Origin of the sequence: Priestia sp. YIM B13551 (genome assembly GCF_042787905.1) — a bacterium.
Lineage (GTDB): Bacteria > Bacillota > Bacilli > Bacillales > Bacillaceae_H > Priestia.
In genome coordinates this window covers 1-57671 of sequence record NZ_JBHZOX010000013.1, presented here as the reverse complement: position 1 = coordinate 57671, position 57671 = coordinate 1, and the positions used below count along the sequence as shown (strand labels likewise).

The 57671-nt window shown below is 32.9% G+C and carries 60 protein-coding genes and 1 pseudogene (1 of these 61 running past the window's edge); 35 read left to right on the top strand and 26 right to left on the bottom strand.

What is annotated here, in order from left to right; genetic code table 11:
• Positions 1–1076, bottom strand: the 5' portion of a protein-coding gene (locus tag ACFX4N_RS28410) for an MFS transporter (protein ID WP_192101346.1). It extends 127 nt beyond the left edge of the window; only the first 1076 of its 1203 coding nucleotides appear in the window; the start codon lies at positions 1074–1076; its stop codon lies beyond the left edge, outside the window.
• Between the two features lie 98 nt (positions 1077–1174).
• Positions 1175–1621: a MarR family transcriptional regulator gene (locus ACFX4N_RS28405; protein ID WP_098239578.1), complete on the bottom strand. Its 447-nt coding sequence runs from the start codon at positions 1619–1621 to the stop codon at positions 1175–1177.
• Between the two features lie 266 nt (positions 1622–1887).
• Here ACFX4N_RS28405 and ACFX4N_RS28400 point away from each other — a divergent pair, with 266 nt between their 5' ends.
• From ACFX4N_RS28400 to ACFX4N_RS28380, 5 genes are all read left to right on the top strand, one after another.
• Entirely contained in the window at positions 1888–2784 is an 897-nt protein-coding gene (locus tag ACFX4N_RS28400) for a Vgb family protein (protein ID WP_116327379.1), read from the top strand.
• Between the two features lie 16 nt (positions 2785–2800).
• Positions 2801–3454 (top strand): Vat family streptogramin A O-acetyltransferase, encoded by a 654-nt coding sequence (locus ACFX4N_RS28395; protein WP_377263533.1) that lies wholly within the window; start codon positions 2801–2803, stop codon positions 3452–3454.
• A gap of 126 nt (positions 3455–3580) precedes the next feature.
• Positions 3581–3967, top strand: a complete 387-nt coding sequence (locus ACFX4N_RS28390) for a VOC family protein (RefSeq protein WP_098239582.1) — start codon at positions 3581–3583, stop codon at positions 3965–3967.
• A 314-nt stretch (positions 3968–4281) separates the two neighbouring features.
• Entirely contained in the window at positions 4282–5028 is a 747-nt protein-coding gene (locus tag ACFX4N_RS28385; protein WP_116327380.1) for an alpha/beta fold hydrolase, read from the top strand.
• A 715-nt stretch (positions 5029–5743) separates the two neighbouring features.
• Positions 5744–6598 carry a hypothetical protein gene (locus tag ACFX4N_RS28380; RefSeq protein ID WP_192101344.1) on the top strand — a complete coding sequence of 285 codons (855 nt, stop codon included), beginning with the start codon at positions 5744–5746 and terminating at the stop codon, positions 6596–6598.
• Between the two features lie 221 nt (positions 6599–6819).
• Here the strand turns inward: ACFX4N_RS28380 and ACFX4N_RS28375 are convergent, their stop codons facing one another.
• A complete protein-coding gene (locus ACFX4N_RS28375; protein WP_192101343.1) occupies positions 6820–7464 on the bottom strand; it encodes an ImmA/IrrE family metallo-endopeptidase in 645 nt (214 codons plus the stop codon).
• A gap of 590 nt (positions 7465–8054) precedes the next feature.
• Between ACFX4N_RS28375 and ACFX4N_RS28370 the strand changes: the two genes are divergently transcribed.
• Positions 8055–8270 carry a DUF6366 family protein gene (locus tag ACFX4N_RS28370; protein ID WP_192101342.1) on the top strand — a complete coding sequence of 72 codons (216 nt, stop codon included), beginning with the start codon at positions 8055–8057 and terminating at the stop codon, positions 8268–8270.
• 94 nt (positions 8271–8364) lie between these two features.
• Here the strand turns inward: ACFX4N_RS28370 and ACFX4N_RS28365 are convergent, their stop codons facing one another.
• On the bottom strand, positions 8365–8556 hold the full coding sequence (locus ACFX4N_RS28365; RefSeq protein WP_241097508.1) for a hypothetical protein: 192 nt from the start codon (positions 8554–8556) through the stop codon (positions 8365–8367).
• Between the two features lie 503 nt (positions 8557–9059).
• Between ACFX4N_RS28365 and ACFX4N_RS28360 the strand changes: the two genes are divergently transcribed.
• The 4 genes from ACFX4N_RS28360 (at position 9060) to ACFX4N_RS28345 (ending at position 11775) form a co-directional block, all read left to right on the top strand.
• On the top strand, positions 9060–9809 hold the full coding sequence (locus tag ACFX4N_RS28360; protein ID WP_192101340.1) for an SAM-dependent methyltransferase: 750 nt from the start codon (positions 9060–9062) through the stop codon (positions 9807–9809).
• Positions 9810–10147: 338 nt separating this feature from the next.
• Positions 10148–10654, top strand: a complete 507-nt coding sequence (locus ACFX4N_RS28355; protein WP_192101339.1) for a GNAT family N-acetyltransferase — start codon at positions 10148–10150, stop codon at positions 10652–10654.
• A 230-nt stretch (positions 10655–10884) separates the two neighbouring features.
• Positions 10885–11424 carry a GNAT family N-acetyltransferase gene (locus ACFX4N_RS28350; RefSeq protein WP_029325334.1) on the top strand — a complete coding sequence of 180 codons (540 nt, stop codon included), beginning with the start codon at positions 10885–10887 and terminating at the stop codon, positions 11422–11424.
• 189 nt (positions 11425–11613) lie between these two features.
• The gene (locus ACFX4N_RS28345) at positions 11614–11775 is read left to right on the top strand and encodes a hypothetical protein (RefSeq protein ID WP_171843214.1); all 162 of its coding nucleotides are present in this window, start codon (positions 11614–11616) and stop codon (positions 11773–11775) included.
• 70 nt (positions 11776–11845) lie between these two features.
• Here ACFX4N_RS28345 and ACFX4N_RS28340 read toward each other — a convergent pair whose 3' ends face one another.
• A complete protein-coding gene (locus ACFX4N_RS28340) occupies positions 11846–12157 on the bottom strand; it encodes a hypothetical protein (protein WP_192101337.1) in 312 nt (103 codons plus the stop codon).
• Positions 12158–12347: 190 nt separating this feature from the next.
• Here ACFX4N_RS28340 and ACFX4N_RS28335 point away from each other — a divergent pair, with 190 nt between their 5' ends.
• The gene (locus ACFX4N_RS28335; RefSeq protein WP_192100824.1) at positions 12348–12749 is read left to right on the top strand and encodes a DUF4304 domain-containing protein; all 402 of its coding nucleotides are present in this window, start codon (positions 12348–12350) and stop codon (positions 12747–12749) included.
• 186 nt (positions 12750–12935) lie between these two features.
• Here ACFX4N_RS28335 and ACFX4N_RS28330 read toward each other — a convergent pair whose 3' ends face one another.
• Positions 12936–14225, bottom strand: coding sequence for an MFS transporter (locus tag ACFX4N_RS28330; protein WP_199866527.1), 1290 nt, complete (start codon positions 14223–14225; stop codon positions 12936–12938).
• Positions 14226–14246: 21 nt separating this feature from the next.
• Positions 14247–15905, bottom strand: a complete 1659-nt coding sequence (locus ACFX4N_RS28325; protein ID WP_192100825.1) for a glycoside hydrolase family 43 protein — start codon at positions 15903–15905, stop codon at positions 14247–14249.
• Positions 15906–16255: 350 nt separating this feature from the next.
• Here ACFX4N_RS28325 and ACFX4N_RS28320 point away from each other — a divergent pair, with 350 nt between their 5' ends.
• From ACFX4N_RS28320 to ACFX4N_RS28305, 4 genes are all read left to right on the top strand, one after another.
• On the top strand, positions 16256–17161 hold the full coding sequence (locus ACFX4N_RS28320) for a helix-turn-helix domain-containing protein (RefSeq protein WP_192100826.1): 906 nt from the start codon (positions 16256–16258) through the stop codon (positions 17159–17161).
• 1184 nt (positions 17162–18345) lie between these two features.
• Complete coding sequence (locus tag ACFX4N_RS28315) at positions 18346–18537, top strand: IDEAL domain-containing protein (RefSeq protein ID WP_192100827.1); 192 nt, start codon at positions 18346–18348, stop codon at positions 18535–18537.
• Positions 18538–19181: 644 nt separating this feature from the next.
• Positions 19182–20309 carry a spore germination protein gene (locus ACFX4N_RS28310; RefSeq protein ID WP_029325295.1) on the top strand — a complete coding sequence of 376 codons (1128 nt, stop codon included), beginning with the start codon at positions 19182–19184 and terminating at the stop codon, positions 20307–20309.
• On the top strand, positions 20293–21504 hold the full coding sequence (locus ACFX4N_RS28305; protein WP_098793733.1) for a Ger(x)C family spore germination protein: 1212 nt from the start codon (positions 20293–20295) through the stop codon (positions 21502–21504). The genes ACFX4N_RS28310 and ACFX4N_RS28305 overlap by 17 nt, the downstream gene beginning before the upstream one ends.
• Positions 21505–21599: 95 nt before the next feature.
• Here ACFX4N_RS28305 and ACFX4N_RS28300 read toward each other — a convergent pair whose 3' ends face one another.
• The 4 genes from ACFX4N_RS28300 to ACFX4N_RS28285 form a co-directional block, all read right to left on the bottom strand.
• Positions 21600–21872 (bottom strand): HU family DNA-binding protein, encoded by a 273-nt coding sequence (locus tag ACFX4N_RS28300; RefSeq protein ID WP_029325297.1) that lies wholly within the window; start codon positions 21870–21872, stop codon positions 21600–21602.
• Positions 21873–22143: 271 nt separating this feature from the next.
• Positions 22144–23490 carry a branched-chain amino acid transport system II carrier protein gene (gene brnQ / locus ACFX4N_RS28295; RefSeq protein ID WP_098197768.1) on the bottom strand — a complete coding sequence of 449 codons (1347 nt, stop codon included), beginning with the start codon at positions 23488–23490 and terminating at the stop codon, positions 22144–22146.
• A 284-nt stretch (positions 23491–23774) separates the two neighbouring features.
• Positions 23775–24002, bottom strand: a complete 228-nt coding sequence (locus tag ACFX4N_RS28290; RefSeq protein WP_053488342.1) for a hypothetical protein — start codon at positions 24000–24002, stop codon at positions 23775–23777.
• A gap of 49 nt (positions 24003–24051) precedes the next feature.
• Positions 24052–25686 (bottom strand): glutamate/serine transporter AimA, encoded by a 1635-nt coding sequence (locus ACFX4N_RS28285; RefSeq protein ID WP_377263526.1) that lies wholly within the window; start codon positions 25684–25686, stop codon positions 24052–24054.
• 642 nt (positions 25687–26328) lie between these two features.
• On the opposite strand from ACFX4N_RS28285, the gene ACFX4N_RS28280 reads away from it, so the two are divergent.
• From ACFX4N_RS28280 to ACFX4N_RS28270, 3 genes are all read left to right on the top strand, one after another.
• Positions 26329–26613: an AbrB/MazE/SpoVT family DNA-binding domain-containing protein gene (locus tag ACFX4N_RS28280; RefSeq protein ID WP_035439552.1), complete on the top strand. Its 285-nt coding sequence runs from the start codon at positions 26329–26331 to the stop codon at positions 26611–26613.
• A 105-nt stretch (positions 26614–26718) separates the two neighbouring features.
• A complete protein-coding gene (locus tag ACFX4N_RS28275) occupies positions 26719–27027 on the top strand; it encodes a hypothetical protein (protein ID WP_035439553.1) in 309 nt (102 codons plus the stop codon).
• Between the two features lie 118 nt (positions 27028–27145).
• On the top strand, positions 27146–27556 hold the full coding sequence (locus ACFX4N_RS28270; RefSeq protein ID WP_146274553.1) for a PCYCGC motif-containing (lipo)protein: 411 nt from the start codon (positions 27146–27148) through the stop codon (positions 27554–27556).
• 132 nt (positions 27557–27688) lie between these two features.
• On the opposite strand, the gene ACFX4N_RS28265 is transcribed toward ACFX4N_RS28270, so the two are convergent.
• The gene (locus ACFX4N_RS28265; RefSeq protein ID WP_192100828.1) at positions 27689–28870 is read right to left on the bottom strand and encodes a YhgE/Pip family protein; all 1182 of its coding nucleotides are present in this window, start codon (positions 28868–28870) and stop codon (positions 27689–27691) included.
• Between the two features lie 189 nt (positions 28871–29059).
• On the opposite strand from ACFX4N_RS28265, the gene ACFX4N_RS28260 reads away from it, so the two are divergent.
• The 10 genes from ACFX4N_RS28260 (at position 29060) to ACFX4N_RS28215 (ending at position 37767) form a co-directional block, all read left to right on the top strand.
• Positions 29060–29668: a TetR/AcrR family transcriptional regulator gene (locus tag ACFX4N_RS28260; protein WP_053488337.1), complete on the top strand. Its 609-nt coding sequence runs from the start codon at positions 29060–29062 to the stop codon at positions 29666–29668.
• A 785-nt stretch (positions 29669–30453) separates the two neighbouring features.
• On the top strand, positions 30454–30786 hold the full coding sequence (locus ACFX4N_RS28255) for a carboxymuconolactone decarboxylase family protein (protein ID WP_043980830.1): 333 nt from the start codon (positions 30454–30456) through the stop codon (positions 30784–30786).
• Between the two features lie 48 nt (positions 30787–30834).
• Entirely contained in the window at positions 30835–32604 is a 1770-nt protein-coding gene (locus ACFX4N_RS28250; RefSeq protein WP_192100829.1) for a fatty acyl-AMP ligase, read from the top strand.
• An 81-nt stretch (positions 32605–32685) separates the two neighbouring features.
• Positions 32686–33723: a flavin-containing monooxygenase gene (locus ACFX4N_RS28245; protein WP_192100830.1), complete on the top strand. Its 1038-nt coding sequence runs from the start codon at positions 32686–32688 to the stop codon at positions 33721–33723.
• A gap of 33 nt (positions 33724–33756) precedes the next feature.
• Complete coding sequence (locus ACFX4N_RS28240; protein WP_053488334.1) at positions 33757–34023, top strand: phosphopantetheine-binding protein; 267 nt, start codon at positions 33757–33759, stop codon at positions 34021–34023.
• Entirely contained in the window at positions 34020–35189 is a 1170-nt protein-coding gene (locus ACFX4N_RS28235; protein WP_098278680.1) for a LuxE/PaaK family acyltransferase, read from the top strand. The genes ACFX4N_RS28240 and ACFX4N_RS28235 overlap by 4 nt, the downstream gene beginning before the upstream one ends.
• 1 nt (position 35190) lies before the next feature.
• A complete protein-coding gene (locus tag ACFX4N_RS28230) occupies positions 35191–35595 on the top strand; it encodes an iron-sulfur cluster assembly scaffold protein (protein ID WP_098278681.1) in 405 nt (134 codons plus the stop codon).
• A gap of 2 nt (positions 35596–35597) precedes the next feature.
• Positions 35598–36767 carry a cysteine desulfurase family protein gene (locus ACFX4N_RS28225; protein WP_192100831.1) on the top strand — a complete coding sequence of 390 codons (1170 nt, stop codon included), beginning with the start codon at positions 35598–35600 and terminating at the stop codon, positions 36765–36767.
• Positions 36768–36811: 44 nt separating this feature from the next.
• A complete protein-coding gene (locus ACFX4N_RS28220; RefSeq protein ID WP_098278683.1) occupies positions 36812–37282 on the top strand; it encodes a DinB family protein in 471 nt (156 codons plus the stop codon).
• 155 nt (positions 37283–37437) lie between these two features.
• Complete coding sequence (locus ACFX4N_RS28215) at positions 37438–37767, top strand: nucleoside triphosphate pyrophosphohydrolase (protein ID WP_029325312.1); 330 nt, start codon at positions 37438–37440, stop codon at positions 37765–37767.
• A 304-nt stretch (positions 37768–38071) separates the two neighbouring features.
• Here ACFX4N_RS28215 and ACFX4N_RS28210 read toward each other — a convergent pair whose 3' ends face one another.
• From ACFX4N_RS28210 to ACFX4N_RS28200, 3 genes are all read right to left on the bottom strand, one after another.
• Positions 38072–38539: a hypothetical protein gene (locus ACFX4N_RS28210; protein ID WP_192100832.1), complete on the bottom strand. Its 468-nt coding sequence runs from the start codon at positions 38537–38539 to the stop codon at positions 38072–38074.
• Between the two features lie 10 nt (positions 38540–38549).
• The gene (locus ACFX4N_RS28205) at positions 38550–39560 is read right to left on the bottom strand and encodes a DUF3231 family protein (protein ID WP_192100833.1); all 1011 of its coding nucleotides are present in this window, start codon (positions 39558–39560) and stop codon (positions 38550–38552) included.
• Positions 39561–39739: 179 nt separating this feature from the next.
• Positions 39740–40252, bottom strand: coding sequence for a DUF3231 family protein (locus tag ACFX4N_RS28200; protein WP_192100834.1), 513 nt, complete (start codon positions 40250–40252; stop codon positions 39740–39742).
• A 288-nt stretch (positions 40253–40540) separates the two neighbouring features.
• Between ACFX4N_RS28200 and ACFX4N_RS28195 the strand changes: the two genes are divergently transcribed.
• Positions 40541–41104: a CBO0543 family protein gene (locus ACFX4N_RS28195; RefSeq protein WP_098240094.1), complete on the top strand. Its 564-nt coding sequence runs from the start codon at positions 40541–40543 to the stop codon at positions 41102–41104.
• 148 nt (positions 41105–41252) lie between these two features.
• Here ACFX4N_RS28195 and ACFX4N_RS28190 read toward each other — a convergent pair whose 3' ends face one another.
• Positions 41253–41438: a hypothetical protein gene (locus ACFX4N_RS28190; RefSeq protein WP_098325608.1), complete on the bottom strand. Its 186-nt coding sequence runs from the start codon at positions 41436–41438 to the stop codon at positions 41253–41255.
• A 900-nt stretch (positions 41439–42338) separates the two neighbouring features.
• Positions 42339–43214, bottom strand: a complete 876-nt coding sequence (locus ACFX4N_RS28185) for a LysR family transcriptional regulator (RefSeq protein WP_192100835.1) — start codon at positions 43212–43214, stop codon at positions 42339–42341.
• A 140-nt stretch (positions 43215–43354) separates the two neighbouring features.
• Between ACFX4N_RS28185 and ACFX4N_RS28180 the strand changes: the two genes are divergently transcribed.
• From ACFX4N_RS28180 to ACFX4N_RS28165, 4 genes are all read left to right on the top strand, one after another.
• Positions 43355–43942: a non-oxidative hydroxyarylic acid decarboxylases subunit B gene (locus ACFX4N_RS28180; RefSeq protein WP_053488324.1), complete on the top strand. Its 588-nt coding sequence runs from the start codon at positions 43355–43357 to the stop codon at positions 43940–43942.
• A gap of 264 nt (positions 43943–44206) precedes the next feature.
• Positions 44207–44539, top strand: a complete 333-nt coding sequence (locus tag ACFX4N_RS28175) for a hypothetical protein (RefSeq protein WP_192100836.1) — start codon at positions 44207–44209, stop codon at positions 44537–44539.
• 299 nt (positions 44540–44838) lie between these two features.
• Positions 44839–46266 carry a non-oxidative hydroxyarylic acid decarboxylases subunit C gene (locus tag ACFX4N_RS28170; RefSeq protein WP_053488322.1) on the top strand — a complete coding sequence of 476 codons (1428 nt, stop codon included), beginning with the start codon at positions 44839–44841 and terminating at the stop codon, positions 46264–46266.
• Positions 46266–46490 (top strand): non-oxidative hydroxyarylic acid decarboxylases subunit D, encoded by a 225-nt coding sequence (locus tag ACFX4N_RS28165; RefSeq protein WP_192100837.1) that lies wholly within the window; start codon positions 46266–46268, stop codon positions 46488–46490. The genes ACFX4N_RS28170 and ACFX4N_RS28165 overlap by 1 nt, the downstream gene beginning before the upstream one ends.
• Before the next feature lie 575 nt (positions 46491–47065).
• Here ACFX4N_RS28165 and ACFX4N_RS28160 read toward each other — a convergent pair.
• The 8 genes from ACFX4N_RS28160 to ACFX4N_RS28125 form a co-directional block, all read right to left on the bottom strand.
• Positions 47066–47488: a MerR family transcriptional regulator gene (locus ACFX4N_RS28160; RefSeq protein ID WP_192100838.1), complete on the bottom strand. Its 423-nt coding sequence runs from the start codon at positions 47486–47488 to the stop codon at positions 47066–47068.
• Between the two features lie 181 nt (positions 47489–47669).
• On the bottom strand, positions 47670–48413 hold the full coding sequence (locus ACFX4N_RS28155; protein ID WP_192100839.1) for an SDR family oxidoreductase: 744 nt from the start codon (positions 48411–48413) through the stop codon (positions 47670–47672).
• 438 nt (positions 48414–48851) lie between these two features.
• A complete protein-coding gene (locus tag ACFX4N_RS28150; protein WP_192100840.1) occupies positions 48852–49694 on the bottom strand; it encodes an alpha/beta fold hydrolase in 843 nt (280 codons plus the stop codon).
• A 70-nt stretch (positions 49695–49764) separates the two neighbouring features.
• Positions 49765–50997 (bottom strand): MFS transporter, encoded by a 1233-nt coding sequence (locus ACFX4N_RS28145; RefSeq protein ID WP_053487923.1) that lies wholly within the window; start codon positions 50995–50997, stop codon positions 49765–49767.
• Positions 50987–52084: a thymidylate synthase gene (locus ACFX4N_RS28140; RefSeq protein ID WP_192100841.1), complete on the bottom strand. Its 1098-nt coding sequence runs from the start codon at positions 52082–52084 to the stop codon at positions 50987–50989. The genes ACFX4N_RS28145 and ACFX4N_RS28140 overlap by 11 nt, the downstream gene beginning before the upstream one ends.
• On the bottom strand, positions 52077–52499 hold the full coding sequence (locus tag ACFX4N_RS28135) for a nucleoside 2-deoxyribosyltransferase (protein WP_053487925.1): 423 nt from the start codon (positions 52497–52499) through the stop codon (positions 52077–52079). The genes ACFX4N_RS28140 and ACFX4N_RS28135 overlap by 8 nt, the downstream gene beginning before the upstream one ends.
• Entirely contained in the window at positions 52496–53749 is a 1254-nt protein-coding gene (locus ACFX4N_RS28130; protein WP_377263517.1) for an ATP-grasp domain-containing protein, read from the bottom strand. The genes ACFX4N_RS28135 and ACFX4N_RS28130 overlap by 4 nt, the downstream gene beginning before the upstream one ends.
• Position 53750: 1 nt before the next feature.
• A complete protein-coding gene (locus ACFX4N_RS28125; RefSeq protein ID WP_192100843.1) occupies positions 53751–54992 on the bottom strand; it encodes an ATP-grasp domain-containing protein in 1242 nt (413 codons plus the stop codon).
• Between the two features lie 238 nt (positions 54993–55230).
• Between ACFX4N_RS28125 and ACFX4N_RS28120 the strand changes: the two genes are divergently transcribed.
• On the top strand, positions 55231–56085 hold the full coding sequence (locus ACFX4N_RS28120) for a helix-turn-helix domain-containing protein (protein WP_192100844.1): 855 nt from the start codon (positions 55231–55233) through the stop codon (positions 56083–56085).
• A 215-nt stretch (positions 56086–56300) separates the two neighbouring features.
• Positions 56301–56510: a hypothetical protein gene (locus tag ACFX4N_RS28115; RefSeq protein ID WP_192100845.1), complete on the top strand. Its 210-nt coding sequence runs from the start codon at positions 56301–56303 to the stop codon at positions 56508–56510.
• A gap of 483 nt (positions 56511–56993) precedes the next feature.
• Here ACFX4N_RS28115 and ACFX4N_RS28110 read toward each other — a convergent pair.
• Positions 56994–57500: pseudogene (locus ACFX4N_RS28110) on the bottom strand (AAA family ATPase); the annotation flags it as partial.
• Positions 57501–57671: the final 171 nt, after the last annotated feature.

Below are 57671 nucleotides of genomic sequence, written 5' to 3'. Positions count from 1 at the left end.
AATCGGGCTAGAGATTGAATGCTTTGAGCTCCCCCTAGTATATGGCCTTGTTCGCTGTCACTAACTGATTTTGAAAGCATGCCATTAAATGATGGACCAAAGATAGAATCACCGAAGCCAAAGAAAATCATCCCGATGATAAAGACTAGATAAAAAGCTGTAAATGCTGAAACAGCAATAAAGATAAAACCTATAATTTGACTTATCATGCCTAAAAGAGCAATTTTTTTATCTGTCAAAAATTTAAGTAATCGTGGCATAATAATTGCTTGTGAGAAGATATCAAGTACTCCTATTATTGAAAATGTCAGACCAATAAGTACAGGCTGCCATGCAAATGTATCTATTGAAAATTGAGAGAAAATAGCTTGTAGTGACCCATTAGGAATCCAAATTAGGAATCCAGCAATTAGTAGCCATTTAACAGATTTAAATGAAAAAACCTTTGATAGTTGTATAAATGGATTAAGATGTTTAACAGAGATACTAGAAGAGCGCTTAGACTTTTCAAGACTCTCAGGCATAAAAAAATAGCCATATATGGCATTAAGCAATGTGATAACCGTGCCAGCATACATAGGGACACTGTTTCCGGAAGTTGCAAGTGCACCCCCAATTATAGGGCCAAGAGCAGTGCCGACCCCAACAACAGCACTAATCCAACCAAAGTATTTAGTGCGTTCACTCGAAGGCGTGATATCTGCAAAGTAAGCAAAAATCGCAGAGATTTCGCCACCAGTCAAACCTTCTATGGTACGACCAAGGAAGAGAATCCAAAGTGCCCCTCCAAGTCCAAAAATAAAATAACCAAGGGCAGAACCGAGTAGGCTAATAAGTAATATCGGACGACGACCATATCTGTCACTTAACGCACCTAAGACTGGTGCAGCCAAGAATACAGAAAGTGCGTATATAGAGGTAAGCAATGTTACTGCAGTAGCCTGACTGTTGGGGTTACTGGTATAAGTTTTTACTAAAAAAGGCAAAACAGGACTAACTATAGTCAATCCCAGACCAGTTAAGAAGACAGAGATAAGCCCAAACGTTAGGGCATGTTTATTTATTGAAGTATCCATAATAGTTCTCCTTTAAATTATTGTTGACGAGGAAACAAATATAGTTTACTCTTTTATTGTTTCCTCGTCAACAATAAATCGACATAAAAAAACACCACTTACTCAGTGATATTTTTCAAATGATGTCTGTATCGACCAATGAAACGAAAAATAGTGTCAAATTCTTCATCGCTCATGTGCTTAAATACTTCTTTATCACGTTTAAGAAACGACTGATGTAATTCTTGATGGACATAATTTATTTTTTGCCCACTAGTTGTTAATCGGAAATATATCTCCTTTTTATTTTCAGCATTTTGATAACTCTCAATAATATTTTTAGCTATAAGCTTCTTGGTAAGCTTGCTTATAGCACCTCGAGTCATGTAGCTTGCAGCCGCCAGTTTTGTTACGTTTGCATTCGGGATTAGAGCGATATTTTCGATTAATTCTATTTCATTCAACGTATAGCCTTTTAAAGCCGATTCTAGTTCTGGTTTATTACGCCAGATTATTTCATTGCATAGATCCATAAGTTCACTCATTAACTGCTGTCTTTTATCCATAATGGCTCCTCCCTAATTTGTATACAGTATAACGAGGTTTTGTTTCTTTCGCAACAAAACGTAATAAAATACTTTCAGTTTAACGAAGACATCTTGAGCCGATGTGTCTTGAAAGGGAATCGCACGGTTCTTAGGGGAGTCAGGGGCAGTGATGCCCCTCGCTTACCCGACCTAATTAACTTTGCTCGTCGTATAAAAAAGCTTCTTTGACAGGAATCTAATTATTTCATAACGAATTACTAAAAAGAAAAAAAGGGGGAATTTAATTGATTGTAAAAATCAAAGAATACGAATTACCTCATGCAGACTCCGGGCCTTATGGAATTACCTTGGGAAAAGACGGCGCACTTTGGTTTACCCAACACAAAACCAATCAAATTGGGCGAATGACTGTAGAGGGTAAGGTGAAGCATTTCAATATCCCTACTATTAATGCCGGGGCACTATCCATTATTTCTACAACTCAGGGTGACATTTGGTTTACGGAAAATAAGGCTAATAAAATTGGAAAACTGACAATAACAGGAGAGATTATCGAATATGTTTTACCTAACCCAGATTCAGCGCCTTTTGGAATAACTGAAGGGCACAACGGAGACATTTGGTTCACAGAAATGAATGGAAATAGAATAGGACGAATATTATCATCAGGTGAAATAATCGAGTATGATCTACCGCATCCTGCTTCCTACCCTTCTTTTATTGTGGCAGGTTCTGATAAAGCTTTATGGTTTACTCTAAATCAAAGTAATCAAATAGGGCGTATCACGTTAGAAGGAGGAGTAACTACGTATCAGTTACCTACAGAACAAGCTGGTCCTGTAGGGATTACAAATGGGCCCGATGATGCACTTTGGTTTGTAGAAATTAACGGCAATAATATTGGCAGAATTACCACTTCTGGAGTTATAAATGAGTATTCTATTCCTACCCTGAATGCTCGTCCACATGCAATTATAACAGGTCCTGATAAAGCTTTATGGTTTACTGAATGGGGAAGCAATCAAATAGGACGTATTACCGTGAACGGAGAAATTACGGAATATCCTATTCCTACAGCAAATGCAGAGCCGCATGGTATTGTAGTCGGATCTGATAAAGCCTTATGGTTCGCAGAGGAATGTAATAAGTTAGGTCGATTGAGTTTTGTCCAAAAACCATGAGAGGCAGTGAATACTTATGGAATCGACTAAAGCACACAGCCCAGATCCTACAGATAAATATCCAATTAAAGGAAATAACGTTGTGCAATTCATTAAAAATACAATTACTAGGCCAAATATTATCGTAGGTGACTATTCTTATTACGATGCGAGAAGGGGAGAATCCTTTGAAGATCAAGTATTGTATCATTATGAGTTCTTTGGTGATCGACTTGTTATAGGGAAGTTTTGTGCCATTGCCCCCGGCGTAACATTTATTATGAATGGAGCGAATCATAGGATGGATGGCTTCTCAGCTTATCCATTCAATATCTTTGGGCAAGGTTGGGAAAAACATACACCAACGCTAGATCAATTGCCGTTTAAGGGAGATTCGATAATTGGAAATGATGTCTGGGTTGGAATGGACACAGTCATTATGCCCGGAATTAATATAGGTGACGGTGCCATTGTAGCAGCCAAGTCAGTTATTACAAAGGATGTGGAACCCTACACGATTGTTGGAGGAAATCCTGCACAGAAAATCAGAGAACGTTTCCCAGAACAAATTATTAATAGATTATTAGAGATTAAATGGTGGGATTTAAATATCGATATTATTTCTGCACATATTGATGTAATAGTTAATGGAGACATAGAAAAGCTAGAAAAATTGAAAACTCACGATTAAGAAAGGACAATTATAATTATCTATAACTTCTATTAGGTTAACTAAAAATGTGCAGGGTACACGGGTGAGAAAGCACGAAGGTCTTTTGATAAATAAAGAGAATTATATCATGAGGAGGAGATTGAATTGAAGCTGCTACAAATCAGACTATTAGTTAATGATTTTAAAAGGAGTACTGAATTCTATAAAGATTTATTAGGAATTCCAATAAGTTGGTATGAGGAAGAAATGGAGTATGCACTTTTCAATAATGGGGAAACGAAAATTGAGCTTTTATCTCAAAAGGCCATGACAGAAGTAATTGGAAAGGAAAACAAGTCTTTAGATAGAGAATCCCCATCAAACTTTTTGCTTCAATTTGAAGTAGAAGACGTTGATAAGACCTATGATTATTTAAGAGAAAATGGGATTGAATTTGTTACTGAACCACACGATCGTAAAGAATGGAGATCGCGTATTGCACATTTTCGGGATCCAGATAATAATCTTATTGAAATATATAAAATGCTGTAATTAATCAGGAAATTTTCATACTCATTATAGCTCTGTTTCGATTTATTCAAACGGAGTTATTTGTGCTATTACCGATAATAAACATTATGGTATCTAAGAATAAATACTATATACAACTTAGGAACATACAATGGACAGAATCCATAAAGGGTTTTTTATAAATGAGACGAAGTAAATTATTTGAATGGCGATAAGTCGATGTCAAGGTGATTGGTTCTTTAAAATAAAGATACCCTACTACCACTTTTGAACAATGAATAAAATTTCATTCGACAATAAAATAATATTAAATTGTAATGGGTGGAGGAATTTCAATGGATTTGTATTACGAAGTTAATGGGCATGGCCATCCTGTTGTTCTCCTAACTGGTGGTGCTGATGTAAGGAACTGGACATTTATGGTACCTCTTTTAGCAAAACACTATAAGGTGGTTGCTTGTGATGGACGTGGGACGGGGAAATCACCGGTTCCTTTAGAAGATGTCAACCCTGTTAAAGATTTGCTGTCACTACTTGATCATCTAGAAATCAGCCAGGCAACGCTTATCGGTCACTCAATGGGTGGCCAAATTGCTACTGAATTCGCTCTGAATTATCCTGAAAGGGTTTCAAAACTTGTTTTGCTTGCGCCTGGATTATCTGGGTTTACCTATTCCAAAGAATTTGAAGAGAACATGAAGAAGATTCATCAAGCTGCCCCAGATATAGATAAGATGGTTGAGCTTTTGCTCAGCGATCCATCGTATCGTGTTCTAACGATGAGTCCCCACCGGGGTTTAATGGTTCAAATGCTCAAGCACCATATGAATCGAATGTTTGAATGGCCAGCCGTTAAATTGATTTGGCAGCAACCATTGGCAATCGAAAGATTAGGAGAATTGACGACTAAAACATTGTTGATAATTGGTAAGGAGGATTCACCTGATAACCTTCGTGTTGCTGATTACTTTCGAAAGCACTCAGATGCTCACATCATAGAAATTCCAGGTGCTGACCATATGGTCAATCTCACCCATCCTGAGAGATTGTATCATCACATTAATGATTTTATGAAGGAATGAAATGTTAGAAAGTATCCCTGAAATGGTACATGAAACGAGAAGACCGATGTTTTTAATAATCGTAACAGAAAAGAACTAATTTGTTTCATGAAGAAGAATTAATTGATTAAATAATTAAAAGGTGTGCTAATTTACCAAGGGACACCTTTTTTTGTTTCCTAGAAGCTACATTATGTGAACTAACTTTATGTAGTACCTCCATCTAGAAAAAAATGTTATAATTTCAATAAGTAGGAATTTATTCAAAGGAGATATATTAGCTAAGGGGGATTTATTTTGAAAGGATATACAGTTTTCATTGTTAGCTTTATAGCGTTACTGTTCGTATTTCAGATTCTTTCAGGTCTATTTCTTACACTTACATATGAGCCTGAAATGTCAGGTAGTTTTAATTCAACGATTAGTACTGTTGGAAATGAATCGGTCAACTGTACATTTTTAACTTCTATTATAGCAGCCACTATTTCATTTATAACCTCAAAATTGTTGTTAAAGACAATTAATAAATAAAAATCCCTCTTCAATTAAAGAGGGATTTTTATTTATCTTATACATCATTAATACCGATAATATTGATTATGGTAATTAAGATTGCATGTGATACTAACCCTCATTTACAAAAAATACCCAAATAGTGGTGTTTAACTGCCTCTATAATATACGTAATACTTTTGGAAACACTAATTGTAATATCTTTTAAAGGTGGCATATTACAATGAAAATGACACTAATTATTTTATTGATCTTTGGAGGGATGAATTTTTCTTCAATACTTGTGCATGCGGAACAAATTCAGGGGCCATCTCTAATGAAAATGGTTGAAAATTTCAAGCCGCCTAATGCAATTCTTATAAAAGCTGACAGACCTTCATCCGCAAAACCAATTCAATTTTATGACTTTAACCATGATGGACAAAAGGAACTCATTATTACCTATGAAATTAAAGCAAAAGAGCAACCCTCTCCTTCTCAATTTGGAGTAATGATATTAAAAAAAGAAAGGGATGGAAATTGGAGAAAGCTATTTAATGACCAAGTTCAAGGAGTAGATTTAGACTTTTCAGGACTAGCTGATATTACAGGGAATGGTGTGAAGGACTACTTATGGGGAGTTACAATTGGAGCAGCAGCAGGAAGTCAACTTAAAGTTATTCATTGGGATGATACATCCTTCAAAGAAATTGAAGACGAACCATACCATAAAATAGATCTAGTAAAAGGGAACCAAAAGGTTGGTATTGCAACTTGGCATATGTACATTGGTGATAGTTATCTTGTAGATGTATTAAAATGGAATGGTGAAAAACTAGTTTATAATCAAGAATTATATTCTACATATTATCCTATTATTGAAAAGTTTTATAAAAATAAAATTAGAAAATTGGATGCTTGGTATTACTGGTATTGCCTTGCAGATGCTCAAATAAAAGCGAATTTATTTGATGAGGCTTCTAAATCCATAAAAAAAGGGAAATTATTAGCTAAGAAATTATCAATGCTGGAAGTGGTTCGAGATTTTAACAATTTAAGTAAGGTATTAGAAAATAAGAAAAATACAACAGGACGTTAATTTAAATAAATACACTTAATTTTATTATTACTTCATCTAGAATGCTGGAAGAAAGCCAGATAATCATGTCTAAAATACAGGAGAACCCAGTGATAAAGGGTTCTCCTATATTTAGTTCTAATAATTGATATTAAGCCATCTAAAGAGAAGTTATGTTAAGTGAATTTTGATATGTATATGAACAACGAAAGAAAATGACCGTTTATTATTTACTCTTCTAATCATTTAATTTGGCTTTTAAGTCCATATTCTATGGCAAACCACTCTGCAAAGCGCTCGCGTTGTTTATCATTTTTATGTTTGATATCATGAAATTGATTTTCAACATGATGTCCTAGTTCATGAAAAAGCACATCTTTTAGATAAAAGGATTGAATTGATTTCTTATCGAACTTTAAAACCCAACCATTATTTTCTTCAATCCACCTAGTACCATGTCTTTCATACTCAATACAAATAGAAGGTTTTGGTTTAGTCTTATAATGTAAACACATCGTTTTTGGAAATGGAAATAGATATATTACCTTATAAAAATCATTGTAAGAGGCGAAGCGAAATTCATTACAATTAAGTTGTTTTTTGGAACCACTGCATAAAAATATTCCTTTTAAGCCTGTTAAGTAATGTGAGGGAATATTATTAATTATTTTCCGTATTCGTTCTTGATTAGCAGGGTGAAAAGCTTCTGGATGCGGCTTATGGGTTCGATACAGTATTCCTTCTTCTTTATCAAGCAACCTTTCGGATTCTTTTGTAATTCTATATATTTCAGTATCATAAGGTGAATATTCAGCTTGATTGGTAAGTTTATTTTCGCTCCAAGGACCACTTCTTAATCCGTTTGCCAATCCTTTTACTCTTCGCATCTTTATTCCCCCTTTCTTTACATAAAAATTAACATGGCCTTTATTTGATAGGTAATTCTATACAAAATAAGTAAACCCCTTTTTAAGGGTTTACCTATTTTGTACCTAGAAGAGTGTTTATGTAAACTAGCACTGTATATGATATACAACTTATATAATTCTTGTTTCGAGTTTTTTCACTGTCAGTAAATAGATAGGCAATGAAAGTAGGAATGGTAGTATCGATCCTGACACTTGAGATAGAGAACCATTAGGATAATAAGAAACAGTATGTAGCATCAACCAACTAACGTTAAATACATTTCCTACTTCATAAAAGAAAAACGTACTAACTAAATACGCAAGCGTTCCTAAAATTTTTATCTTCAAATCATCATCTCCATAACTTTACTTTATTCCTGATTATATATCATTTGTAAGTTACTGGAGGTGTTTTAAGAAAAAAAAGCTCTTCATATCATATCTATATAAGCTAGAAGAGCTTTTTTGTTCCGATAATCGTGATTATGTTAAGTATAGCTATATGTAATATACAGTTATCCATGACTTTACCATAATATGTTAGAATTGTAGTAAACGGTGGTGGGACAATGAGCAATGGTAAAGAAAATCCAGAAAGAATGAGAGAAAATTTAAAACAAGAAGAAATAAAAAGAAATCCAACTGGAAATCTTAATGACGCTTTCAATCGAAATGAAGCTGGAAACCTTTCTGCTTTAGCAGGTAGCTTAGGATGGAAAGGTCTTGGTGTACTCATTCTTATAATTGTTATAGGCTTCATAGTGGCATCTATATTTTTAAGGTGATATAAACGTTTTCTAAAAGAGGAACAGCTGATTAGCTGTTCCTCTTTTAGATTAGTACCGATAAATCACATTATGTAAATTACAACTGTATTCTTTATAGACCTGATATTCCAAACGCAATAGCAATAAATAAAAATAGTACAATTGCTATTGTAGTAACGGTTAGTACGATCTTTTTCCATGCATTTTTAGGACTTAAAAATGCAAAAATTAATGTCAAAGCTAATCCAACCAATAACCATGTATTAATGGTTGTTGATGAGTAATTATTATTTGTAGGAACCATGAAATAAAAGCCAAAAGTCAAAATTAAAAAAGCAAATGAAATTTTACTAAAATGTTTTCTCAATGTGTTATGCCTCGCTTGCTTAATAGTTTATATGAGTTCTAAATAAGTATTCTTAATGATCCTGATGTTACCAGAAAATACATATTTGAACAAGGGAATCATAACTACCGATAAATAGTTTTATGTTAACTAGCTATACGCTGTCCACCTTGACCATTTAATTATGGCACAGCGAGGAAGGGTTTCTCCAAATTTTAAGGAATTAATTATCAGTAGTAATAAACTTAACAAGGTATCTAGAGTTGTGTAATAGATGGTAAATCAAATTAATTATTATATAGACGATAAAGCAAAAAGTGAAAGAATTTATTAATTATTGTCGCATGTAAATGCAGATATAGATATTTATTTTAAAAGGGGCTGGGACTATGAGTGTTTCTATCCTAAATAACTTAATGAGAAAAATAAGTATCTAAAAAGAACAAAGGGGAGTTCAATCAATGGACAAGAATAAATTCTCAGCAATTGCCCATAGTGAACATTTATTTAGTAACCCGATAAGTGAAACTAAAATCAATAGGATTATAGATTTTCTTCAGTTAGAATCTCATGCAAGAGTGTTAGATATCGGGGCTGGGAAGTGTGAACTGTTAATACGTTTAGTTGAAAAGTATGGTATTGGAGCGACAGCCGTAGAGTTATATGAAGGTTCTATTTTAGAGGCAAAGCAACGGGCCAAAAAAAGAATCTCTGAAGGGAAAATCACGTACATTGTAAAAGATGCCAAAAATGTGGTAAGTGAATACGTCGATCATTTTGATGTAGGAGTTTGTGTGGGTTCTACTCATGCTTTGGGGAGCTTAGAATTAACGTTACAAGCTCTAAAAAGAAATGTAAAAAAGGGCGGCTTTATTCTAATAGGAGAAGGATACTGGAAGAAGAAACCTAATCAGGAGTATTTAGATGCACTTGGTGGCGCAGAAGAGTCAGAATTAAAAAAACACCATGAGAATGTTTTTATGGGAGAAAGTATGGGCCTAGTGCCGATTTGGTCAGTTGTTGCAAGTGACGATGATTGGGATGAATATGAAGGATTATATGCTATGTCTATGGAAAAATATTGTTATGAAAACCCGAACGACCCTGATTGTAACAGTATGTTAAATAAAATTAGGTCATGGAAACGTACTTACCTTACATGGGGTAGAGATACTTTAGGATTTGGTCTCTATCTTTTTCAAAATCAATAAATTTTAACGGAACCTGAAATCACTTCCATTATGGAACAGGGAATTTCAGGTTTTATATTTTCTGTAATCCACATTATGATAACTACCTACTTGTACGTTATACATATTTCTTTCATCAACTAACAAGCCAAAATATTTGAAGAAGGAATTAAAAAATATAAACAGAAATAAGCATTTATTATTAATATGGTTAATTACGGAAAATAAAGGCCGGATATGATTAATCACCTGATAAAAAATTACACCTACCATGTATGGTCTCTAAAACAATATTATTGAATATTAAAGTCATTTAATTTATTTAATAAAGATTATTTAATAAGAAAGGTGAACTAAATATGAAACTTGAAACTAATCGACTAATACTGAAAACCGTTGATCTTAATCTAATCGAGGCGGCAGCCCAACGTAATACACAAGCAATCGAAGCTTTAGGATACAAAACCAACGGCGAATGGCCCGGCCATGATTTTTTTGAAGCTTTACCTTACTTTCGAGAGCTCCTTCTTAAAAACAATGGTACTAAAGGATTTGACTCATGGATTATTGTGTCGAAGAACCACAATGAAATAGTTGGAGGCATTGGATTTTTTGGAGACCCAGATCCAAATGGTATGATTGAAATCGGTTTTGCTACTAATAAAAGCCACTGCCGCAAAGGTTATTGTTTTGAAGCCGCCCAAAAATTATTAGAGTGGGCCTCAAGTCAAGATTCAGTTAAATGTATTCGTGCTAGATGTGATCCTGACAATATCGCTTCTAAAAAAGTATTAACGAAATTGGGATTCCAAATTGACTATAGAGATACAGAATTGATTTATTGGAAATATCGTAGGGTCATATAATAGTCTCATTATTAATGACATATTTGATTAATCGTTAGAAGAAGTTAAGGTAGATTCAAAGAAATATAAAAAATTTTCATACGTTACTTCAAAGTTCTTTAAAAGGTAATGTTTTTTTACGTGAATATAGAAAACACAGTATGAAGAAGATTAACTAAGCATAAATGATGAAGAAGGATATCTAAGAACACTACGGAATGATAGTATACCTGTATGTTAGAGGTGGATGGATGAAACTAAGAGTAGCAAAAAAAGAAGAACATAAATTTACTGAAAGTTTTGTATATGAGATATTCAAAAACACCAGTTACTCAGACGGAATAGTTGAAAAAGCTTTAGTAAAAGAGATTCGAGAAAAACAATATTATATTCCTCAGCTTGATTTGGTTGTTGAGGAAGGTGGAGAAATTATAGGACACCTTATCCTTTCAAAACTACCAATCAGTGCTAAGTACGAAGATGAAATATTGATGTTATCACCTGTTTCAGTAGCCATCGATAAACAGCAACAAGGTGTTGGTGCGTATATGATACAAGAAGGTATTAGATTAGCTATTGAAATGGACTATAAGGGAATTATTGTGGAAGGAGATTATCGATACTATCGACGTTTCGGATTTAGAACTTCAACTGAATTTGATATACATGCGTCCAGTAAAAATCCTCCACCTTCTAAGGAGAATTTGATGGTTATGGTATTATGTGAAAAGAGGATAAAGAACATTTCAGGAGAAGTAGATTATTCAATTTATAATGCATTAGCACATTGAAAACATTACGTTTTTTATGAGTTCTCATATCAGAAGAATTCCATTAGAAAAGAGAAGAGTTTTTCTTCTCTTTTTTATTTATTCCTATAAGCCGTATTATGTTAACTGGAAATGAATATTGTATTCATTCACTTTTCTATCTTTCTAATGTGATAAAATGTAATTATAAGGAAAAAAGGAGATGAGGAAATGGAATTTATTATGACTTTATTCGTTTTTCTTTTTCTGCTTGCGATTAGTTCAACCTTAAATATACTTTTGAAAATGACAGATAAAAAAGACTGGATCATCTCTTTGTTATTAAGCACTGTTTTATCAATCACAATAGTTGCAGTTTTAGGGGCAACATAAAGATAAGAAGCTGTAGGAACTACTTGTTCCCACGGCTTCTTATCTTTATGTTTATATATATTTATTAGATTTAACTAACTTCTACTTCCATGTAACGTATGCCAAAAAAGGTGTAATATGTAACGCGATAATTTTCAATTGATTTTCGCTCTACGGTGTTCCACTGATGTCCATTCGATTTAGCTTGGTAACTCTGCACCATAAATTTGTCCATTGGTCTAAGTGACCATTTTCGGAAATCTCCTTCAAGTTGTTCTACCTTTTTTTCTTCTTCTGACGAACTCAAATCCTCTGCTTCATTACTTATTATTCGTGGTATACCAATAGCCAAAATAGTAATAATTCCAATGATAATGCTCCAATTCAACAAGCGTTTTTTCATCTTGGATATTTCTCCCTTTTTATTTCATTATATTATATCTGTTGGTATACCACTAATACATTATTCTAATTAAACTCGTAATCGTTTGTTGTTAGATTTCTTCCTAGAATGTTGATTATGTGAACTAGAAATTGTATGGTACGTGGGATTTATTAAAGCTATTATAAAGAAAAAAGTAAGGAGTGTTAAAGTGTCTATTGAAAGAGATAATATGATAAATTCCTTAAAAAAAAATGTCATTCCTACTATGAGAAATCGTGGTTTTAAGGGTTCTTTTCCTCACTTTTATCGGAAATTAGAGGATCGTGTTGATCTATTAATGTTTCAATTTAGCGCTTGGGGTGGAGTTTTTTATATAGAGGTTTCTAAATGTTCTCCAGAAGGTCATACAGATGTATCTGAAACGTTTCACACACCTAACAAGGTAAAAGTCTATAACATTGATATAGAACATAGACAAAGGTTAGGAAAAGACTTATACGGAATGTTTGAGTTTAATAAAGATAATACGGAATTAATTTCATTGGCTGTAAGAGATGCATTGAAAGAAGCTGAAGAATGGTGGGATTCTTCAGCTAATTGGTGGGTTTAACAAACTAAATTGATTAAGTACCGATAAACTACATTAGGGTGACTAAAAATGTATACATTAAGAGATGGTGTTACAAAACTAATATAAGCTTTTATGTCTGTCGATTGCAATAAAGACAAGAATTTTGCTACGATGCATTCATCTCTCAAAAGAAATGTACTTTCTTTAAAAAGCAGTATACACAAATTACCTAGATACAGATTTAATTGAAAGAATCAATATTCCTCCGATTATGGAGAAAGCAAAGGACATTATAAAAATTGATGAAAACCCTAATGCTGAAATCATAAATGCTGCGATAATCGGGGCAATAGCTTGAGTTGTAGTATTCCCTAAATTGTAAATTCCTAAGAAAAAACCAACGCGTTCCTTATCAGGAATAACTTTTAAATTCAAAAGGTTATCTAAAGAATTCCATATACCCATTCCAAAACCAGCCATAAAAGCATAAATAATCATACCCATATTATTTTGTAAAAAGAAAATGCTTAGTGCGCCAATTCCTACTAAAATAGTAGATAAACCTACTGGTAATTTTAATATTTTGAGCTTATCTGAAATCGGCCCAGCAATAACCCCCATGATAACACCAAATATTAACATAATTATATTAATTAATTGTATAGACTGTTGTGTAGCAGATGTATCTTTGTGTAGAAAATCTGTCATTATATATAATAAATAACCTGTAACAGCAAAGTTTCCAACCCCTTGAAAAATCTTTCCGATCAAAGCCAAATAATAATCCCGACCAATAGACCACTTTGGAAAAACTTTCAATAACTCTTTTACAGAAAATTCCCTCTTTTTTGTTGATATTAATATATTCTCGTCCAAATTTGATGGTTCCCGGACAATAAATGCTGCAATCAATGTTCCCACGAATGTTATAATGCCAAAAATAATAAAACCCAAACGGTATTGCCCTAAAAAAATGGCTGCTAAAATTGTAAAAGCATTGTTGCCAAGCGCCATGCCTAAACCACCATAAGCAGATGAAGCTGTTCCTTTACCATTTTCAGGTGCTAAATCTAACCAAGCAACCATTGGTGCTACAATGAAGTTCAAAGCAACTTGTCCCAGCGCCCAACTTGTTAGCAATAAAGGAATAGTAGTACTCATTGAGGCAAAAATCATTGCTAACATAAATACAAATGCTCCGGAAACTAGCCAAGGCGTTCGTTTTCCAAAACGTGACTTTGTACGGTCAGAAAGATAGCCAGCAATCATATTAGAAATGGCCGCGGTAACCATCCCTACTGAGGAAAATAACGCCACTAATGTAATTTTGTTATCAGCATCCAAATGCTGAATTAAAGCCGGTAAAAATAAACTTGAAGTTGCAATATAGGGTCCAAGCCAGGAGGCTGGCCCGATAATTAATCCTGGCACTAAACGTTTTAATGATATAGTATTCTTGTGGAAATTAGTTGTTTCAGTTGTTTCGGTTGTATTTTTTAGTGGCATAGTACTCATGTAAAACTTCCTCTCTGGAAACTAATAATTTTTTACTGAATAGTAATCAAAATCTGCAAATGAATCATGCTGATGAGAATCAACCGAGCCTATAAAATTAAACAACCCTGTAAATCCACCAATTTCACCTGGTTCCCCATTAACGCCTTCATCAGATAAATAAAGAACATCGATATTATCTATAAATACTTGCCAATTCATATTTTCACTCAAACGATAGAAGATATCTGCAATACCTGAATTGTAGACAAGCTTCAACTCAACTACACCTTCAGGTATCGCAATATTATTATGAACAAATTCGATGCGTTCTCCTATTTTAGCCTGTAGTAAACTTAAAACTATGCCACCAAATGATTCTGAGTGAGTTAAGTGGGCATAAACCCAATTATTTGAATCATAGTAAAGTCCTATCCCCGCAGTTTCTGAGTAATGATCTGGATAAAATTCGACTTTAGTTTGAAGTTCATAATTAAATGATGTCGCACTTGTTGCCATAATAGACGGATTTATTTGCGAAAAGAAAGAGTTCTCGCCGTGAATACGTAAATATCCTGAACGCTCAATCGTATTCACCCAATCAACATCTTGATTTCGATAAGGAGTCATAAAATGTATGCTATATTTTTCGTTATTAAAATCATCAAATATATCATGAGGTAATTTAGTGGATAAGTTAACTCCATCCATACCCTCAACTTCCATCTTTGCTAGATTTGATCCATCTTTCATTTCCAGCCAACCGTCCTCCGTCCACTTCATTTTTTGAATAGACGTTTCGCGTCCTAATGGATTTAAGAGAGTTCCTTCAATTGGGCGTGACATTAGATGAGCAATATACCATTCGCCTGTTTGTGTTTGAACTAATGAACCATGGCCTGCTTTTTGCATAGGTGAATTTGGATTATACATTTCAAAATGCCCCGCATCTGGATTACCAAGTGAAAATAGATGTCGTGGTGAAGATGTAATAATCGGTTCTCCTGATGGATGCGGTTCATATGGCCCAAAAATACTTTCCGAACGTCCAATTTCTACACCATGTGCATATCCTGTTCCACCAGCAGCTATAATAAGATAGTAATACCCATTATATTTATATATTTGTGGTGCTTCAGCACACCCACGACTGGTAAACCCTTGGGTCACTCGGTGCCATCTCCCGATAATCCCCCCATTATCTAAATCAACCTCGGCGATTACAATATGTCCAGGTGCTTGATACCCTTGACGTGTTTCCCATTCAAGTATGGAGATGTAATGCTTTCCATCGTCATCATGAAAAATAGCTGGGTCGAAACCTATTGATGTAATATAAATTGGATCTGACCAAGGTCCATTTATATCTTCTGCCCACATTGCATATGAGTCTGCGTTAAATTCACGACCTGCCATATTTACCATGTTAGAAAATGCTAACCAGTATCTATTGGTGGTAGAATCATAGGATAAGTGTGGCGCCCAGATACCAGCTGGTGTATTTGTACCACGTAAATTTACTTCACCGTTTTTTAATCCGTAACTAATTAGCTCCCAATTTGCTAAATCCGTAGATTTAAAAATTTGTATACCGGGGTTCCAATGAAAAGTCGATGTTGCAATATAATATATCTCATTGACCCGAATAATTGATGGATCTGGCGCCATTCCAGGAATTACAGGGTTTTTAATTACTGTCATTTCTCTACTTCCTTTCTTTGCTAACATTTCTTTAAACTTAATTCCTTATATGAGTAAGGCGTTCTGTTTTAGCTGACTCGAAATTTACTTTAGAATACTTCCAATATCTTTTTTCTACATTTACCCTTTTATAATTTTAAGTAGATAAGAAAGTAATGATGAAATAGCATTTGATAACGCTTTCTTTATTTATTATAATAAGTTTACTATCCCAACTAATACTGATATTTCAACATTCCAGCTAAAGACGTAAGCGTTTTCTTTAATCTGTTTCTATTATAAGATTAATCTGCTTTAAAAAGCGATTGTATTATCAAGGTTAAATTTACCCAAATCAAAGGAGATAAAAAATGGAAAACACTATCGAGTTTAATAATGCCCAACTACTTCCATTTATTGATTGGAATATACGCTTTTTTGGTGCACATATGCAGACGGTTTCTAAGGATTGGTCTGCATCAACAGAATTTCATCATGCTTTTGAGATATTATTTGTCTTAGAAGGTAGCCAGGAAACTATCCTTGAAAAGGAAACTTATTTCCTGAACAAAGGTGATCTTATCCTTATACCTCCAGGTTTTTATCATACCAATCGATGTATATCTAATGATGGAATGACTTATTTTTGTGCTCATTTCGATATAGACGAGCCTTCTTTACGTATGGAAATGTTGAAAAACTGCGACTTAATTTATTCAACGTCTTCTCCTTTTTATCAAAGATTAAGAGAAACAATTAATAAATGGATTAACATGTTAGATCTCACAGAATATAATTCCATAAAGTATAAACTCAGAGTGCAAATTGTATTATTTGAATTGTTGGAAATTTTTTCTGACATCATATCACAAAACCAAAGAGAACAATTGCAACAATCTATAACCACTACAAAATATGCAAAAGCAATTGCAGATGCTATAAGATCTAACTTTAAAAAAAGTTATTTATATTTAGATTTGGGTTTAGATAAGGAGGAAACTGATAATAACGTTCATATACAACCAATTATTGCTTCACTGGGTATAAGTCCAAATTATGGATTAGAGATCTTCCAAAGGGTATATCATATGTCTCCAAGGAAATATCTTTCCGACCTAAAATTACAGGAAGCTAAAATTTTAATTCAACAACCCGACATTTCTATAAATGAAATTGCGAGTCGTCTTGGTTATAAAAACCTTTCCCATTTTAGCAGACAATTTAAAAGGTGGACTGGTTTAAGTCCTACAGAATTTCGAAAAAATTCTCTTTTATAAATGAACTTTTCTAATGTTTAACAATGACTCATAACTCCGTATACTGGAAATTAGCTCTTTCTTTTAGAATAGGCATACTTCCTTTTTCTAAAAAAGATTGTAGCAATAAACAATAGAGAAAAGGAGCATGGAAAGTTCACTCTTTTTGAGCTTTCCATGCCCCTTTCGTTATTTGTTAAAGTAAATCTGAAAATTAACTTTTAGTAATGTAGGTTTTCATAATTATACTTAATGGTGACAAATGATAATTCTTACTTTTTTCATTATATACCACTCTATCTTCTACTTCCCTTTTAAGAAATCGTTATATTTATGATGACCTAATAGAAATATAATAAGCATTTAATGTTAATATATTTTTAATAAGTTAAATTAAGTCAAAAACACAAAATCAACGTATTTTATATAAAGAAGTAAATACATAAACTAACTTATAAAAATAATAGTTTTACTATTTACTCACGATGACGACAAATATGGCCTTTTTCTACATGGTATGTAATAGTTAACATTATTTTTGATAAAATACGTTAAACATTACTTTTCATAATAAGATTAAATTACTTTTATATAAAAATCACTATATCTTTTAGATTTATATCATTTTTTATAAAACTATACGATCTATATATTACAATCAGAAAAACTGCGTATTTGTCGTCATTTTGAGTAAATAATAAAACTATTATTTTTATAAGTTAGTTTATACATTTACTTCTTTATATAAAATACAATGATTATGTATTTAAAGTTAAAAATATTTTACTAAAAATATATAAACATTAAGTGTTTTTGAATTTTATGTGGAAGTTAGAAGGAATAAATCGATTTTCTAAAAGGAAAGTAGAAGATAGATTGGTATATGATAAAAGGCGAAAGTCTCTATTTTTCGTAAATAAGTGTAATTAATAAAACATTAATCTTTAAAAGCTAATTTTTATCCTTTCTCTAATAAATAAAATTAATTGTTAATCACCATTATTTCTCATTAATCAATTAGTTATTAATTATGTGGTCATATCTTTTTTTTCTAATTGAAGAAATATGAAAAATATCTAAAAGGAATATAGGAACGTAATCATGCATATTACTCTATATCTCACTTCATCTATCAACCTTGCATAAAAAAAGGGCAAAAGGGAATACTGTTTGCAAAAGAGAAAAGATAAAGGGGTTGACGTTTTATGGAAAATAATGTACTTAACGGAATGGAGCGAGTTGATCCAAATTTACGTGATGAAATGTTGGCTGAATTGTTTTTGGACGAAATGATGAATAACTTCAAAAGAAGTAAAATCCTCGAGGAAATTGATCATTCCTTAAAGAATAAAGAAGCTTTTTTACATTTAACAGAGAAATTAAAATCTGTATCTTAATAAAAACAATATAATATAGAAGAAACTCGTCAAAAGAAGCCTTTGCTCAACATGAGCAAAGGCTTCTTTTCATAAATTTCTCCTATATTCAAATCAGATTAACTTCCCTTTGTATAAGAAATAAAGAGAAGAATAATACTACCTGGTAAATAAAAGAATTTCCCATGGAGTAAATAACGATATTTTAAGGGTGTTTGTGTCTAGACCCTCCTTAATATAAAGATAAATAGGGTGATTAGTGTGTGGAAATATATGGTTTCCTATCTTCCAGAGTGGCAAGTTTTTGTGCAAGCGTTAATGGCATTTTTCATCCCATATATAATCTCCAGATTGTTTAATTAGACTCGTACTTCAGAGGAAGAGTGATGAAAATGAAAACAAACAAGAATCTGTATCTAAAAATTTAGCTAATCCATTTACACGTGATTTCAATTCAAATGTAAAGGAAGTTAGAAAAGAAATTGGTCATAACTCTGACGTTCATTTTAGGGAGTTTATTATAGGACGTGCCGGCATTCGAGCATCATTGTCTTAGTTGAAGGACTATCAGATAAAGATCTTATTGATAAACATATTTTGTCATCATTGATGACTGATTTTTCAGCAGAATCCCAATTGAAACAGCCTTACGAAAAGGGTAGCTTATGATGAAAGGAAGTGAACTGTGGGTAATGATCAATTCAAACGATCGTATTACTACACCTCAAGCAACTGTGGTTGTTATCAATTTTATACTTGGAACAGGAATTCTTACCTTGCCCCGAACAGTTGCGGAACAAGTAAAAACACCAGATGTTTGGTTAAGTGTTATTTTAGGCGGAATAATTGCCATGATAGCAGGAGTAATTATGGTGAAATTAAGTCAACACTTCCCTGAAAAAACCTTTTATCAATACAGCCAAGAAATTGTAGGGAAATGGATGGGCAAGTTATTTAGTTTCTTCATAATAGGTTATTTTTTAGTACTTGGTGGGTTTCATGCTCGTTCATTGGCAGAAGTAACAGGATATCTATTGCTGGAAGGAACCCCTAAATGGGCTATTATTATGCCCTTTATGTGGGCAAGTCTCTACCTAATCAGAGGAGGGATAAATCCAATTGCTCGTCTATTTGAGATTATATTACCTATTACGGTTATTCTTTTTTTACTTGTTGCCTTTATGAGTATCAAAATATTTGAAGTAGACAATCTGCGCCCAGTACTAGGTTCAGGTGTCACACCGGTGCTAAAAGGCATAAAAACAACTGCTCTTGCATTCACGGGTCCTGAAATCATGTTAATCATTTTAGCTTTTATGAAAGAACCACACAAAGCAGGAAAAGCTGTACTAGTTGGAATTACTATTCCTTTATTTATTTATGTAATTACTGTTGTAATGGTGATCGGAGCGTTCTCAGTGGATGGAGTGGTTACGAGAACGTGGCCTACGCTTGATTTAATAAGAAGTTATGAATTAACTGGGTTAATATTTGAACGCTTTGATTCCTTGCTGCTGGTGGTATGGATTATGCAAATGTTTACTTCTTTTACTGTTAACCATTACGCTGCTTCATTAGGACTATCTCAACTTTTCCAAAAGAACATTCATCCATTTATGTATGGCGTGCTTCCCGTTATTTATCTTATTTCCATGATCCCCAAAAACATCAATGATGTATTTAAAGTAGGGGATATGGTTGGCAACGCTGCCTTGGTTTTATTTGGCTTTTTGCCGTTGCTTCTTCTCATCATTTCAAAAGTAAAGGGGAGAAAGTATGAAACAAACCTCTAATCACGTACAGTTCTTATTGGTTTTACTTTCTGTTTTTTTGCTCGTTCCTCTGGCGGGCTGCTGGAGTAGTCATGAAATTGAAGAAAGAAGTTTAGGGGTAGGTGTGGCGCTTGATAAGGGGAAGGAGTCCATGATTGAAAAAGAATTTGATGAACAAGGAGGGGGATATGCGAGAAAGAACCTAATTACGTCAACCTATCAACTTATCACCCCACAAGTGGCAAGTTCAACCACTAAACAAGGAGGTCCTCAACAGAAATCTTATGTGAATGTGTCTGAAACAGGAGATTCTGCTTTTCAAATGCTTCGTGAATTATCTTTAAGAAGTGATACTCCTTTAACTAGTCCCCATATGAAAGTGATGGTTATCGGTGAGGCCCTTGCACGATCGTATAGTTTGGAACAATTAGTGGATCAAAGTCTTCGTGACAATGATTTTAGACCAAGTTGTCTGATGTTTATTAGTAAAGGGAGAGCAAGCGACACACTCGAATCAAAAACAGCAGGAGTGATCCCAGCATTTCGTTTGTCTGCAATGGTGGAAAATGCCTATCGAACAACGAGAATTTTACCTCCTATGTCGCTTATTAAACTAGAGAGCCAGATCCAATCACGGTCTAGTTTTCTGTTGCAAAATGTAGTATCAGCAAATGGAGAAATCAAATTTGCGGGTGCAGGTATAATTAAAGGAAAAACAAACAAAATGATTGGTTTTTTGAATGAGGAAGAACTGGATGGTCTGACTTGGATCATAGGTAAAGGAAAAGGTGGCCTAGTAAAAGACTTTGATAAAAATACCGGTCAGCTGATCGTATATGAAATAGAGTCTATGAAAAGTCACATTCAACCCCATGTGAAAGGAAATAATATCTCTTTTGATGTACACATTGAATCAGTGGGAAGGCTATCTGAAAGTTGGATGACCTCAGGGGGCACTTTTAACAATCAATTTTTGCAGAACGCACAAAAAACTTCAGAAAAAAAAGTAAAGCATCTGGTAAGAAACGTACTAGAAAAAATGCAAAAAGAATATCAAGTCGATGTTGCGGGTTTCGGAAATCGATTGAGAATTAAGCATCCTAGAGTATGGATGAGGGTTAAAGAGAATTGGGATCAAACATTTAGTGGAGTTCCGATTAACTACGATGTGAAATTAATGATTAAAGATTATGGAGCGTCAGGATCAACGAAGTAAGCTTTCAAGTTTAACTTTGCTTATTTTGATGTCAAAAATGAAAGAAAGCTCCAAGGAATAACCTTGAGGCTTTCTGAAAAGTATTCATCCTATACTTATTTAAGAGCTTCTTTTAATTCTTTTCCGGGTTTGAACGCAGGAACTTTTGAAGCTGGAATCGTCATTTCTTCACCAGTTTGGGGATTACGCCCGGTACGAGCTGCACGTTCACGTACTTCAAATGTGCCGAATCCAATCAATTGAATTTTTTCTTCATTAGCAAGTGTATTAGAAATCTTTTCAAACAATGCATCTACAGCTTTTTTAGTATCTTGTTTCGTTAGTTCTGATTTTGTTGCAACTGCATCGATTAATTCAGCTTTTTTCATATGTAAATACCTCATTTCTTACTGCATATATAGTATGTATATGTAGAACATATCACAGTCTTTATAAAATGTTCAAACATAAGCACTCATTTGATGATTTAAAAAGTTATCTAATAAACTAGATGCTGAGATTTGCTCTAAGACAAAATGAACCCCGTTCAAGACAGAAGAAACTCGTCAAAAAGGGAGCTTTGCTCAATAAGAACAAAGCTTCCTTTTGATGATTTTCTCCTATTTTCAAATGGATATAACCTTTACATCAGAATATTTATTATTTATTCAGTCTAGATGACCTGTAATTAAGAAGGATTTTTACTTGTACTATGCTAAAACCTATTAATCCCCCAATAATAGCTGGAACAATCCACCCTAGTCCTAATTTGTACATAGGGAGAACTCTAATAAAGAAACTATTAATAGATGAAATGTGAATACCACCCGTATTTAATCCATCAAATAGACTAATAATAAATGTCAAAAGTAAGCTCCCTTGATAAACTTCAGTTTTTCCTTTAAATAAAGGATGAAAAAAAGTTAAGAATATCAATACAATAGCTAATGGATAAATAGCTGTCAATAGAGGTATAGAAATAGCAATTAACTGCGTTAACCCGATGTTAGCAACGATTGCACTAAAACCACATAGACTAATAGCAAGTATTTTATAAGGTACCTTTGGAAATAGTTTATGAAAGAATGAAGAACAAGAAGCAACAAGTCCTACACTAGTTGTTAAACAAGCTACAGTAATCATTAATCCTAATAATATTCCACCGTAAGCTCCAAAATAATAATTCGAGACTTTTACCAAAACAGTACCTCCGTTATCTAAGTGTCCAAGTTTTTCTACACTTGAAGCACCCATGTAAGAAAGAGCCGTATAAATGGTTATTAGGATAATCGCAGCAATTCCTGTTGCTTTTGCACAAATAGTCATAATGTGTTTTTTTGTTTTTGCGCCTTTTTCTTTAATAGCATTAATAATAATAATTCCAAAAACAAAAGCTGCAAGAGCATCCATTGTTAAATAACCTTCCTGAAATCCCTTGAAAAATGAGTGAATTTTATAGTTCTTCGTAGGTGCCTGGAAATCCCCAATCGGATGAATAAAAGCCATCACTACAAGCATTCCAATAAATGTTAACTTAATAGGCGTTAGGAATTTTCCGATAATATTGATAGTTTTAACAGGATTTAGTGAGAAAAAGCATGTGATGCTAAAAAAGATGATGGTGAAAATAAATAAAGGTATGTGGTCTAGATCTTCCGCCAAAAAAGGTTTGACGCCTATCTCAAAAGAAACGGTTCCTGCTCTTGGTATGGAAAATAAAGGACCAATCGCTAAATAAAGTACGGTTGTAAACACAAGAGCAAACACAGGGTGTACGCGACTCGCTAGTGACTGTACATCATCTTTCCCCGAAAAACCAAATGCCAACACACCAAGTAACGGTAAACCAACTCCGGTTACTAAAAATCCGGCATTAGCTGACCAAATATTTATTCCTGCTGATTGACCAAGCATTGGTGGGAAAATTAAATTTCCTGCCCCGAAGAATAGAGCAAATAACATTAAACCAATAACTACTATAAATGAAAATGGCACTTTATCCGACATATAAAACCTCCATAAAATAACAACTTTCACTATTGTTATATAAATGAAACAAGAGACCGAAAGAATGTACAGTGTTTTTCAGAAAACTTTTCGGCCTTTTCATGTTTTGACTTCTCGTGGCATTACGATAGATAGGAATTCGACTCTTCCTATAGCCCTCGAACATATGAGAAAAGAGAAAAAAGATGCCCTAGGCATCTAATAAGACAAGTAAAATATCTCAATAACATCGTCAAAAGAAGCTTTTGCTGTTGTAAGCAAATTCCCTTTTGGAAGAGTTTCTTCTATTCTAAATTATGTTCATGAGGTGGGATGGACTTAAATCTTAAAATCTTTACATTTTGAATGAACACTCTTTCTTTTGTAGATATATCCAATTTAGCTAACCTTACAATTTCATCTGGATCATTAATGGATTGCATGACTATGGAATTATTAATTATTTTATTATTTTTTAATATAGAATAGTCTACCGTAAAGGTTTTTAACTTTCCTACCTTATTTTTCAACATAACAACTATCTCCATATACTTATAAAATACTTGTATTAGAAACCAATTTTTATACAGCTTTTTCTTTATCTAATTGAGATTTTATTGTTCTCTCCCTTAATCTCATTTCTTCATTTACTTTGGTGGCTTCCTTGAGGTATTCTGTTTTAAATCCACTCTTTACAGCCCAAACATAAAAAACAAGAGACAAACATGTAATGATAAGCATGTCCCAACCGTATCGAATAACATTTATTCCACCAAACTTTTCACTTCCTAAATATGAAATAACCATCATACATAATAAGTAAGTAACCATCCAAAGTCCAGCTAGGAAGTTCTTCTGGAACCCCTTCCATTTCAACTTTGCTTGATAATAAAAGTAAATAGGAAGACCCATCATAATAATGAATAACACCTGTCCTGTAAGTGGCCACCTCGCCCAGTACAGAGTTAATGACGCAAATATAAAACCTAATGGCGCAATAATACTTAATCCCTTTAGATGTAATGGTCTGTACAACTCTTTCCCCGTTCTTCTTAACGTCATGGCTGTAACAGGCCCGGTAATATAAGAGATTAATGTCGCAACTGAAATAATTTCAGCTAATACACCCCAACCTCTGAATAGAAATAAGAAAATGAATGATACGGCTAAATTGAAAAACATTGCTTGACGTGGCACACCATAAATAGGGTGCAATTTCCCTAAAACACCAGGTAAATATTTATTCTTTTCCATACCGTATATCATACGAGATGTGGTAGCAGTATAGGTTATTCCCGTTCCAGAAGGAGAAACAAATGCATCAGCGTACAATACAATAACAAGCCAGTTAATACTTAAAGCAATAGCCAAATCAGCAAATGGAGAGTTGAAATTAAGGTGACTCCATCCATGAACAACCATAGAAGGGTCAACTGCTCCAATAAACGCAACCTGTAATAAGATATAAATAACGGTAGCAATTAGAATCGATCCTACTACAGCTAATGGAATAGAACGCCCAGGATTCTTTGCTTCTCCAGCCATATTAATAGGGCTTTGAAAACCATTAAATGCAAATACAATACCGGACGTTGCTACCGCCGTTAGTACGCTTGCCCAACCATTTGGCACGATGCCTTCTCCAGACGTAAAATTTCCACTATGAAAACCGGCAAATAAAAGTGATCCAATTGTTAAGCCGGGAATCACTATCTTAAAGATTGTGATGAGTGAATTTGCTTTGGAAAAGAGACTTACTGTCCAATAATTTAGTAAGAAATAAATAAGTAATAAAACAGAAGCAATGCCTAATCCAGGTAAAGTAAGCGTGCCATTTTTCACTAAACTACTTGTCCACTTTGCCCATTCCCAGGGCCAAGAACTCATGTATTGTACAGAGGCAACAGCTTCAACTGGGATAACAGATACAATAGCAATCCAGTTTGCCCAAGCAGCAATAAATCCAAGAAACGATCCGTGAGAATATTGTGTATATTTAACCATACCTCCTGCTTCCGGAAACATAGATCCAAGCTCGCTGTAAGAAAGTCCAATAAATAAAATAACAATCATACCGATAATCCAGGAAATAATAGCAGCAGGTCCAGCAATTTGAGCTGCTCTCCATGCCCCGAATAGCCAACCTGAACCAATGATTGAACCTAGTCCAACCATTGTTAAAGAAAAAGTTCCCATCCTACGCTGTAAATGATTCATTTTTTTAACCTCTCTCATATAAGTTGTAGTAATTATAGAAAGACTATTACATCCTCCGAAGTCCCTTTCTTTGTAAGGGAAGGATTATAGTAGATATCGTAGTCTGCTTAGCTTCAAAAGGAGTTGATACATCAGCGTAACTTGAAGAGATAGTGACACTCCTTTAAGTCATTAATAAGGATACAATGAGAGCAATTTTTTTCTGTAGTTAGTTTATAAATATCTTCAATCCATTGAAGTAGAATTAAGAAAAGATAAACTATTATTAAACGCTTTCATTTTTCCCCAGCGAAATCGTATCTTTAATTTATAATAGGAACTATATAATCATACAGAAAACGACAAAAATTATAAATTTTCTAAATTATTTTTTGTGAATGATTCGATAAGTAAGAAGTGCGTATCCTCCATTATTTATATATAGAAACATTTAATGTTATCATATATGGATTTAAATACTTTTTTACATATAAACAATTTAATGGATATTATTGGATGATTTTATGTAGATTTTTGTTTAATTCTGTAGTTTGTATCATAAAATGAGGCTTAATAAATCTTTGTTATTAGTTTAAATTCATATATTACTTTTATTAAAAGAAAATAAACAAGAAAAAGATAATTTAAATTAGGAGTGAGAAAATGAAAAAAATAGGGCTGATTAAAGGTCTGGGTAAATTTGGACGTGTCACATTCCCTAGTGAACTACGACGAACCTTAGGGATAAAAGGCAGTGAGAGTTATGTGGAGATGTCTATAGAAAATGAAGCAATAATTATCGAAAAATGTGGTGAAAGTAAACCCTGTGCTATCACTGGTAAGGTAAGTGATAAAAATAAAGTGTATATAGGTAATATCGTGCTAAGCTCAGAAGGAGAAAAGATTTTATTACAACAATTAATTGATATAGAAAAAACGATTGAGTGACCATTCTTTCATAATGTCATTACTGATATTACATTTGGTATAACCGATATACACCAATTAATTTCTGTGTTCGTAGCCACCATTTTACACCAGGTTCCAGAGTGCATGGCAATCATGACTGTTCTTTCTGTAGCAAAAGTACCTCAATTATCCTTTTTACTAATTGTAGCCTTCTTATCTTTATCCTTAGGTGGGAGTTTATTAATTGGAGAAAGCGTACAAGCCTCCTCACTTAAATTACAAGCTTTATCGACTGGGGGACCAATCGGTACATTGTCCTTGGTTATCTTTCATAAAGTAATAGGCCAGGCTGTAACTCATTTTAGACTTCTACATGTATGGATGCTTATAGGTTTAGGAGTATTAATTATTTACGTTTATCAGTATTCACTTTCACTATTTCATGGTCATTAAAGGGATTTTATTATTAGTTGTTTTAAAAACGACAAGAATGATGGATATACCTTGTAGGTCAAACTTTTCCTTACTATTATAGGATTAGTTGCATAAAAAGTCTTTAGTCGTATTAATCATGCTAATAGTAAGCATAGTTTCTACAGCCTGTTCAAGTTCAAATACAAGCGAAGAAACAGCTAGTAATGAGGTTTTACCTGAATTTTTGAAGGATAAACCAGAAGAGGTGCAAACCATTTACGCGAATGCTGCCCAAAATAAAGAGCTACTAGAGAATATTCCATACTACTGTGGCTGTGGTGAATCGACAGGGGATAAAAATAACTATGATTGCTTTATCCATGAGAATAAAAGAGATGGAAAGGTAGTATGGGATGACCATGGAACAAAATGTGGTGTTTGTCTCGAAATAGCAGCTCAATCCGTTCCTGATTTGGAATCTGGCAAATCAATTAAACAAATTCGTCAATCAATTGATGAAAAATATAAAAGTGGTTATGCAAAACCAACACCAACTCCTGAAGTTTAAGGTCAAGTATAGGCTTTTAGCTTACATGTAATTAAAAAGATATCAAAAGATTGCTTAAAACAAATAGGACCTTGAGAAGAGTAAGTTATATATCTTGCTCTTCTCAAGGTCTTTTTTATTAATACATAAAAATTACTTTTCTACAGCTACCATTTTTTTTTCTTTACTTGTTGTTTTGAGTATAGAGAGCGACATGATTATAAATGAAGCCACACCTATCATTCCTAGAACAAATAAATAGCTTTCAATATCATGCCCTCCAAAGTAGAAGATATTACGTAGACCTTCTACACTATATTTAAAAGGAACCCATGAATAAAACCAATCTTGAGTTACTGTAGGTAGAAACTCTGGAGGTAAATTTAATACCGGAATTGAGAAGAGAAAAAGTAAGATGAATAATGGAACTCCTACTAATCCTAACCAATTTAAAATAGCGTTTTGAAGTAAATAAAACATAAATGCAGTAAAGAGTAAAAATAAGAATGTTGTCTGGAAGTCAGATATATTAACGTTTAATACATTATCGGTAAATAAAAGGACTGTAGAAGCAATGGCGGTTGCAAATAGTAGTCCTGCAACTAATTGAGCTAAAACAGATCGGATACTTATACGGCCATTTGTAACCTTCTTCATAATAACAAAATGAATAACAGAACTAATAATGACTGCGATCCATATTATTTGTGTAAATAATACAGGGGCATTTCCATTGGCTGTATGATCTCCAACTTCGTTAACTGTTTCATTCTTCACAAGTAAAGGGCTGCTCAAAAGTTTCGCTTGCGAAGGAGTAATAGTAGCTTTATTAGTCTCTAACTGGGTAAAAACAGTATCCTGAATTTGACCATTTATTTTAGAAAGCAATTGATCGATAACCTGCTTTGTTGTATTAGCAGCCGTGTAATGCATTCCTTGATTAATAATTACCTCTACTTCTGGCTTTTGAGGTGAAGGAGATTGAAGTGACAAAATTTGTTGAGACATATTCTCTGGAATCACAATCGTTGCATAGTATTTCTTTTCATTCATTGCACTGATAGCATCTTCTCTTGTGTCAATCACTGACCATTTAAAGGGAATATCTTTATTATCTAGTAACGCTTCTTTATATTGCTCTCCAGCATTTAGTTTTGTGTTATTAGGCAGTTTAGCACCTTTATCATTTACCACCAATGCAACAGGCAAGTCCTTCGGAGTGGGATTAACAATTGATCCTATGAAAGCAATACTAAAAATCATAACGACAATGATAATTCCTAGTAAGCTCCCCAAAAATCTTTTTTGTGAAAAAAAACTCTTAAATACGCACACGTAATCTCCCTCCTGAACATCTTGTTTTCATTGACAGGGCGTTGCATAAGAAACGCCTTGTTATATACAATGTAATTATATTCCTTATTCTCACATACTCAATAATCAATATTGCGCTATTTGTTATATATACAACACATGAGTCCTGAGTGTTAATTAAAAATGAAATCATAGACAGGTGATGAGAAAATGTTAAAGAAAACAGATTTGCGTGTTATTCGAACACGAAAAATGATTAAAGAATCGTTTATTGATTTAATTCAAGAGAAAGGCTATGAATCTATTACCATTAGGGATATTGCAGACAATGCATTAATTAACAGGGCTACCTTTTATCTTCACTATGTAGATAAGCAAGATTTGGTGGATAAACTAATTGACGAAGTTTTTGAGGAACTAACAGATATTATTAACCCTTGTATATACATTCAAAAGAAAAGGGTGAAAATATCACAGTTTCAATCAATGATTGAAGCTATATTCACAAATATTTTCCACCATGCTACTTTTTATCAAATTATGTTAAGTGAAAAAGGGGTACATGGATTTAATCGCAAAATGCAAGGGGTTATTCTAGAGAAATTCAGAAAAGAATTCGCCACAATAAATTTACAAGAACAAAAATTTTCAACTCCTCCAGAATTATTAATACATTTCATTTCTTCAGCATTGATTGGTACTGTAGAATGGTGGGTTAATAATGATTTAGTCTACTCTCCTAAACATATGGCAGTGCAGTTAGTTAGCTTAATTACAATTGGTCCATTACAGTCTTCAGGTTTTGAAATTGAAGCATAAGATAAAATTTAACTTGTAAAGAGTTCCAAACTTACTTCAATAAGCAATTTTAAAAACAGCAGCATCACCTAGGCTTTTATAAAAAATGGGATTATATCTAGGATAACTTCCAGAAGAGATCTTGAATGCAGATAGATATAATCCCTCACACTATCATTCTCATCTTTTACCTTCATTTCCAAATGTAAACTTCATTTTTTTTTAAAATTTTTTTGTAACATTCTTTTTTGGTAAAAATGGTAGCGTTGTCATATGTTTTAACATTCAAAAAAGCGTTTGAGTGTTATAGAGACATATTATACATAGTGAATATCTCACTTTTAAATAAAGATTCATCTGCTCTAAAAAAACATCTAAACTTTCTTATATCTTATAGTCCACTTATTTTTTTAAAACTTCTCAAAAATACCTCCTGAAATGAGTCTTGCTTTGATTTTATTAATATAATTTTAAGCATAATAATGTACTTATCCTAGTGAATAAATAGCCTTTATTTTACCTCCTAAAAGTCTTGTGAAATAGTTATTAAATTATTCTTAAATTTCAAATAAAGTGATTGACAACCCAAAATATTGTTTGTAGAATCCATTTGTAGCTGCTTTTTTTACAAATAGAGGTAATTATAGGTTAATTTTCTTCTGTTTCAGAGTAGTTAAATTTTACCATTATGAAAAAGGGGTGGGGAAATCGTCCGATGATTAAATAAGTTTTTATTATTTTAAAGTAGTTTGTTTTATTCTTTATAATAGTTACTTATATTTAAACAATGAGGGGAGAAATAAAAGATGTCAGACGATACTTTATATAAAAAATCATATTTAAATAGATTAGGTGAATTAAAGGAAAGGTCGCCAAAGGTTGCAGCAAAATTTATGCAGTTTGAACATGAAGTCTTTAATACGGGTACGATTCCTCCTAAAACAAAAGAGTTGATTGCTATTGCCGTGGCTCATACAACAGGATGTCCATATTGCATTGAAGCTCATGTAGCTAAGTATAAAAAACTAGGTGGAACTATGGATGAGATTTTAGAAGCAGTGACTGTAGCAGCTGCACTTAAAGCTGGTGCTGCAATTAGTCATAGTGTAAATGCCATCAATGCCTTTGAAAGAGAGTAGAACTTTTGATTTTGTGATTTTAGAACACTAAAAAGAGGTGTAGACCGCATGGAAAAGTTGATAGACAATCCTACTATTCCAAATAGTAATTATTCTTCAATGATAGACTTGTTATCACATAAAGCGATGATACATCCTGAAAAAGTAGTCTACACATTTTTATCTAATGATAACCAAGATGAAACTAATATTACCTATCAAGAACTTCATATGTATGCTCAGCAAATCGCTGCTTACCTACAACATTTAGGTTTAGAAGGACAACGAGCTCTTTTAATGTATCCATCGGGGATAGACTATGTTAAAGCCTTTCTAGGATGTATCTATGCGAATGTAACACCCGTACCTGTGTACCCTCCCGGGTTAAGTAGAAATATGGAACGTTTAAAAGCAATTATGGATGATTCAGCTACTAATATCATCTTGACAACTACTCAACTGCATTCAAAAATAAGTTTTCATTTCTCAGATGAAATTTCAAATATGAATCTAAAGTGGATTCCGATTGACGATATATCTCATGATTATCGGGATCAGTGGTCGCAACCAAAGGTAGATAAAGAATCTTTAGCTTTTTTACAATATACTTCAGGATCTACATCTTCTCCTAAAGGAGTGATGGTCACTCATGGTAATATCTTGCACAATGAAGCCATGATTAAAGCAGCTTGTCAGCATAACGAGGATACAGTCATGCTCGGATGGCTACCAATGTATCATGATATGGGGTTAATAGGTAACATTCTACAACCACTATATCTTGGGGCTAAATGTGTATTTATGTCGCCAATGGATTTTTTACAAAAACCTTTTCGATGGCTAAGTGCTATTTCAAAGTACAAAGCAACTATTAGTGGTGGACCCAATTTTGCTTATGACTTATGTCTAAAAAAGATTACAGATGAACAAAAGATGCAGCTTGATTTGAGTAGTTGGGAAGTTGCTTTTAATGGGGCTGAACCCGTGCGTTATGAAACTATTCAAAAGTTTGCCCGGGCTTTTAAAGATTGTGATTTTAAACTAAATCAATTTTTTCCATGCTACGGTATGGCTGAGGCAACTTTATTTATAACAGGTAATGAAAAATTAACAAAGCCTGTCTCCAAAGGCTTTTGCAAAGAAAGTCTTCTAGAAAATAAAGCTATAGAGCGACCTATAAATTCTGAAGATTCAGTTAAATTAGTTGGTTGCGGTATGACTTGGCTTGATCAGAAAGTAGAAATTGTTAATACTGATTCCTTATCCAAGTGTGCATTAAATGAAATAGGTGAAATTTGGGTTAAAGGAGACAGTATAGCAAAAGGATATTTTGGACGGGAACAAGAAACAAATTATGCGTTTAATAATACAGTGAAAGACACAAACGAAAATGGTTTTTTAAGAACTGGGGATTTAGGGTTCTTTCATGAAGGCCAGCTTTTTGTAACAGGTAGACTAAAAGATGTCATTGTATTGAGAGGGAAAAACCATTACCCACAAGATATTGAATTAACTGTGGAAAAAGCAGATGAAGCTATTATTTCAGGAGCCAGCGCTGCGTTCTCTGTTGATATTAATGGGGAAGAAAAGTTGATTATAGTTGCTGAAATCGAACGTAAATATAGGCCTAGACCACACAAAGAAAGAGAATTAAAAGGTTATTTAGACAATGTTTTAAGGAGCATCCGTCAACAAGTAATGGAGGAACATGAAGTTCAGCCATATTCTATTTATCTTTTAAAGACTAGCAGTATACCAAAAACATCTAGTGGAAAAATCCAAAGGCGTGCTTGTAAAAACGCGTATTTAAATAATGGTTTAGAGGTTTGGCATAATTAAATTCGTTCTTTTCCCTCTTTTCCTAATAAATTCATCCTACTATGCATAATGTACTTACTATTGTTGAAGGAGGGATGTTAAATGGGAGATTTATATAACACAATTGTAATTGGTGCTGGGCAAGCAGGACTAGCTATTGGTTATTATTTAAAACAAAAATCTCTTTCATTTTTAATTATAGATTCTAATAGTAGAGTTGGGGACTCTTGGCGTCATCGTTACGATTCTTTAACCTTGTTTACACCTAGATCTCATAGTGCACTGCCGGGTATGAACGTAGAAGGATCGCCACATGGTTACCCTAACAAAGATGAGATTGCCGATTATTTAGAGAATTATAGTCATCATTATAATCTTCCAGTTCAACTGAATACAGCAGTTACTAATTTATTTAAAGAGAATGAACAGTTCCACCTCGTTACTAATAAGGGGAATTACGTAGCGAAAAATATAGTAGTTGCGACTGGTCCCTTTCAAAAACCCTTTGTACCAGATATTGAGAAAGATGTCTCAAAAGACATTTTTCAGATTCATGCAGCTCATTACAGAAATTCGTCTCAATTAAAAGAAGGAACGACTTTAATTGTAGGTGCTGGTAATTCAGGTGTGCAGATTGCAACGGAGTTAGCTGAAAGCAGAGAAGTTTATCTATCTGTAGGTAAACGAATGAAATTCCTACCCTATACATTACTGAACAGGAGTATTTTTTGGTGGTTTCAAGTGCTTGGAATATCAAAAGCAACTATCCATTCAAAATTGGGGCAGTTTATGAAAAAAAATGATCCAATTATAGGGAAAGAGTTAAAACCACTGCTAAGTAGAGGAGCTGTTAAAAAGGTTTCAAAAGTTTCAAAGGCAGACGGTGAGAGTTTAATTTTTCAAAATGGCGAGAAGGTCCAACCAGAGAATATCATCTGGGCCACTGGTTACCACAATGATTACGAATGGATTGAAGTCCCTAATATAATTGATAAAAACAATAATGTGATTCATGATCGAGGCATAACAAAAGAAAAGGGTCTTTACTTTCTAGGGTTATCATGGCAATACCGACGAGGTTCCGCCTTATTATTAGGGGTTGGAGAAGACGCCAAGTTCTTGGCAAATCATATAACTTAATTAATATGAAAAGTTTTAGTGGGGGTCCTAACTATGGAAAACGATAAGATTTTTATGATGATAAGAGAGTCTATTTTAGTTTTTTCACCTTTAAAAGAAACGGATATTAAAATGGATAGCAATTTGTCTGGAGATTTATCGCTAGATTCAACTGATCGTTTAGAACTTGTTTTAGATTTAGAACAAAAGTTAGATATTAGCATTCCAACTGAGGACTATGGCTGGTGTAAAACAATTGAGGACGTTGTAGTGTTAGTAAAACAAATACAAGCTCTAAACACTAAGGAGGCTATTAAATGAACTTATCTACTCAGTTAAAAGAACTAGGACTATCTCCATTAAATACTTTAGTGGGCAGTGCTCATAATCTTTATAAAATGCCTTTTGATACAGTAAATGAATATAAAGGCAGTATTATAGCAGATAACTTTCACTATCATTATGAAAACAACGAATTTTATCGTGATTTATGTAAGAAGAAAGATGTTCGTCCTGAGGACGTAAAGGGTTTTGATGATCTAACAAAAATCCCTTTAATACCAGTTCAAACATTTAAACAATGTGATTCCCATCTCCTTATGACATCAAAATTAAATGAGGTCGAATTTGAAATGAGAAGCACTGGAACAAGTGGTATTCCTAGTGTATCTCGTCGTGATCGTTTAACGATGGACAGCGCATTTGATAGTGTTGTAACAACGTATAGAGAGTTTTTTAAGCTTTCTAGAGGAATGGGATTATTCCTTTTTCCACCTACAGAAGAAATGCCTGAAATGGGAATGGTAAAAGCACTGAACGTTTTTGCTGGTTTATTAGATGGTAGTGTTAATTTAGTAAAGAAAATAACATTCAACCCCGAAAAAGCTGTAGAAGTCTTACAAAGTTGGGATGGAAAGCATACTAGACATATAGTAGGTCCCCCATTTTTAGTATATAGATTAATTAAATATTGTATGGATCGCAATATTAAACTTAATTTAGAAAAGAATAGCTTTATTATTACGCTTGGAGGATGGAAAAGGTTCACTGGTGAAGAAATTCCACGAGCAGAATTTAATGAGCTTTGCCATGAATATTTAGGTGTTCAATCATACAATGTAAGGGATATGTATGGATTGGTGGAAGCTAATATGCTTGCAGTAGAATGCCATAAACAAGAAAAACATATTCCACCATGGGTCCACGTTTCTATGCGTAACCCACACAATGTCTTAGAAGAAGTTGAATATGGAGAAAGAGGCGTTATTGCTATTTATGATCCAACTTCTATTTCTTATCCAGGCTTCGTTCTGACAGAAGATGTTGGCTATTTAAGAAAAGATACATCTTGCGAATGTGGTCGTAATGGACAGACACTAGTATATATTTCAAGGATGCCAGGCGTAGAAGTAGGTTGTTGTGCAATTAACCTTGAAAAGTTTATCGAAGAAAAAGAAAAAGGCATGGCTATCAAAGGAGGAATTTAAAATGTTCAATGATATAATCTGTGATCATTTTATGAATCCTAGGAATATTGGTGAACTTACAGATGCGGACTATGTGATCGAAATCAGTAATCCTATTTGTGGTGATACAGTACACATGTATTTAAAGTTAAACCAAGAGGTTATCTCCGATGTGGCTTATAGAGCTTATGGATGCTCTACATCTATTGCTACAGCAAGTATTGTTTCAGAAAAAATAGTTGGTATGTCTAAAACTGAAATTTCGTCTATTACACGAAGTAACGTTGTTGAATGGTTAGGTGAGTTAGAACCTTCACAGCTTCACTGTGTGGATATTGCTTTAAATATTCTAAATCAGTGTGCAAATCCAACAAAAAAGAAATTTGAACAGAAAGAGTTTCTGATAGAAGGGGAAGGTGCATTTTAACAATGCATACACCTATTTATTTTGACTATAATGCCACTACTCCTATTGATCCAAGAGTATTAGAAGGTATGTTACCGTATCTTCATAATCATTTCGGAAATCCGTCGAGCACTTATTCTATAGGATATCGTACTAAAGAGGCCATTGAAATGGCACGTAAAGATATAGCTAATCTTATCGGTGTTGAGGATGGTAATGTATTTTTTACAAGTGGTGGATCTGAGGCGAATTCCACTATATTAAAAGGCATTGCAGCAAAAAGTTCAAAGAAGAAGCATATTATTACAAGTTCAATTGAACATCCAGCTATCTTAAAAACGTGTGATTACTTAAGAAAGCATCATGGATTTCAAATTACCACAATATCTGTCAATTCGGCTGGTATTGTGGATGTTAATGATATCGAAAGAGCTATGACTAGCCAAACAGTTCTTGTTACAGTCATGATGGTAAATAATGAAATTGGATCTATACAGCCTATAAAAGAAATAGGTAATCTGTGTAAAAAGCACAATATTCATTTCCATTGCGACGCAGTACAGGCAGTTGGGAAAATACCTGTTAATTTAAAGGAACTTCCAATTGACAGTTTATCTATGTCAGCGCATAAGATTTATGGACCTAAGGGAGTAGGCTGTTTATATTTACGTGAAGGTGTGAATATTCCTCCTCTTATCCTTGGAGGGTCTCAAGAATTTGGTATGCGCTCTGGAACAGAAAATGTAGCAGGTATTGTCGGTTTTGGGATTGCTGCAAAAATAGTTCAAGAAGATCTATACTTCAATCTTACAAAGATAGAGTACCTACGTAACTTATTCTTAACTAATCTCCATACAGAAATTGAGGATTGTTTAATAAACGGAGACATACATGCGAATGTTCCTTCCACAATAAATATTCAATTTTCTGGTATTAGAGGAGAATCCTTAGCCAGTATGTTAAATGAATTAGGATTTTGCGTATCTATTGCTTCCGCATGTAGTTCTACGTCATCAAAACTATCTCATGTATTAAAAGCAATTGGGAGGACAGATGACGAAATTAGAAGCTCAATTCGTATAAGTATAGGAGCACTAACCACTGAAGATGAAGTAAATCAGCTAGTTAGACATTTAAAGCATTCTGTTGTGAGATTACGTTCTTTCTCACCTAAATATCAAATACCTGTATAGGAATATTAGAGTGAAAAATAATGATTGAAAGGTAGTGAGACTATATGAATGAATTAGTATTTAAGCAGTTTAAAGTGGCAAAGGATTACTTTATAAGAAATGTAGAATCTATTTCTAAAGAAGTAGCGAGTGTTCAGCCAGATGGTTTTAACAATACAATTCATTGGCATGTTGGTCATGTATTAACATTCACTGAGCAATTAATGTTTGGCTTTCCAGAAAAAACGACTTACCTTCCAGCAAACTATATCGAATTGTTTGGTAATGGTACAAAACCAGATGATTGGAAGGATAAGGTGCCTAGCTTAGACGAATTGATTATTCAGCTCAAGGATCAGTCCATTCGTCTTCAGCAAATTCCAAATGAACAATTAAAGGCAACACTTCAAAAACCATTTATGGGATTTGAAACTTTTGAAGAATTAGCAGGTTTGGCCGTATTACATGAATCCAATCATTTAGGCCACATTCAAGCAATGAAACGTGTTGTTGAATATGAAAATGTAAAAAACTAATCAATGTAGATACAGCTGAAAAATACCTTCTAACAGTTTATATTAATAAGTTCTAAACAAAAACAAGCATTTGTTTTCAAAGGCTTGTTTTTTTGTTTAGATAGTTCTGCTGCGTCTATATAGTAAACATTCTAATTATAAAGGAGATAAGATAAATGACCATTTACAATAAACTAATTAGAGACCGCATACCCGAAATTATCCAAGAATCCGAAGGCGAGTGTGTGGTTGAAGTTTTAACAGAACAGGATTATTTAAAAGAACTTCAAAGGAAAAGTCAGGAAGAATTAAATGAGTATTTAGCAGCTTCTAACTCAAATGAGGCTATAGAAGAACTTGCAGATTTATTAGAAGTAATCTATGGATTAACAAAGTGTCATGGATTTTCCATCGAAGATTTAGAGAGAGTTAGACAACATAAAGCTGATAAAAGAGGAGTCTTTGATAAAAAATTATTTCTAGTGGAAGTTCGTAAGAAGGAGTAAATTTAATTTCGTTAACGTTGTGAAACAGTATCAAATATACTGTCGGTGGAAATATAGTTTATAGTCATTTTACACACCTTTCTAGTTATGTAATTGTATCTAATTCACTAATGTTATCCAAATAAACCTATTTAATTGATTATATTTCCATATTTAACAGTCGGCATTTATTTGATAAAATAATTTTTGACGAACCCTATAAGCATTATCTGATATTTATACTTTGGGATTTTTTATGAAAGCTCACTTAACAGGCATGCGTATTAATACGCATGCCTGTTAAGATTTCTTATTTTTATATGACTTAGTTATACACCCTTTTTTTTATGATTGTTTTTAAGGAAAAGCCTATAATTAATCCCGGTATCACACAAATCATTGGAAACCATACAGTCCCTAGCATAATCCCAAACAACGTGATTTTTGATGAATATATAATTCCTATGGTAACAAAACATGCAGAGAATACAAAAGGAAGATAAGAATAAGGTTCTTTTCCTCCACCCGCATCTTTAATTGCGTCCCACATTGCAAGAAAGTAAACACAAGGATAAAACATAAGCCATTGATAATTTGCTTGAGTAATTGAATCCTCTATTTTTCCAATAAAACTTAAACGAATAATTTCATTAAAATGAGAATTTACATTTATCATAAATTCAAGTGCAATAAAAAGAATGCCTTTAAAAAGTTTACCGTTTAATATTTGGGCAAAGCCAGGTAATGCAATACTCCACAAAATTCTTTCCACGACTTCGTCCTTTTTTTTCATAACATTCACATCATTTATTTTTTGCCAAGTCTCCACGATCTGTGGCAGTGGGTGGCTGTTCCATCCATCCATTATCTATCAAAAGATTTGTCCCATCTTCAGCTAATAGCCCCATTTCTGTAATCATACGTGCGTAATCAACTGACAAGTCTCTTCTTTGACAAACTGATAAGGCCTCACCATAATAAGCTATGGCAGCAGAAAGTAGTGTCACTACGTGGTACAGCATCAGCTTATCTGAAAAAGGAGGCACTGTTGAATCAGTTACTTCTGACTCAAATGTTCTTGGCGCATGCAAATTATCTTCTTCTAACATTGATGTTAGGATATTAAAGTGTTTTTCGCAAAGCTTCCTACCCCGTTCCATATAATCTCGGACCTCTGTAGATCGAACAACTTGACTAAAGCCTAACTCGAGTACTATTTTCATTAGTGTTTTCTGCATATTAAGGTAGGCAGCACTGATTTCGACTGCATTAATCGGTCTACGTTTACCAAACCAACCTCTTAAAAAGTTTTGTTCCTTTACAAAATCGATTTTCTGTTTATTGTTTAGTGTTGGAGGTTTACTGATAATCCCTTTGTGTAACAAAATATTCGTTGCTCTATTATACAATTCCATCGTCTCATAACTACATCTAATAAAGTATTGTCTCTGGTCTTCTCTTATGCTGATGCTGACTGCGCCAGAGTATCTAGTCATGCCGTGAATAGCCATGATTTGTAAATAAACAATCATATATGTATCAGTAAATAAAGGAGGTGCTTCTACTGTAACGTCTTCATTTGTAAAACCTATAGGAATCGGATAATTTTCTTGCGTTAAAAATTGTTTAACTTTTTCAAGATGATTTTCTGCTAATTCAAGAGCATATTGAAGTACCTCACGAATGTTTTCGTCTTTTGCATGATTTATAAAATAGAGAAGAATACAACGTGACAAACTGTCATTTTCATATTGCATCCAAAGACTTGCGAGTTCTGATGCAGTAATTTTAGTTTCATGGTTAATGTTATTCATTTTCATCCCTCCTAATGGGTTGTGAAAGATGGGATTAGTATAACCATTTGCCCCAACTTATACTTTTTAGTCTGCTTGCATAAGTTATTTTTAGTTATCATAATGTCGACTATAGGAAATGAAAAAGGTGTCCCTATTTGCTAAGAAACACCTTTTTGTATTCTATAGAATGCTAATCGTTAACAATCAGTTTTTTTAGACTTATGAAGAGGTGGCGGAATTAACCAACCTTTTTCTTTATTAAGTCGTAGAAACTTTCCTCCAAGAGCTACCTTTTGCATATGAATTTGTGCAAACATGACTGCAATATCTTCACGAATACATTGTCCAATCAGTTGACTACAACCCACTAGACCAGCAGCTATATCCAATGAAATTGCAGCTGCAATTTCTGGATCCTGAACGCGTGCACCTACTGGAATATCATCTAAACAAGCTTCAGGTCGTTCAGGTGGGGTCGGCGGTAAACCTACTCCATTTTCTTTTAACAGCGTTTCTATGCCTTTCATTTCTTGCTGACACTGCTCGATAGTTTCTTGTACCAACTTATGTAGATCCTTGTCTCCTACATGATTTAGAAATGTTTGATAGCCAGACACTAACCCTTTTGAGGTAGAAAGATACGACCATGCTCCAAACACCTCACCATAATGCATTGGTTCGTCTGTAGGATTGCCACTTAAAATACCCATTGTTATCCTCCTTATAAAATTCATGATAGTGTGCCACCTTCCTTGCTATGCACATGCTTAACATCTCCATATCTTGTTTTATTATTCTTCTAGATATACAAAAGGTAAATTTATCTATGAATATTATTCAATGTTTTAAGTAAACTAACTAAGATGCATGGATGAGCATCAGCCACTATACCCTTGTTATAAACCGAAAAACTACCTTTGCAAAATGGGTAGTTTTTTCTTTTCAAGATGTATAAGGTGGGATACCTTCACTCATAGAATAAATGTGAGGCGATTCTTATGAAAACAATACAAGATCCAGAAAAAATGAAAAAAATGGAGGAATTCCATCATAAAGTCACTCAGGCAAATGAGGGGTATCTTGATTATTGGGTGAAAAATACTCTTTTTCATTGGGACTTTTTTTTATCCTTAGCGTTTACCATCATACCTGTACTTATATGGATCAAGTTTCGAAAGAAAGAGAGCACACACCGTCTCTTATTTGTTGGTTTTTTTGTTGCTCTTGTTTCTTCCTGGCTCGATTTTTTAGGAGTACAATTTGGAAAATGGTATTATACGGGAAAAGTTATACCTTCTATTCCTTCTTACGTTCCTTGGGATTTTGTGCTTATCCCTATATTTGTCATGTTTCTCATTCAATTTAAGCCTCATCTATCTCCCATTCTAAAAGGATTATTATTCGCAGGAGTAAGTGCATTTATTGGAGAACCCTTTTTTAAATGGTTAGGTCTTTACGTTGAAAAAGATTGGAGTATATTTTATTCTATCCCGATTTACTTTGTTATTTATTTAATCTGTTATCGTCTTAGTACATTAAAAAATTACGATCCCATTAATTAGGTTCCAAGAGCTCCCGTCACGAGTATGCAGGAACCTTCAGATATAAGATGAATTAGCCACAATTGAACTGTGAAGTAGTGGTTATTCATTTTTAGTTACCATAATCACCATTCTAGGAATAAAAAAGAGACCTTGATTTATAAGGTCTCTACAAGTTAGCAAGCTTTTGATCAGCTACAAATTTCATAAGGATGCCTGAACCTAAAACATTTAATAATATGCTGCTACCTAAGATAACACCATATAATAATCCAGCTATATGTAATGTTAAAGTTAAAATTAAAAAGATTGTTCCTGTACTTACTAGAAGTAATCCTAAGCTTCGATTATCCATCTATTTCACCACCAATAATAAAAAAAGTAAATATAGTTATATTTTAACATAATACGTCTTATTTTACTTTTAAATATTATGTATAAGATATACAACATCAGTTAACATAATAAGCGTTATAGGAAATAATAATAAGATACGAATAGCACCTTATAGGTGTCAAAAATCAAAGCCCTTATAGACTTTATATATCATTTCATCATATTTTCATTATTAATTGTTAAATTAAATCTTGTGAAAAGCATACTGACATTTTTTCATAAGTTTAACCCCCTTTTAGACTCACTTTTAAGAAGTGAGTTTTTTATTTATAATATGGACTTGTTTAATCTTCACAACGTTCAATGAATAAAGAGTTTTAGGCATTGAACTAAAACAGTCTTATATTTTAAAGTAGAAAACCATTTTCTTGCTTATCAACATTACCAGAAGCAAAAAGAGCCTGAATCATTTAGAAACAGACTCTTTTTGCTTTGAATATATAAATTCCTTTACTTCTACAATTGAAAGACCTAGATGATATGCTTCTTCATTTAATAAATCGCTTTCATGAAGAAAATATGTTATAATTAATTTGCTAAAACACACACATTTCATATCTTGTTTTATAAAAAGCTGCCTCTCCTGACGCTCCGAGGCAGCTTTTTATTTTGTTAACGATAATAAATACTTTAACATCTTGTAATAGATTTAAGCATCTTGTCCGTAAAAGTATACCTTTTTAGAAAAATGAACATCGAAATAAAAGAAAAAGGTAGGTTGCTATCTAAATAGAGGGGATTACAAAATTCATTTTTAGCCTTGTATGTATATGAATGTAAAAACTATATTTTCAATATTTATAGCTTGAAATTTTGTTTTTTACAAGTGAACAATATGGATAATAAAAAAGAGTTGCAACTAATTGTTAAAAAGCCGTAGAAATTCTCTTGTAGAAGCTGACAAGTAACTATTTGCTCTCCAAACTAAGGCTGGTTCTGATATCCATGGATTATCTTGAATTGAAATGATTTTAAATTCTTTCATTAATTTTTGATTTATCATAGATAATGGTAATATTGTTGCTCCAAATCCCATTTCTACTAAATTTAACAACATTGCAGAGTCATGACACTCACATAGGATATTGGGAGTTAAATTCAACTTTTGGAATACGTTAATGATTTGATCAAATAACCCAGTTCCTTCTGTAGGGCGTAATAGTAACAGAGGAATCTCAGAAATCTTCTGGATGCTTATGACCTTTTCGGCTAAGTTGTAATCATTAGGTACAACTAATACACATGGATCAACCTCCAATTTTTTCATCTCAATATCTTTTTGAGAAAATGGTCCGCCTGTAATAGCAATATCAATCTGACGATTCTTCAATAAGTTCATCAAATGAGTAGAGTCACCTTCCCAAATGTTAAATTTGATATGTGAGTATTTCTGCCGAAATTCCTTTAAATTAGAAAGTAAAATAGGGGCACAATAAATCGTGGATCCCACTGAGAGTGTTCCACTTATCTCCTCACTGAATTCTTTAACTTCTAGTATTGCCTCTTCCATTCCATGTAATAATTTTTTTGCTTTTTTCAGAAACAATTCTCCTTGATCAGTTAGGGTTACTTTTTTCTTTTTATTTCTATCAAATAAGACAACACCTAATTCATCTTCCATCATTTTCAATTGTCGACTAAGTGGTGGTTGTGCCATATGTAGATGTTCTGCGGCTTTAGAAATAGTTCCTTGTTCTGCAATAGCTATAAAATAGCGTAACTGCTTAATGTCCATGTTTACCCTCCAGAAATAATTATACCTTTAAAGTATTATATATAAACAATATAGATATTATCAATATAATACACTGAAGAGTATAATCATTTCTAGAGGTAACATTAGACTAAGGATAATAGAAAAAAGGAGAAATACAAATGAAAATAATCATAGGAATGTCTGGAGCAACGGGGGCTATTTTTGGTATTCGCCTTTTAGAACTTCTTAAAGAGACGGAAATAGAAACTCATTTAGTGATGTCCTCATGGGCAGCTGCGACAATTCAAGTAGAAACCCCTTATACAGCGAAGGAAGTGGAAGAATTAGCCGATTACACATATTCTTATAAAGATTTAGGAGCCAAAATTTCTAGTGGATCCTTCCAAGTGGATGGCATGATTGTCGCTCCTTGTAGTATGAAAACATTAGCTTCTATTCGTATGGGATTAGCAGATAACCTTGTGACACGTGCAGCTGATGTAATTTTAAAAGAACGAAAAAAACTGTTATTGTTGACACGCGAGACACCTCTTAATGATATTCACCTTGAAAATATGTTGGCGTTATCACGTATGGGAACAATGATTTTCCCTCCGATGCCTGCTTTTTATAATCATCCTGAAAATATTGATGATTTAATTAACCACATTATATACAGAGCATTAGATCAGTTCGACATTCATCTACCAGAAGCAAAAAGATGGGATGGCATAAAAAAAGAGAAAAATAAAAAAATCTTAAATTAATATATGGAAAAGGTTAGTCGTTGAATGAAGAGACTAGCCTTTTTTATCTGTATATAAATATGTTCATTAAATAATTAACTAAAGAGAAGGATAATTTAGAAAGGTGAGAAGAATGAATGAAGTAGAATATGAGAAATACAGAAAGAACGGAAGGAATTCTAGGAAGGAATCTGCTTGATTTTGAAGATAATTTATATGGTCATATGCTAGAATATAAGCCTTTTTTAAAAATAAGAGAGAAACAAATTAGGGAGGATAAAAGATATGCTAAAGTCAGATTCTCAAAAATGCGATGGAGCTAAGTATGTTATTACTATAAATCCTGATAAAATTCATTTACCAGATTCTGAATTCTTTAAATGGTGTCAATCCCTTTATGGCATTAACAAAGGAATTTATAACACTATTGACTTATGGTTTTATGAATCTAATAAACGAGATATATTATCTAGAAGGCGTTGTATTGTTGAATTTTTGACCTTTGTCACTAGCTGTAAAATGAATCGAAATCAACATCATTCTCTTCGATTTGGACATGGAGGACTTGTCAACAAGCTTCAAGAGTTTTTGACAAACAAGAGTATGAGGAGAATTTAAGGAAAAGAAACCATAATGATCAAAAAAGGCAGCTTTTATAAGTTGTCTTTTTTATTAAATTCCTAATAAGAGCAGTATGAAAAAGTTTCTGACACTTTTATAATGTTTTCTTTCTTCAATTACCTTTATAAAACAAGAAAGTGTTTTTCTCATTAACTGTAGCATCTAATATTATACCTTTAGGGTATATAATAAATACATAATAGATATTTCAAATATTAAAAATGAAAGAGTATACTCGTAGTTGTAAGGCAAACAAGCAAGTTAAATTAGATAATGCAACGTAGGAGGAATACTTAATGGCTTACAGAGATTTAAGAGAATTTTTAGATTTACTTGAATCAGAGAATCAATTAGTCCGTATTAAAGAAGAGGTTATGCCTGAACCAGATTTAAGTGCGATTGGAAGATCTGCTCCAGACATGGAGAATGCACCCGCAGTTCTTGTAGAAAAAATAAAAGGGTATAAAACACCAGTTGTTTTAAATGTTCATGGGTCATGGCAGAATCATGCTTTAATGCTTAACATGCCAAAGGACACACCAGTTAAAGACCAATTCTTTGAGCTAGAAAAAATTTGGGATAGATATCCTATTAAACCAGTTTGGGTTGATGAAAAGGATGCGCCGGTTAAAGAAGTTGTAATCGAAGACGATATTAATTTATTTGATGTTCTACCATTATTCCGCATTAATGAATTTGATGCTGGATTTTATCTCTCAAAAGCTTTAATTGTAAGTAAAGATCCAAATAAACCAGATAGTTATGAAGAACAAAATGCTGGTACATATCGTATTCAAGTTAAAGGTAAAGATAAAGTAGGTATTCAACCACTTCCGTTCCACGATATTGCTGTTCATCTGAAACATGCTGAAGAAAAAAATGAACCACTACCAATTGCTATTTGCTTAGGTAACGATCCTGTATTAAGTTTTATGGCTAGTACGCCAATTGAATATGCTCAATCTGAATATGATTTTGCTGGAGCTCTAAAAGGTGAGCCGATTGAATTAACAAAAAGTGAAAATGGTAATTTAGATATCCCTTCACGCAGTGAAATTGTATTAGAAGGTTATATCATGCCTCGTGAAAGAGAAATTGAAGGACCGTTCGGTGAGTTCCCAGGTAGTTATTCAGGTGCTCGCTTACAACCAATTGTTAAAATCACTAAAATTACTCATCGCCAAAACCCTATCTTTGAAAATTTATACTTAGGAATGCCATGGACTGAAATTGACTACTTAATGGCATTAAATACAAGCCTACCATTATACAAACAATTAAAACGTGATTTCCCAGAAGTTGAAGCTGTAAATGCAATGTATACACATGGTATTGGAACCATCGTTTCGACGAAATCTCGTTTTGGTGGATATGGAAAGGCAGTTGCTATGAGATTATTATCTACTCCTCATGGAATGCCTTATACAAAGATTGTAATCATCGTAGACGAATTTGTTGATCCATTTAACTTAGAACAAGTTATGTGGGCTTTAACAACACGAGTTCGTCCAGATAAAGATGTTTTCAAGGTTCCATATGCACCTGGTATGCCACTAGATCCGTCTTCTGAGCCTGCTGGTATGCATACAAAATTAATTATTGATGCTACAACTCCAGTTGCACCTGACTTTGCTCGAGATACCGAATTACTAGCTGTTCCAGAAAAAGCAGAGGAATGGTCAAAAATTCTTCGCGATTTAGTTAAAGAAGGAGGAAATAAATAATGAAATGTCCTAGATGTGAATTTGAAAAAGTAAGTCTATTAACAAAAGCTCCAGTGGATGACGCTTGGGAAGTATATATTTGTGAGACTTGCACCTTATCATGGAGAAATACAGAAGGTCCTAATATAACTGACCCAGAAAAATATGATAAACGTTTTAAGCTAAATCTTGCTGAATTCAAAGAATTGGATCAAATTCCTCCAATTCCTGAGTTAAAAAAATAATCATTGAAAAAGATCCCTATTCGCAAATTAAATATGGATCTTTTTCAATCTATCAGAGAGTCTAAAAGGCATGCGTATTAATGGATATGCCTTTTAAGATTTTTTATTTTTATTAATCCCAATTTATTATAGTTAAGTTTACATAATGTCTCTTTCCGGAACCCTTTTTATACATCGTTGATATGACAGCTTTTCTTAGCGTAATGAATAACCTAAAGATGTATAAAAAGCTCACCTTTTATACATATGCTCGTACGGAAAAATATAGTCCATATGGCAAAAATGTGATATTATGTATCTGCACATGCATTTTATAGTAAAAAGCCACCTGTCCTGCAAATACTGGGTGGCTTTTTATTTTGTTAATGAGATTAATCACCTCTAGGATGATTTTTTAGCCTTCAAGCTAATGTTTTTTCTAACAAAAAAATATAAAAAACCCCTTACAATTCGAGTGGCGAATTGCTATTTAAATAGAGTGGGAAGGGATAATTAGAAGAATGTTGTAATATCAATATTTATAACAAAGTAATAATTTCTTCAGAAGGATAAAAGTAGAAAAACTCTAATTTCAATCAATATTTCCACTCTGAATTCAGTCGATTCTCAATGCTTTCTTCTCTAGAACAGACTTTACTATGACCTATTTCATTACTATACCAATTAATTTTATGGTCAATCATTGCTTGGTAAGATATCAATTGATTTATGTTTGACTGTATATATTCACTTTGTTTTTTAAGCATTGATATGCGTTGTTCAATTGTTTCTTCACCCTGCATTACGAGGGCCACAAATTCCTTTAGATCAGCAATAGTCATACCCGTAGCTCGAAAACAGCAAATATATTTAAGCCATTCAATATCTTCAGTTTCATAAATACGCCTGCCACTTTCACTCCGATTAATAATCGGAGTAATACCTTCTTTTTCATAATAACGTAAAGTATGAATTGATAAGCCTGTTTGGTCTGATACTTGACTAATTGTGTAGCTCATAGCTAATACCTCCTGTCTCTTTAGTATTTATTCCATCATTATCTGGAGGGTATGATCGATTTAAAATGGTTGGCTTGTTCAAATTTTTAAATCATTATTAAGTCAATTAACTATTAAATTTTTTGCAATTAAAGGCCCACTTACAGAAAAAGTGAGCCACAAATATCAATATCTTTTTTTATTATATTTCTTGTTTAGTTGGTCTTACAATTATTTCATTGACAGCTATATTATCTGGTTGAGAAATTGCATATAAAATCGAATTAGCAATCGCCTCCGCAGGAAGTCCAAATTCCATAATTTGTTCTTCAATACCTTTTTTAATTTCTTGATTAGGAATGCAATTTACCAATTCTGTATCTACTGCCCCAGGTGAAATAATTGTTGTACGAATATTATTTTCTACTTCTTCTTGTCGCAGTCCTTCAGTAATAGCCCTTACAGCAAATTTCGTACCTGAATAGACAGCACTTGACGGAAAAGCTATGTGTCCTGCAACAGAAGAAACATTAATAATATGTCCTTGTTTTCTGCTTCTCATATGGGGGAGAGTCGCAGCAATGCCATAAAGGACACCTTTTACATTTACATCAATCATTTGTTCCCATTCAGTTACTCTCTTTTCATGTAAGTAAGAAAGAGGCATGAAACCGGCATTGTTGATCAGAACGTCAATTTTTCCGAAAGTATCTAAAGTAAAACTTGCAAGCTCTTCTACCTCTTGTCGAGAAGTAACGTCTGTTACTTTATATTCAACTGTACCACCTTGGTTTTCAATTTCTAACTTGAGTTTTCGTAATCTTTCCTCACGTCTTGCTGATAGTACAACTTTAGCTCCTTGATTAGCAAGTACTTTAGCAGTTGCTTCACCGATTCCACTTGATGCTCCAGTTAAAATAACTACCTTCTCTTCAACATTTAACATGTCTGATCAACCCTTTCTATTCTTAAGATATTTCTAAGTATAATACCTAGAGCACGCTCTAGCTCAAGAGTTTTATAAAAAATTTAGTTACCTTAAAAAATAAAATAGTTCGTATATGGAAAGAACTGTCCATTATAAACAGTCCCAAAAGGTATACGTTTGCGGACTTTTCTTTTGAATAGAAAATCTATCATTTTTATAGTCCGTTTAAGTTTAAAATTAAATTACGAACGTCTTGTGAAAATCATACACTTTTACGAACGTTTTTAATGGAATAATAGGGAGAGAAACACATACAGGAGGACTGATTTCAGTCCTCCTTCATTAGATTTCCACCTTTGCACCAGAAGCCTTCCATATTTCTATCAAGAATTAGATAAAGGTTTTTATCTAGAGATCAACACGACTGATTATATAATCAGTACTGAATTTGTTTTGTCAGTCAAAAGATTTAGAACGGTTACAAATTTTTACTTCTTCTAAAAAGTGATAAAAAAGCTGGATTACCATACTTGATTGGTCAATTTGTATATTGTGACCGGCGTTATTAAGAACATGCAAATGGCAGTTGGTATATTGATGCAAGAAGAAAAGCATATCAGAAAATCCTACTACTTTATCTTGTTTTCCAGCTACTACATATGTAGGTTGTTCAAAGGCGAGCTCAAACAGTTCTTGTTCAAAGTTAAATTTATACCCCTTGTCTCCTAAGTCGTTAAGAAAAGAATCGTTACCTTTTTGCAACCCCTTTATAATTTCATTATTAAATCTATACCAATTTTCAGGATTAATTTTGATATTATTATTCAAAAAGTCTTCAAAATGTTGATCTTTAGGAAGCTGTTCAAACCCAGAAATAATATGATTTGATTGTGTAGGTAGTGTTCGTTCAGTAAAATTTGCTTTTACCACAGGGCACATCAAAAAAACACCTTCAATTTGTTCAGATCTAATCTTTAATAATCCTTGTGCCAAATACCCTCCATATGATTGACCCACTACAAGAAATTTTTTATTTCCAATAAAATGTTGTACAAATTTATTTAGACATTCCAACACGTGAGATGAGTTTGTGATAGCTCTACTTACAGTACTGTCTCCCATTCCAGGTAAGTCAATGTATATTCGTTTAAAGGTATCAAAAATAGGGCTATTCATTTTTGATTCAAAAAACAGTTGAAGTGAGTCCTTATCCAGCCGATATCCATGTAAGAATAATATCGGAGTACCTTCTCCAAAACTTTCATAGTTAATGACACAATCATTAGTTGTATATTGCATTATTTATCCCTCCCGATATCCATGAATAATTGTATCATTTAACATAAAAAAAGGGAGTGATATAAAAATATCAACTCCCACTAGATACTCTGTTATATTGTTCAGTATCGACTTCTATATATTTATTAAGGCTTCTTGCTATAGAAAAGAATAAAACTAGTCCAATAATGAGAATAAAGGAATATATTAAAAATCCCCATGCTGGACTTATAATATCCATGATTTTTCCAATCGCAAAAGTTGCAACAACTTGAATCATTAAACTTAATAAATTCCATAAAGACATAGTTCTACCTAAAAACTCATTCGGAACAACTTTCATTATTAACGAATATATTAACGAACGAATTCCAGGTCCACAAAGCCCGCAAATGAAGAATAGCACACCTGCAAAGAATTTAGAGGTATTTGTAAATAAAACTAACCCTGTAAGAATTCCAATTATAAAACCAATTGAAACAATCATGTTAATGGAAAACCTTTTCGACAGTCCAATAATTGTGAATCCTACAACACATGCTCCTATACCATATGCCATATCAATTAAGCCATAAACTGCTGCATTCGTATTTAATTCTATACTTGCGTATCCAGGTAAAATTGTATTAATAACGTTTGCGCCAATAAAAGGTATGAATAATATTAACCCTAAAAAGAAAATTGCACCATGATGCTGAAAATATTTCATACCTTCTACATAAGAGTCCTTTATTTTAAAATTATCTCTCGAAACTTGTTTTTTCTTTTTGGTTTTTAATAAACTTGTCAAAAATGCCGATACTAAAAAAGTAATTATAGACATTATTAAAATTATCTTAAACCCACAAATATTATATAATGATCCTGCTATTGCTCCAGAAGAAAATAAACCAACCTGCATTGTAATTTCGGCTCCGGAGTTTGATTTTAACAACTGTTCTTTCGTAGAAATTTCCTGTAACAGTCCCTTTGAAGCAGGATAATATAAATTCCACCCTAGTCCATTACTTAATGCAATTAATAAAAGAAAATATTTATTATAACCATAAACAGTTAATAATAGTAAGGGTACTGCTATAAATAGTATTCTCAAGATATATGACAAGATTGTAATAAACTTTTTAGAGAAGTTATCGACAATGACGCCCGCAAAGAGTGACATTAGTATTCCAGAGATCACATTTGCATTAATAATAGTAGCTACAAGCTGATTCGACCCACTCTTATCCAGTGCGTACCAACTTAAAACAGCAATTGTCATTCCTGCTCCAAATTGAGAACAAAGGTCAGCCGACAAAAATAATTTAATATTCCTATTTTGCATACACTAGCTCTCCGAGTTCCCTTTCTACTTTGTTCTCTTGTTCTTCTGACCAATAATAGTCGAAGAATTCTTTTTCTTTATCTGATAATAGGAATAAGCTTTTATCATTAAATCGGCGAGTTAAATACTCAATTGCTGCAATTTTAAAATCACTACTTGGTAATTGATGTACTAGGTCTCGCAACGTATTTTTAGAACAATTATTTTTATAAAGATTATAAATTAATAGCATTAGCATAGATTGCTGGATTAATTCGTCATTAATTTTATAAATTTCATCCAGAATATCTAATTTAAGATTTTTACGCATCTGATTTTCTAATTTGAATACCTTTTTCATTAAAGAGTCAAAGCTATTTAATGGTGTACTAAATTTAGGGCTATGGAAATCAAAATCATACAAAGTTTTACCTTTAAATGATTCTAAAATTTTAGAAGATGTTTGATAATGACGAGAATATACATGCATTGTTCCCGTGAACCATGAAAGTTTTCCCGTTTCTTTATTAGTCCAAAAAGACATCATTTCATGAAGTACACTCCATTCAAACATATTGATTCCACCAAATCCCCAAATTGCATCATTTGCACGCACTGAAACGTTGAGATTTAACTTGCCATCCCGGGCCATAAAATGTAACCAATTGTTACAAGGTACATCCTTGGTATCAATATAATCTTTAGCTGGATCATAAATAATCATTGCTGCTCTCTTGGTATTTTCATCTTGATTGATTAAACGAGCTACTTCTTTAAATTGATCTACTCCATACCAATTCCGTAAACGTGGTCCATAAGCTGCGCGCCATACTTTTCCATCATCAGAAAATTCAGACGCTCTTGGTAGATAGTGCTGTAAAAAATCTAAGTCATCTCTTCCCCCTAATACCCATAAAGTTTCAGCAATTAATGCAAAAATATTATTATTTCTATGCTTGAGTACGATAACCCTTTCATTGGGGTTATCAATAACCTCTAGATTTGATAAGACTTCTTTTTGTTCAAATCCCCTAGTAACAACTTTTAATCCATTTTCATTAATCTTTTGTAATACATTAATTAATGCAAAGGTTTCATTTTTAGCCAATTTTTTGTTCCTCCAATCTGTTTTTTAATAATGCTTTCGCCTCGTCAAGCGTGCTATATTCATGAACTTCAATATTCTCTGATCCATTAATCATTGCTGATATTTGATTAGTACCTTTTCTATGAAGTACAAAAACTGGGATATTTGCAAAATTAGCATGTGCAATTTCATAACCTACACCTAAGCTAGGAACTGAAGTTTCAGCAACGATTAAATCTGAGCTATTAAGCCATTCCAGGTCTCTATCATGAATGTAACGATCGTCTAACTGGTGCTGTCCTGCTACTGATAACGAATAATCACCTACATGTTCTGTTAAAACTTCACCATATGATTTTAAAAGAGATATAAGTTCTTGATAACGATCTACATCCTGTCTTCCCCCACGAATTGAGCCTGCAAAATATATTTTCATACTAACTCTCTCTCCTTAACTAAATTTTCTTGTTTGATTTCTTCAAACACATAATTCGGTATATTTTCGAAATATTTATTAATATCAGATAATTCAAGGCAAGCCTCTTCTAAATTATTTACCTGAAATAACATTTTATATTGCTCTGTTCCATTATGATAAACCACATGATTAATGCTATGGACTCCTGTTAAAGTTGATATCTCGTCAAATTTTTCTACAGTCATATTTTCTAATGGCAACTCCAGTGTAAAACTTGGATTTTTCTCGGAATCGCATACACGACCCTGAGCCATTTGTAAGAGACAAGTATAAGTATTTAATCCAGAAATAGCTGATGATAAATTTGTCATTCCTGATACTCTGGGATTAATTTCTATAATATAAAATTCCTTTTCATTTCGAATAAATTCAAATTCAACAGATCCACATATTTTTAATTCATTGCATATTTTAATTAACTTGTTCTCAAGTTGAATGATTTCGTCGTTATTTAATGGAAATGGGCCAAATCTGACATGATCAAAAGGCACTAAACTGTCTGTAATACCAGTACATTTTTTTACTAAAGGTTGGCAAAAATAATTACCATTGTTACCTACAACCTCCATACCATATAGCCCACCATTCACCTGTTCTTCAATAACAAAATCACAGTTAATATTTGTGTCATACAAATACTTTTTTAGTTCATTAATGTCATTGATTTTTAAAACTCCAGTAGACATTGAATCCCAAAGAGGTTTTAGGAAATAAGGTTTTTTTAGTTTTTTAACTTTAGAAATAATGAAATCAATATAAGCAACGTATTTTACGGTTCTTTTGGATAATAGATCTCCATAAACTAAAATCGATTTTGGAACTTTGTAGCCATTTCTCTTTAACCATTGATTAGTTTCCCACTTATTACTTAGTAATGTTGTGGTACTAACAGGGTGCATGATTACTGGAATATTGAATTGCTCCTCTAATAATTCCTTTAAATATGAATCCCTATGAGCATTATTATCAGGTAATGAAATTGAAATTACAGCATCTGCTTCCCATTTAATAATCTTTTCACATAGCTCTTCAGGTCCAATATCTTCACTTACTTTTTCGAAATCCCCAGGGAATAATTCTGAGTTACAATCTCCATCTGTATAGAACAATTTCAGTTCAATATTGTCATGAAAAGCATAGTCTTTAATAGCTCTTAAGGTTGGGTTTGCTTGCTGTAAACTGACAGAGCGAATAAATGCTATTTTCATACTACATCACTTCCTCTAAAATATTGACCTGAACATTAGCTAGTATCTCTGAACACTTGCTAATAACATCGTTGTAACTATCACCAGCACAAATAATATGGCCAATTCTTGAAATATTATCTTGAGAAGGAGCCACTATGTCTCCACTCTTTACATATTGAGAGAAAGTAAATTCATAATCTTTAATATGATCCATAAATACTAATTGCTCGAAGTTTCCACTATTAGATACGGGGATAAACCTAATTGCAGCATAATTATTTTTTACTGGTATTAAATCCATAGGCTCACCAAGTGCAGCTTTTAAGTAAACTTCAGCTTCATCAATACCCAAAGCAAGCTCTAACAGTTCGGGGATATAATCACCTGGTAATCTTGCGCCAACTTCAATAATTTTTGGCCCCTCTTGTGTGAATTTTAGTTCAGCATGTGCTACACCATTTTGCAATCCCAATGCTTTAATTGACTCAAGAGCTACTTCGTTTATCATTTTTTGCTTCTCAGGTGATTCCATTGTTGGTAATGTATGACCTAGTTCTGCAAAATAAGTACCTTCTGTCGTCATTTTATCAGTGATGCAAAGTACTTGTGGTTGACCAGCAATTATTGCTATTTCTACGCTAAATTCTTTTCCATCTAGTATCTCTTGTAATAATACCTGTTGGCTTAGTTGGAACCCATGAGGGAATTCAATACTATTATCAATTATTAGGTTATAACAATTAATTAACTCATCAAAATCTTGTACTTTAAAAACTCCGCAGGAGCCACCATTATCAGCTGGTTTTATGATAAGGGGAAAAGTGATATCATATTTAATGCTTTGTAGTTGTTCTAAAGACTCCACTATAATTGTTTTTGCTGTAGGAACATTATTTTTAACAAAATGTTCATACATTAAGCCTTTATTTCTTAAAGCATCAGCTTTCCTATAATCATGTGTTCGTAAATTTAGATTACTAGCAACCTTTACTGTAAGGTTAGACATAAATTCAAATCCACTTAACACTGCATCAATCTTTTGTCTTTTAGCATAATCACAAATGTCATTGATGCTATTCTCTTCATTGGAAAAATCGGTAAAATGAATACCTTCAAATTGATCGGCGAATTGTTTTTCATACATCTTCTCAAAGACATTTTTCTGTGTTACTCCAAATATTTGGTAACCGAGTTTACGAGCCGTTTTTACAATTTTTTTACCACCCGTTGCGTTTGGCTCTAAAATTAAGATTCTTTTCATATGAACCTCCTCTTTATAAAATATTAAGCTATTTGTTAAACAACAATGACTTGTAAATTATTATCCACCAATAATCCAAATTAATTCTTCCATACTAACCCTTCCTCTGCGCTTTTAATAGTTTTTAAAGTCACAATTTTAAATCTTAAAACGTAACTTTATTTACAATGTTATTTTATAGCTAATATGGTAAAATTTTTTATAGTGTAAACTATATTCACAAATGGAGAGTGCAACTATGAGTAATAAAGACTTTGGAAGGACTTTAAAAAAAATCAGAGAATCGCGAGGCCTTAGTCAAGAATACCTAGCTGCAAATATTGTTTCAAGGACATCAATTTCTAAAATAGAAAATGGAAAACAAGTTCCCACTATTGCAAACGCTCAAAAATTAATTACAAGACTAGATTTAAATACTAATGAATTTTTTTATATTCAAAACGATTATAGATTAGACCCCAAAATGCAAATACTTTATAACTTTATGAATCTATCTGAAACCACTGAAGATGAACCTATGTCTACAATTATTGATGAATGTAAAGTTTACCTATCTCATACTTTTGATATTAAAGTAAGCAACATCTTGGTGGTTTTACAGTCTCTTAAGAATTTCGAAAAAGGATATCATTTAGATACTATTTATGAAGATTTGAAACCAGTGTGGGATCAACTATCAAAATTGGATGAATGGCTAATCATTGATCTATTTTTAATTAATAACATCCTTTATTTTTTTCCAATAGACACAGCATTTAATATGACAGTCCAGACACTAAAAACAATTGAAAATAAATATCCACATTATCTGAAATTGAAAAATGCTTTCTACCTTAATCTTTCTTTTCTATTTTTACAAAAGGGTTCAAAAGCGCAAGCAACAGAGTATTTACTTAAAAGTATTAATATATGTAAAACTGTCCATCGTTACGATTTACTTTTGCTAGCTAAAATTAGATTATCAATTTGTACAAACGATATAGAAAAGATTGAAAAATTATGTAAATTATTAATAGAAATTGGAGCAAGCAATTTAGTAGAAGGTGTGAAGAGAGAAATAAAGTATTTCTTAAATACAGAATTAAATATTTAGATATTTTTAAAGTTTTTATTTTTAAACAACTAATGTTTTTGTAATCTTTATTTATTAATACTTTAGTAAAGGGATAGGGATGCTAGTATGCCATTTGTAATAAACAGTCATTAATATATAAATGTTACAAATACTCCTTCATAACACCTATAGAAATATACACTAGACCAAGTATAATGAATGATATGAGAATTACTAAAAAAGAGGTAACTATAATGTTAAAAAACAAGCCAGAAAAACTACAAATGTTTAAGGTGGACTACTCATTATTAAAAAAGAAGAAAATAGTTAATGGCTTTGTCATGATAAAATCTGTTGAGGATACAGATAAAATTGTAAAATTAGCTAAATTAGATATATCTACAAAGGAAAGAGTATTCATCCAAGATGTGAAAATCTTAAAATTTAAGCCCTTTTCATCTTAAACATATACCTAAAGACATAAGAAAAAGTTTGAATAAGAAATTAAATTTTGAACAAACTACATAGGAGCGTAACAACTCCATACGCGAAAATCCTTTTTTTCTTTTGATACACTTAAAAAACCACTTTCTGTGCAGGTGGTTTTTTCTTGTTTTAAGATGTATATCGTATCCACTTCTAGTTACATAATAACGATTATATTTAGTTTTGCTTTCCACTATATCGTTAAGTAAAATCAAACATACTTTATAAAAACTAACGTTATCATTTACACCTAATGTAGAAAAACCCACAATTGCTCTACAAATCCGTTATTTTATGATTATTCAAGAAAATATAATTTATAAACTATAAAAGCCTTTAATAAAAGGGCTTTTTAGCATGCCATTGCCGACATTGGGAATTATGTTAACTAGATATAAATAGAATCCTTTGCTATCATTACAACAAAGGATTTTCAATTTTTAAAAATACTGTTTTTTTAATTAGTAAGTAATATTATAGCGTTGAGCTCTAAGCTTAAATGCGTTTTCTCCGCCTTCCATTACCTTACAAATTTCATCTCTAACGGTTGAGTTTTCTAGACTACCTGCAGCAAGAGTCTTCATTTCTTTAATATCAGAATTCATTACTATAATATATTCAGAATCACCATTTACAGGTATATTAGCATTGTGAGTTACAATAATTAATTGTCTTTGATGTTTGCAAGACTTCAATCTTTCTACAATAAGATCATATATTAAAGAATTATCTAAATCATCTTCAGGTTGATCTAATATTAAAGGAGTGTCACCATAGGACAGTAAAAAAGTTAATATAGCTGAAGATTTCTGTCCAGCAGATGCATTACTTAACGATTGGGGTTTTTTTGAATTTTTCGGTCTGTATTTTACTTGTATTTCATCCTCAGGATAAAGAAGTGTTAATTCATCTATTTGTTCATCATTTAAGTTTCCTACAAAAAGGGACAATGTATTACAGAAAAGGGATTCATCCAATTTGTTGATTCCCGGGGGAATTTGTTTGTTTTTATCGATGAAGTATTCGAATTAAAAAATAAAATGAGGTTAAGTGAGCTAATTTATGTTCGTTTTACATAAAATAATGTCACCTTCGCTTTTTGTGGTAAGCTAATAAAAGGCAATTAGAAAAGAGTGATC

Bases quoted from the DNA above. Each gene is read 5' to 3' on its own strand.
- ACFX4N_RS28365 (WP_241097508.1), bottom strand. From the start codon at position 8,556: ATGGTTCCTACAAATAATAATTACTCATCAACAACCATTAATACATGG.
- ACFX4N_RS28325 (WP_192100825.1), bottom strand. From the start codon at position 15,905: ATGACAGTAATTAAAAACCCTGTAATTCCTGGAATGGCGCCAGATCCA.
- ACFX4N_RS28355 (WP_192101339.1), top strand. From the start codon at position 10,148: ATGAAACTTGAAACTAATCGACTAATACTGAAAACCGTTGATCTTAAT.
- ACFX4N_RS28220 (WP_098278683.1), top strand. From the start codon at position 36,812: ATGAATGAATTAGTATTTAAGCAGTTTAAAGTGGCAAAGGATTACTTT.
- ACFX4N_RS28185 (WP_192100835.1), bottom strand. From the start codon at position 43,214: ATGGACATTAAGCAGTTACGCTATTTTATAGCTATTGCAGAACAAGGA.
- ACFX4N_RS28360 (WP_192101340.1), top strand. From the start codon at position 9,060: ATGGACAAGAATAAATTCTCAGCAATTGCCCATAGTGAACATTTATTT.
- ACFX4N_RS28125 (WP_192100843.1), bottom strand. From the start codon at position 54,992: ATGAAAAGAATCTTAATTTTAGAGCCAAACGCAACGGGTGGTAAAAAA.
- ACFX4N_RS28300 (WP_029325297.1), bottom strand. From the start codon at position 21,872: ATGAAAAAAGCTGAATTAATCGATGCAGTTGCAACAAAATCAGAACTA.
- ACFX4N_RS28215 (WP_029325312.1), top strand. From the start codon at position 37,438: ATGACCATTTACAATAAACTAATTAGAGACCGCATACCCGAAATTATC.
- ACFX4N_RS28190 (WP_098325608.1), bottom strand. From the start codon at position 41,438: ATGGATAATCGAAGCTTAGGATTACTTCTAGTAAGTACAGGAACAATC.
- ACFX4N_RS28180 (WP_053488324.1), top strand. From the start codon at position 43,355: ATGAAAATAATCATAGGAATGTCTGGAGCAACGGGGGCTATTTTTGGT.
- ACFX4N_RS28375 (WP_192101343.1), bottom strand. From the start codon at position 7,464: ATGCGAAGAGTAAAAGGATTGGCAAACGGATTAAGAAGTGGTCCTTGG.
- ACFX4N_RS28350 (WP_029325334.1), top strand. From the start codon at position 10,885: ATGAAACTAAGAGTAGCAAAAAAAGAAGAACATAAATTTACTGAAAGT.
- ACFX4N_RS28290 (WP_053488342.1), bottom strand. From the start codon at position 24,002: ATGTTGAAAAATAAGGTAGGAAAGTTAAAAACCTTTACGGTAGACTAT.
- ACFX4N_RS28285 (WP_377263526.1), bottom strand. From the start codon at position 25,686: ATGAATCATTTACAGCGTAGGATGGGAACTTTTTCTTTAACAATGGTT.
- ACFX4N_RS28345 (WP_171843214.1), top strand. From the start codon at position 11,614: ATGGAATTTATTATGACTTTATTCGTTTTTCTTTTTCTGCTTGCGATT.
- ACFX4N_RS28330 (WP_199866527.1), bottom strand. From the start codon at position 14,225: ATGAGTACTATGCCACTAAAAAATACAACCGAAACAACTGAAACAACT.
- ACFX4N_RS28235 (WP_098278680.1), top strand. From the start codon at position 34,020: ATGAACTTATCTACTCAGTTAAAAGAACTAGGACTATCTCCATTAAAT.
- ACFX4N_RS28200 (WP_192100834.1), bottom strand. From the start codon at position 40,252: ATGGGTATTTTAAGTGGCAATCCTACAGACGAACCAATGCATTATGGT.
- ACFX4N_RS28340 (WP_192101337.1), bottom strand. From the start codon at position 12,157: ATGAAAAAACGCTTGTTGAATTGGAGCATTATCATTGGAATTATTACT.
- ACFX4N_RS28240 (WP_053488334.1), top strand. From the start codon at position 33,757: ATGGAAAACGATAAGATTTTTATGATGATAAGAGAGTCTATTTTAGTT.
- ACFX4N_RS28385 (WP_116327380.1), top strand. From the start codon at position 4,282: ATGGATTTGTATTACGAAGTTAATGGGCATGGCCATCCTGTTGTTCTC.
- ACFX4N_RS28225 (WP_192100831.1), top strand. From the start codon at position 35,598: ATGCATACACCTATTTATTTTGACTATAATGCCACTACTCCTATTGAT.
- ACFX4N_RS28315 (WP_192100827.1), top strand. From the start codon at position 18,346: ATGGAAAATAATGTACTTAACGGAATGGAGCGAGTTGATCCAAATTTA.
- ACFX4N_RS28370 (WP_192101342.1), top strand. From the start codon at position 8,055: ATGAGCAATGGTAAAGAAAATCCAGAAAGAATGAGAGAAAATTTAAAA.
- ACFX4N_RS28395 (WP_377263533.1), top strand. From the start codon at position 2,801: ATGGAATCGACTAAAGCACACAGCCCAGATCCTACAGATAAATATCCA.
- ACFX4N_RS28275 (WP_035439553.1), top strand. From the start codon at position 26,719: ATGGCAATCATGACTGTTCTTTCTGTAGCAAAAGTACCTCAATTATCC.
- ACFX4N_RS28120 (WP_192100844.1), top strand. From the start codon at position 55,231: ATGAGTAATAAAGACTTTGGAAGGACTTTAAAAAAAATCAGAGAATCG.
- ACFX4N_RS28320 (WP_192100826.1), top strand. From the start codon at position 16,256: ATGGAAAACACTATCGAGTTTAATAATGCCCAACTACTTCCATTTATT.
- ACFX4N_RS28245 (WP_192100830.1), top strand. From the start codon at position 32,686: ATGGGAGATTTATATAACACAATTGTAATTGGTGCTGGGCAAGCAGGA.
- ACFX4N_RS28255 (WP_043980830.1), top strand. From the start codon at position 30,454: ATGTCAGACGATACTTTATATAAAAAATCATATTTAAATAGATTAGGT.
- ACFX4N_RS28250 (WP_192100829.1), top strand. From the start codon at position 30,835: ATGGAAAAGTTGATAGACAATCCTACTATTCCAAATAGTAATTATTCT.
- ACFX4N_RS28305 (WP_098793733.1), top strand. From the start codon at position 20,293: ATGAAACAAACCTCTAATCACGTACAGTTCTTATTGGTTTTACTTTCT.
- ACFX4N_RS28115 (WP_192100845.1), top strand. From the start codon at position 56,301: ATGTTAAAAAACAAGCCAGAAAAACTACAAATGTTTAAGGTGGACTAC.
- ACFX4N_RS28150 (WP_192100840.1), bottom strand. From the start codon at position 49,694: ATGCAATATACAACTAATGATTGTGTCATTAACTATGAAAGTTTTGGA.
- ACFX4N_RS28230 (WP_098278681.1), top strand. From the start codon at position 35,191: ATGTTCAATGATATAATCTGTGATCATTTTATGAATCCTAGGAATATT.
- brnQ (WP_098197768.1), bottom strand. From the start codon at position 23,490: ATGTCGGATAAAGTGCCATTTTCATTTATAGTAGTTATTGGTTTAATG.
- ACFX4N_RS28205 (WP_192100833.1), bottom strand. From the start codon at position 39,560: ATGAATAACATTAACCATGAAACTAAAATTACTGCATCAGAACTCGCA.
- ACFX4N_RS28280 (WP_035439552.1), top strand. From the start codon at position 26,329: ATGAAAAAAATAGGGCTGATTAAAGGTCTGGGTAAATTTGGACGTGTC.
- ACFX4N_RS28175 (WP_192100836.1), top strand. From the start codon at position 44,207: ATGCTAAAGTCAGATTCTCAAAAATGCGATGGAGCTAAGTATGTTATT.
- ACFX4N_RS28160 (WP_192100838.1), bottom strand. From the start codon at position 47,488: ATGAGCTACACAATTAGTCAAGTATCAGACCAAACAGGCTTATCAATT.
- ACFX4N_RS28210 (WP_192100832.1), bottom strand. From the start codon at position 38,539: ATGAAAAAAAAGGACGAAGTCGTGGAAAGAATTTTGTGGAGTATTGCA.
- ACFX4N_RS28380 (WP_192101344.1), top strand. From the start codon at position 5,744: ATGAAAATGACACTAATTATTTTATTGATCTTTGGAGGGATGAATTTT.
- ACFX4N_RS28130 (WP_377263517.1), bottom strand. From the start codon at position 53,749: ATGAAAATAGCATTTATTCGCTCTGTCAGTTTACAGCAAGCAAACCCA.
- ACFX4N_RS28405 (WP_098239578.1), bottom strand. From the start codon at position 1,621: ATGGATAAAAGACAGCAGTTAATGAGTGAACTTATGGATCTATGCAAT.
- ACFX4N_RS28155 (WP_192100839.1), bottom strand. From the start codon at position 48,413: ATGTTAAATGTTGAAGAGAAGGTAGTTATTTTAACTGGAGCATCAAGT.
- ACFX4N_RS28145 (WP_053487923.1), bottom strand. From the start codon at position 50,997: ATGCAAAATAGGAATATTAAATTATTTTTGTCGGCTGACCTTTGTTCT.
- ACFX4N_RS28260 (WP_053488337.1), top strand. From the start codon at position 29,060: ATGTTAAAGAAAACAGATTTGCGTGTTATTCGAACACGAAAAATGATT.
- ACFX4N_RS28310 (WP_029325295.1), top strand. From the start codon at position 19,182: ATGATGAAAGGAAGTGAACTGTGGGTAATGATCAATTCAAACGATCGT.
- ACFX4N_RS28135 (WP_053487925.1), bottom strand. From the start codon at position 52,499: ATGAAAATATATTTTGCAGGCTCAATTCGTGGGGGAAGACAGGATGTA.
- ACFX4N_RS28270 (WP_146274553.1), top strand. From the start codon at position 27,146: ATGCTAATAGTAAGCATAGTTTCTACAGCCTGTTCAAGTTCAAATACA.
- ACFX4N_RS28165 (WP_192100837.1), top strand. From the start codon at position 46,266: ATGAAATGTCCTAGATGTGAATTTGAAAAAGTAAGTCTATTAACAAAA.
- ACFX4N_RS28195 (WP_098240094.1), top strand. From the start codon at position 40,541: ATGAAAACAATACAAGATCCAGAAAAAATGAAAAAAATGGAGGAATTC.
- ACFX4N_RS28170 (WP_053488322.1), top strand. From the start codon at position 44,839: ATGGCTTACAGAGATTTAAGAGAATTTTTAGATTTACTTGAATCAGAG.